Source organism: Shewanella sp. SM20 (assembly GCF_025654545.1).
In the GTDB taxonomy this organism is placed as follows: Bacteria; Pseudomonadota; Gammaproteobacteria; order Enterobacterales; family Shewanellaceae; genus Shewanella; species Shewanella oncorhynchi.
The window spans coordinates 1-57,671 of record NZ_JAKKRK010000015.1; the positions used below are offsets into that span (position 1 = coordinate 1).

A 57,671-nucleotide genomic window follows, 5' to 3' on the forward strand; every position below is an offset into this window, starting at 1 on the left:
TTAATGTTTTACCTGGCACAGGGCGACCCTCTTTTTTGGCTTTATCTCGCCAATGATACAGGGTTTGGTAGGAGATCCCCTCACTGCGAGCCACTTCCGTGACCGTCATATTGTGGGGAGGTAATAATTTCTTTAAGACAGCGTCTTTACGTTCAGGTGAATATCGTTCCATTGAGCTCTCATTGACCGCCCCCTTTATTTAATTATTGGATGATTTTAAGGGGTGACAACAATCCTGACACAGGGGGTACTTAGCCTCAGCATGTTTATACTCAATTAAAAACTCTTGCCTCAATCTTTCTAGAATAGACTCTAGCGAATGAACAATCTTAGTTAAGGTATTTGTTGGCATAGTATTAATTGAAGGTTGACAAGATACATCTAAAATCACATCACGAAATGAAAGCATCAACCAAATATCATCAACCTCAGCTATCACTGCATGATGAGGACAACTAAAACATTCTAGAAATTTGTGACAAGCAACTGTGTTTTTTTGTTTAGCTAGACCAGCTTTTACTAATGAACTTTTAAGCTGTTTAGCTTTATCACCAAACGAGTCTTTACAACGAAGTCCATTTGATACAATACTTGGCACAGCGATTAGATTTTGTTTATAAAAATGTACTCGTACAGGATCTGAAAAATGATAAGAACTCTCGGTTATAGCTTTGCTTAATGACTCTCCTTTAAGTGTACGCTGCCTAACATCAAGGGCACCAGCAAGCGAAAACTCCATCGTTTCAGGTACACCATCAGCGTAATGCTTAGACACAGTTTCAACGCCATTGTTTAACCCTTCTGCTACTGCAAATATGCTCTCTGTAGCTCTCATGATCAAAAGAGCTTTAGTTTTTCTAAATCTTTGTGTGCTTAACAATGGAAGTCCAAGCAATTTAAAAGTGTTATTCAGTGTTCCTGCCATTCCTGATGGTACTGACTTAGCAATCTTGTTTTTAACAATTCTAGGAAAAATGAACTCAACCTCTCCTTTTAAAATTACTTTTCTAAGTATTAGCCAAGTTTCGAAAAATTCTTTCGCTCTTTTACTAAAACCTATCTCAATAAATTGCTTTTTTCCACCTTGTCTTGCTTTTCTTACTTTCAAAATATAACTACCACTAGAAATTTTATTAAAAGTTTGCAGTGAAATATCTGATGCTTTCAAATTCAATAATGCTGTTTCATTTGCACCAGTGTAAAAGCTGGTCAAAAAGAAAGCAACTTTAATTAGCTCATTACGCCATGTATCATTACTATTTTTTGAATATAGCTTTTTCTTCCACGAACTTTCAGTGTACTTATTAAAGTTATTATTTTGGTCTAAAGTACCTTCCTTATATAGAGGATGCACTTGTGGGACCGTGCCTAACAGTACACATTTATTATATGCATTGAAAATTTTATATAAACTTAAAACTATGGCTTTTAATTCATCATCAGAATAAGGGCAACTAGGTGAAGTATCATCTGGAATAGCTAAAAAATCAGCTTTTAATTCATCAAGTAATGATGGGCTGACCTCAAAAAGAATCACTTTAATTGAACTCTGAATCTGCATAAGAGTTTTACCCTTCACTCCTAGCAAGTATCTATCCTTTAACTTTGATATGTAACTACGGATTGCAGATTTAGAATAAAAGTCTTTTATATCATGTTCATCACAATGTTGAATAAGTGACACCATGGCATTAAAAATATTAATCTTAGTTCTTGGACGCCTCTCAAGCTTAACCATTATAAAATACAGTTCTTTAACCACTACCCACCGATTCATATCCTGTAAAGGTTGATCACCCTCTAAATTGAACTGTTTTCCTTTAGATCTGATTTTAACTTTAGGGCAGCCTTTAAATCCTAATCTTTTAAAATGAGCTGTATGGCTATCATCTTTTAACATCATCAGTTCTAAAGGAACTTCAAGTACATCAAGCTCTGTATTTTTTTGAAGGTTAATAGATTTACGTTTTTGATTTCCGATAAAGGCCAAAGTCTATTCCTCTTCTTTTAAAACAAAATCTAAAGTTTTCTCATAAAGCTCATTTGCCCCAACTTCTTGGTGGCAGAACTTTAAATAATGCAAAAGCGTACTTCTCGATTTATGCCCCATAACAGACTGAATGTAATCAAGCGCATTCCCTTCCTTAATCCCCTTATTTAAGAGTTCCCTTAATCGACTTACAGCATAAGTTGAGCGTAGATTATGAAATTTATGATTAAACATGGGATGTTTAATCCTTACTGAATTTCTGACTTCTCCCCATCTGGCGTTAAATGTTCTAGATGCATAATGATGACCGTTCTGCGAAATAAGTAAGGGGGGATTATCTGATTCTGTAGGATTATTGATCTCAAATAGCTTTCTGCGTTTAATATATCGACTAGAGTTTATGTACTGATGTAGTAACAGCATCAATTCTGAAGGTATCTCAATAGTTCGGCTACCAGAGCCTTTAGTCTCGAAACCCTGTTGGGGAGAGATATGTATGCCATCAGTATGAACTAGGTATGTTCTTTTGAGCTGCTCAGTTGTCGGTTTATATATTACTTTAGACCTAAAAGTAGTGAGCTCTTCTCTTCTTACTCCAGTATATCTAGCTAATGCAACAGCAAGCTTAAATTCTAGAGATATGCTAACAGTTACAAAACCATTAGCTGTATTGGACTGAGCTTTTCCCTCAATACGGCATATATCATCCACTAAGCCCCATTCAAAATCACTCAAAGGAACCAACTCTCTTGATATACCACTATGACTTGCGTCTTTAGGTAAATTTAGTCTGATATCTGTGGTATTTGCAAAAATATACTTATCACGCATATATTCATGCCCACCATCCACTTTTACTTTAATCGTTTCATAATTAAATGGCTTATTCTTGAAATCGTATCCTTTCATTAAGTAATACTTATATAAATTCACTACTGAACCTAAGTAGTTATTCGCAGTAGTTCTAGCTAGTGAGCCATCTCGAACAGCCTCTCTTAGGTATTTGCTGAATTGATACGTGGGTTTATTTCTTGGGGTTATTGGCATTTCATTCCACTCGAGCCCAGTTGCATCAAGGAAAATAAAATAGTGCAATAATGCCTGTGCTTGAGTATGCACTTGTTTCCGATAGCGAGAGGATTTTAAGAAAATAAGCCAATTGTTTACGACAACAACTGGAGTTCCATTGTCTTGATATAACAGAGGGGTGCTTAGTACTTCATTGCCAGAACCTTCAAAATTAAAGCTGATTTCACCAGTACTTGAATCAACAACTTTAGATAAGCTCTGGTCAACTTTTAAGCTTGGCACCGTCCATATAATATAATTCATAGCCTATCCATAATTCATACTTTTACGGTAATTTAGTGTAACAATGATTCTTCACTTAAAAATCGTAACAGTACGCGGTCGGGATCGCCCGCATTAACCAAGGTGTTGGCTTGTTTGACTAATCGTTTAAGCACTGTAAGTTGGCTGCGGGTTGCGGCCTTAGGTTTTAGTTGCCACTTGTCTGGCACTATTGGCAAATGCTCGAATTTCCAAGACTTAAATTCGGGATTATAGGCATCAGGTTCTGCTTGCTCGAGCAAGTGACCAACGCACCAAGACACACAATCGCCATTGGCGGCTTCGATAAATCCATCGCCTTTTTTATGGGGTTTAGGCAATACATCGGCAATGGCCCGCCCTAGGCTAGGTTTTTCTGCGATATAGAGAATCATACAAACACCAAGCACTGGATATAATTACAGTATAATTTAGCCCAAACGCCAGTTGAGTGCAAATTTCTGTAGTAAACCGAGCTTAAATGTAAAATCTTAAGTGTAAATTCAATTGCGAATGATTCTCAACAATGCATAAGATACACTAAATAACTAAGGGGTGACTATGAGACAGTTTGCAATAAATGCGCGACAGGCTATGACAATAACTCCAGCATTAATATTAAGATTCAATCAGTTATTGATATTCCATAGCTTAATGTTACTCGCAATAAGCATGCTCACCAGTACCTGGCTGGGACAAATGAAAATCATCGATATGCCGTTAGCATGGGGATTCATTCTCGTCATTCCTATTGCTGTGAGTTTATCTCTATTACTCAGCCACCAAATCACGCGCCATAGCTTAAGCAGCTTATTCGGCGTATGGATGCTACTTTGGGTAATGGGATAACTGACATTCATAATAAATCACTACCGTATTTCGAGTTAACTCGCCCCTCTGCTCTATTTATCCATGCTAAAACTCAATTTCAAAACACATTGGTTTCAAATATTTAACACTTTAACTATGAAGCTCCCTAAAAAATAGTTATGTTGAGTATCTTGGATATTTACAAAAAATGTCTTAATCAAAAGTGAATGTCCTAACTCAACATCTGTTGAATAACCGTAAACCTAAAAACTCTGCTAAAACAACACAATAAAGGAATCGGAGTCTATGAATGAGATTGTCAACGCGATCAATAGTGTAATTTGGAGCCCTGCACTTATTTTTCTTTGCCTAGGTGTCGGGCTCTATTTCTCCCTTCGCACTCGATTTTTACAGCTGCGCCATCTGCCAGAAATGATCCGCCTGATGTTTGATGGTAAGAGTACTGATGCGGGAGTGTCGTCTTTTCAAGCACTCGCGATGACATTAGCGGGCCGAGTCGGTACAGGTAACATTGCAGGGGTTGCCACAGCAATCACCTTTGGTGGTCCTGGCGCTTTATTTTGGATGTGGATGGTTGCCTTTCTCGGTGCCAGCTCCGCCTTCGTTGAATCTACCTTAGGTCAAGTCTATAAAGAAAAAATCAATGGCGAGTATCGTGGTGGGCCTGCTTTTTATATTGAAAAAGGCTTAGGCATGAAATGGTATGCATGGGTATTTGCAATTGCGACCATATTTGCTTGCGGGATCCTGCTGCCAGGCGTACAAGCTAACTCGATAGGTTCAAGTTTAAAAACCGCTTTCAACATAGATCCTAATGTGACGGCAGCCATACTGGCCATGCTTCTTGGTTTTATCATTTTTGGCGGTGTAAAACGTATCGCTCACTTTGCCAGTGCCGTCGTCCCCTTTATGGCACTGGGTTACATCATAGTGGCTTGTGTCATCATAGCGCTAAATATTGGCCAGCTACCGGGTATTTTATGGTTAATTATCAAAAGTGCCTTTGGCTTTGATGCGGGTTTTGGTGCCATTTTAGGCTTAGCCATCATGTGGGGGGTAAAGCGGGGTATTTACTCCAACGAAGCGGGTCAAGGTACAGCGCCACATGCCTCATCTGCAGCGGCGGTAAGCCATCCAGCCAAACAAGGGTTAGTTCAAGCTTTTTCTGTGTATATCGACACCTTATTCGTTTGCTCTGCAACTGGTTTCATGCTGCTCATTACAGGACTGTATAATGTTCAGGGCCCAGACGGTGCGGCGCTCTATACAGGCATTGCCGGAGTCGCTGCAGGACCAGGCTACGTACAAACGGCAATGGAAAGTATGATGCCAGGATTTGGCAATATCTTTGTGGCTATCGCACTGTTCTTCTTCGCCTTTACGACCATAGTGGCTTATTACTACATTGCCGAGACCAACATTGCCTATATTAACCGTAAAGTAAATCATCCTTGGTTCATGGTCGTTCTCAAAATAGTGATCATTGGCTCAACCGTATACGGCACAGTTAAAACGGCTGATATGGCTTGGGGAATGGGTGACATTGGTGTTGGACTCATGGCATGGCTCAATATTATTGCCATTATTCTATTAAGGAAAACCGCATTCACTTGCCTAAAAGATTATGAATCACAGCAAGTACTCGGCATAGAGCCACTTTTTGACCCGGTAAAACTGGGGATTAAAAATGCGGATTACTGGGTTGAACGCAAACACGCTGAAGAAAATGTAATGACTGAAACAACACAACGCATAAATACGTAGACGTTACCACGATGATCCGTTAAGCAAATATAAGCCATTAAAAAGCCAGTGATTTCTCACTGGCTTTTTTGTATCGTTTAGAACAAAAATAACACAAAATTTACGATACTGAATTACCCACAATCCTTATGGGTGACAGACGTTATGCAGCTCTAAGTTAGTACCGATATCTTTATTTCGATCGGCTTTAGCATCGTCATTACGCAGTTGCGTCAAGTGATCTAAATACGCTTGGTCAACGTCGTTCGTGATGTAGTGACCATCAAATACGGACGTTTCGAAACGTTTAATCGCAGGATTCTCCATTCTTACCGCTTCAATTAAATCGGGTAAGTCTTGGAAAATAATGCCATCAGCACCAATTAACTTGGCGATTTCATCGGCATCACGACCGTGTGCAATAAGCTCATTCGACGTTGGCATGTCAATACCGTACACGTTCGGGAAACGAATTTCTGGCGCGGCAGAGGCAAAGTACACTTTCTTGGCACCTGCTTCACGGGCCATTTCGATGATTTGCTCAGAGGTCGTACCGCGAACGATAGAGTCGTCCACCAACAAGACATTTTTGCCTTTGAACTCAGTGTTAATGGCATTCAACTTACGACGCACTGACTTCTTGCGCTCCTGTTGACCAGGCATGATGAAGGTACGGCCAATATAACGGTTTTTCACAAAACCTTGGCGGTACGGTAAGTCCATGCAACGGGCAATTTCCAACGCGATATCGCAAGAGGTTTCAGGAATAGGAATAACCACGTCGATATCGTGATCGTACCATTCCTTCTTAATCTTCTCGCCAAGCTTAGCGCCCATGTTGACGCGACTTGCATACACAGACACTTTGTCGATCGTCGAATCTGGACGGGCAAAATAAACAAATTCGAAGATACAAGGTGCATAGCTAGGCTCGGCTGCACATTGACGGGTATACAGCTGACCGTCAATTGAAACATAAATCGCTTCACCCGGTGCTACATCACGCATCACTTCAAAGCCAACTGCATCGAGTGCCACGCTTTCAGAAGCCACCATGTATTCAGTGCCAGTGGCAGTTTCGTGCTTACCTAATACCAAAGGACGAATACCAAATGGGTCACGGAACGCGACTAAGCCTTGACCAATAATCATGGCAACTACCGCGTAGGCGCCACGAGCTTGTTGGTGTACGTTAGCGACCGCATCGAACACTTCTTCCGACGTCAGGGTCAAACTCGTGGTTTTTTGCAGTTCGTCGGCGAGCAGGTTTAACAAGACTTCAGAATCCGAAGTGGTGTTCACGTGGCGACGTTTTTTGATCAGCCCTTCGGCTAATTCGACTGTGTTGGTTAAGTTACCGTTATGGGCTAATGAGATCCCAAATGGCGAGTTAACATAGAAAGGCTGCGCTTCAGATGCGCTTGAACTGCCCGCAGTTGGATAACGCACATGGCCAATACCAGCATTACCTTGTAGGCGTTGCATATGTTTGACTTCAAAAACGTCTTTAACCAAACCATTGGCTTTACGTAGTCTGAAAGCACCACGATCAATGGTCACAATACCTGCCGCATCCTGACCTCTGTGCTGCAACACTGTCAGTGCATCATAAATGGTCTGATTAACCGATGATTGGCCAACTATTCCGACGATACCACACATGGGTAAGCTTCCTCATTGTAAGATGTTCTATCACTTAGGATTATTTTATTTTCTTTCTTATAGTTTGGGTACAAAGCTGGAGGTATTTTCCAAATAGTCAAAAAACCATTGAATAACAACGCCAAATTCGGGTACTAGCACAGAATCTTTCCACCATTGGGAGTTGGGAGAGCCTGTAAAAGCATCCATGAAAAACAACAAGGCGCTCACAATAAGCGCGCCTCGAATAGCACCGAAGCACAAGCCCAAAAGCCTGTCAGTGCCAGATAATCCGGTTTTGACAACAAGTTGTCCGAGAATATAGTTAACTAAGGCACCGAGTACCAAAGTGGTAATAAAGAGGATGGCAATAGAAACGCCATTACGCAGCATCTCATCGTTCATTTGTGTTAAGTGAACGGCAAGATCTTGGTAAAATTGGCTGGCAACAAAGAAAGCCGCAAACCATACCACTAAGGACATGGCTTCTTTGGCAAATCCACGGATCAGACTGATGAGAGTCGATAATCCGATGACGAATATGATAGCGTAATCAATCCAAACCATTGAGATGGCTTTCCGACATGGGCTTTAAGACGGCGCGATTCTACCAGAGACTGAAACGATTCTCACCCCTAGTGAGGTAAATAAATCATTTTCAGTCTCGTGTGTTGTATCACCATTAAGATTCTAAGGGATTAAAAGGAACAATCCAGCCCTTGAGACGTGTAAGGTTTTCCACCTCAACTTGTACTTTCTTCAGCTTTACCTCAGACACATCGGGTCCGACAAACACTTTAGTTAATACGCCATCTTTAGGGTTTTCAGGAATAGTGTACGCTTTAAAACCACTCTTACGCAGCTGTGCAACCAAAGCTTTAACATTCGTTGCGTTGTTAAAACTGCCAAGCTGCAAGGTAAAGCCACTTTTCAAACTGTCACGGCTGACCACTTTAACGGCATCCTCTTTGGCTGCACTGGCTTTGGGCGTTTCTGCTTTAGGCTTTTCAGCCTTAGCCACAGTAGTCGCTTTAGCGTCCGCTTTTTTAGCCGGCTCAGTTTTTACAGTGGCTTTAGGCGGCTCTTTTTTAGCTTCAGGTTTCGTTTCAGGCTTAGGCTCTGCTTTTTTAACATCAGGCTTAACGTCTTTCTTAACATCTTGCTTTGCGACTTCGATTACTGGCGCAACGGCAGACTTTTCATTGTCAGCATTAACTGGCATTTCGGCTAAGGCGACCTCAGTCCCATTCAGCGCGGCAGCATCCTCGGCCGACAAGACTTCAAACATATCATCGTCGGCTTTTTGCTGCTCAATCACGGTCGGGCGCAAAGGAATTTCGGAAAACTGCTCTTCTTGGCGATCTTTTTTGCCATCCAAAATATCCGGCAAAAAAATTACCCCAAGCGCAACCAGCACCACAGTGCCGACTAAACGATTATGAAACTGGCTAGACAAAACTGACTTCCTGCATAAATTGAGACTTAAAACCTGCCACAGTGTAAAAGGAGCCAAACACAATTACCACATCATCTGGGTTAATTTGCGCTTTTAATGCAGACCAAGCCTCAGATATGTCCTCAAACTCAAATGCAGCAGCCTCAGTGGCTAATGTTTTGCGTAGCATGGCCGAACTCGCGCCACGCTCACCGTGCAGACTGACCAAATACCAAGTGTCAATCAGAGGGTTGATCACAGGCAACACACCTGCGATATCTTTATCCTTCAACATGCCGCAAAGGGCGAACACGCGCTTACCCACAACGATTGGCGCTAACTGTTGTACCAAAAAACGCGCCGCATGGGGATTATGGGCAACATCGAGTAACACTAACGGCTGCTCACTCACCCGCTCTAATCGACCCGTTAACCGAGCCGTGCTAATACCCTCAGCAATAATTGAAGGCGTGATATCCGGCCAGCCCTGTTCAATCACTGCCAATACAGTCGCCGCATTAGGTAATGGCAAAGTTGGTAACGCTAAATCGTGCAGTTTGAGCACTTGACCTTGAAAATCCCACAGATTGCCATGGGCTTGATAACTGAATTCGTTACCGACGCGATACAAGATGGCGCCAACCTCATTGGCGACATCATTGACAGTGTGTGGCAAGTTGGGTTCACCTACAATGGCAGGTTTACCACGGCGGAAAATGCCCGCCTTTTCACGGCCCACAAGCTCACGGGTATTACCGAGATAACTTTCATGGTCTAAATCGACCGACGTCAGTACGCTAATGTCGGCATCGATAATATTGGTGGCATCTAACCGTCCACCTAAACCGACTTCTAAGATAACCACATCAAGCTGAGCGGTTTTAAAGAGTATCAAGCCTGCAAGCGTAGCGTACTCAAAAAAGGTCAGAGAAATATCGCCGCGCGCGGCTTCAATTTGCTCAAATGCCGTAACAAAACCGCTATCACTGACATCGCTACCATTGATACGCACTCGCTCGTTGTACTTCAGCATGTGTGGCGAACTGTATACGCCCACAGTCAAACCCGATAAGCGCAGAATATTTTCGAGCATGGCGCAGGTGGTGCCTTTGCCGTTCGTCCCCGCCACTGTCACTATCTTGCTTTGACCTAAATCCAAAAGACCAAGGGTTTGCGCGACCTTAGAGACACGGGTTAACCCCATATCGATTTCGATTGGATGTATAGATAGCAAATAATCCAACCACTGTTCCAATGCTGCATTTGACGCTGGTACTGTAAGCATGTCCGTATATCCTCGTATTCGATTATCTCTCAAATAAGATCTTTTCAATCCAACATGAATAATGGCCCAAGGGCGAGCTTAGGTAATTGATATTGTTCTGGATAAGTCACATCAACTAAATAGAGTCCATGGGGTTTAGCCGTTGCTGCGGCTTGGTTTCTGTCTTTTAACGCGAGCAAATCGCCCATCCAAGTCAGTGGCTGATTACCTAGACCGATTTCTAACAATGAACCGACAATATTGCGCACCATGTGATGCAAGAAAGCATTCGCGGCGATATCAACAATCACATACATACCTTGGCGCGTGACATTAACGCAATGCACATTACGAAACGGTGTTTTCGACTGACACTGGACAGCGCGAAAGCTGGTAAAATCCTGCTCACCCAAGAGTGCCTGTGCCGCTTGGTGCATTTTGTCAGCATCGATATTGCCGTGATAATGGCTTACACCATGGCGTAAAATCCCAGGCCGAAAAGTGTGATTATAAATCACATAGCGGTAGCGTCTGGCGGTGGCCGAAAAGCGCGCATGGAAACTGTCGTCGACTTCTTTGACCCAACGTACGGCAATATTGTCGGGCAAATTAGCATTCACCCCTAAGGTCCATGCGCCTTCATTACGAATGGCATTGGTTTCAAAATGAACCACTTGGCCTGTGGCATGCACGCCCGCATCGGTACGACCAGCGCAGAAGACGCCGATAGGCTCATTGGCCACTATCGATAACGCCCGTTCTAATTGCCCTTGTACTGAATCGACTTCGGCCTGACGTTGCCAGCCAAAATAACCATTACCGTCATATTCAATACCTAATGCAATCCGCATCCACTTATCCTCACAATTGATTTAGCGGCGCATTTTATCACAGCAGCCCATAAAAAAAACGGCGCTGAAGGCGCCGTTAGATTGAAACACTCTCAACCGGGATTAACTAATCTCTTTGAGCAAACGTCCAGCTTCATCTTGCTGGCGCTCGTTACCGTCAATTTGCACTTCTTTGAGCAGGGCTTTCGCACTGTCGCTGTCGTCAATTTCGATATAAGCACGCGCTAAATCCAGCTTAGCGTTGACTGAGTTTTCTTCATCATCAACATCGATCATCGCGGCATCACCGATTAAGGCACCGACATCACTCATCTCAACGTCAACTTCCGAATACAAATCGGTATCTGCGCCCTCTTCATCGGCATCATTCAGCAACTTGTCGATGTCGATAAAACCGTTTTCATTTTGGAAACTGGTTAAATCATGGTCAGGAACAAACTTTTTCTGCGCTTTTCGCGACTCCTGGGCATCGAGTGCAGCCAAGGCTTCATCGACGGTAAGATTATGATCATCGACCAGAGAGAAACTGTCTTCCGACGTCAACACATCTTCATCGTCATAATCTGTATTGGCTGTAAAAGCGGCGAGCACGTTATCGTCACTTAAGTCGAGCCCTTGCTCAAGGTCCAAATCATCCGCGTCTTCTTTGATATCAAGTTTAAAATCTTCACTAAAATCAATATCATTACGCGTAGCCTTAATGGGCTTCTCTTGAGAAGCATAATCGAGCGCTGTGGCATCTTTGTTAGGCTCAACATCATTAGCCGTTACATCTGCTTGCGTTGCCGCAGGCTTAGCCTTAGACGCAAAATCTAGCTCTGAGTCCCAATCGAGCACATGGGGATCTTTGCTCTTATTGGCTTTTAAATCATTAAAGAAAGAAGATTCTTTTTCTTTAACACTGGCCGCGGCTGCAGCAGCGGCCAAAGTGACTGCGGCCGTCGCTAATACATCAGCGTCGTTATCGTCACTCAATTCCTCGACTAATGTAAAAGTATCATCGGTGCCGTCGATAGAGTGAGCCGCACCAATGCCTTTAAGTAAATTATCCTCGTCAACTGAATTGTCTGCTGAATCGAGCTGCGCCGTTTCCATATCGAAGTCGAATTCATCTTCATCGGCATCCAATTGCTCCGGCACATCAAACTCAGCTAAGAGTGCATCTAAATCATCATCACCTGACGCTTCAGCTTTTATGTCTTCCGGTAACGAAGCTTCTAATTCTGCGGCGATTTCTGCACTGATATCATCATCTTCTGCATCGACTTTGAGTTCAGGCTCAGCATCAAAACTCGCCAGTAGTGAATCAATATCATCGGATTCTTCTACGCCTAATTCATTAAGCTCATCGTCTAACTCAGCGGCAATTTCAGCACGAATATCGGGCTCGACTTCAGGTTCAGCCGCTGGCGTCGGTTTATCAAAATCCGCTAACAGAGCATCAATATCGTCGGTATCTTCCACACCCAGCTCATCAAGCTCAGCGTCTAACTCTGCGGCAATTTCAGCGCCGAGGTCGGGTTCAACTTCAGGTTCTGCTGGTTTATCGAAATCGGCTAACAGGGCATCAATGTCGTCAGTATCTTCTACACCCAGTTCATTAAGCTCAGCGTCTAGCTCTGCAGCAATTTCAGCGCCGAGATCAGGTTCAACTTCAGGTTCTGCAGGTTTATCGAAATCAGCTAACAGGGCATCGATGTCATCGGTGTCTTCTACGCCCAGTTCATTAAGCTCCGCATCTAGTTCAGCAGCAATTTCAGCGCCAAGATCAGGCTCGACTTCAGGTTTAGCGGCTGGCGTTGGTTTATCGAAATCAGCTAATAAGGCATCGATATCATCAATGTCTTCTCCGCTAAGTTCATCATCTAGCTCATCACCGAGTTCTGCGGCGATGGCAGCACTGAGATCTTCATCATCAGACGCAACAACTTCTGGCGCTTGTGCAGTCTCAATATCTTCAGCAGGAACGCTAAACTCGGCAAGTAATGCATCAAGATCATCGTCATCCGCGATGGCTTCATCGGCAGGTTTAGTATCTGCGACTTCAACATCATTCAGCTTAGAAGTAATATCATTACTGTCATCTTCTTGAGCTAAATCGCTCGCAAAGTTACGCTCTAATTCACTTAAATCCTCTTCGGCTTCGGTGCTGTCTTCAGAAGTGCTGTCGTCAGAACCTAGGCCCGCTAATAGTGCATCAAGATCGGCTTCCTCAAGAATATTGCCAGATTTAGGTTTCTCCTCAACAATATCCTCTTCCTGATCGCCCATGGCTTCGGCCCACAGGTCATCAAGAGATTGCCCTTCGTCTTCAACCTCTGGTTCGGTAGAGATCCCCGGATCGACAAACATTTCAGAAGCCATATCCATCTGATCGTGGGAGTCAGTCAAATCTTGCTCAGGTTGTAAATCGACACTGCCCATATCAAGAAGACTATCGATGGAGTCCGCATGGTCAGAATCTAAATGTACCGCCATATCGTCTAAATCGTCATCATCCATGTCCATGATGGCGGTACCTGCAATCCCAGCGGCACCGGCGGCCATAACCGCTTCTTGTGTCTGCATTTCACGACGTTCTTTATTGCGTTTACGGCGCAGGAACCAGAACACAGCAAGCAGTAAGAACAAGGCAGGGATCACAGCCGCGGCAATCAATAACACAGGACTATTAAGGATATTGCGCCACAAGTCATCGGGCTCAATCGGTGCCTCAGCCTCTACTTCAGTTTCAACAGCTGTCGTCTCTGGCACTTGCGCAGCTTCAACTTCGGCTTTCAAGGCTTGGTTTTGTAGTTTACTGGCTTGAAGTGTTTCTTCCAGCACAGCAATCCGTTGATTTAATTCTTCAACTTTAACTTTTAGCGCTTCAACATCTGAAGTGCGCACTGACAGTTGATCTTGAGTGCGGGCTAATTCATCGGTTAATGACAGATTTTTGCTTTCTGCCGCTTCTAACCGCGCCGTCACATCTGAACTCAGCATCTTGGGCTTTTCAGGAACCGGTGTTTCAACAACCGCTTTAGGTGGTGTCACTTTCGTTTCAACAATCACCGCAGGAGCCGTGACTGGCGCTTTTGCTGTCGTCACCTTAGCTGGCGGTTTAGACGTTGCTTTCGCCGGAGCCCGAGATTGTCTATCACTTTGCTCTGCTCTGGCTATCGCCATACGATTGGGGATCGACAGCATGACTTCTTTAGACGGAATGAGCAGGATCATACCGCGTTCTAAACTATTATAACTGGCAGAGTTAAACGCATGAGGGTTAGCATCGTATAAGGCAGCCATCACCTGATAGACGCTAACACTGGCATCAGGACGGACTTTTTGCGCTATGCTCCAAAAAGTGTCTTTCGATGTTGTTGGACCATATTGATGGTTAACTTGACGGATCTGTCCGTCTGGCCCCATGATTTTTAAGGGTTTTAATCTTGGTGTATCTGCAGCAACGGCGGGATCAATAAAATAAGCGGTAGAAGAAACAGCTAAAACAGTGGCCATTAGACCCACAAGATACGAAGTGCGAAATTTCATCAATCCTTCCCTTTGAAGCGCTATAAAGTTATCTCACTGATAACAGGCTTTAGGCAATTGTATTTATTGAGATTACTATAAACCAGAAATCCCCGCCCTGCTACTGTTCACAATTGTAAAACAAAAAAAGCCTGCTGACAGCAGGCTTTTCAATGGGCATCAAATGCAATCTAATGCTTAGTAATAATCTCTCACTAAGATCTCGGCAATTTGCACACTGTTCAAGGCTGCGCCTTTACGAATATTGTCTGACACAACCCACAAGTTAATCCCGTGAGAATGAGAAATATCCTTACGAATGCGACCCACATAAACCGGATCGGTACCAGCACCATCGGTTACAGCAGTTGGATAGTCATCATCTGACTCAAACAATACCACTCCTTCGGCATTACGCAGTAAAGCTTTAACGTCTTCGGCATCGACAGGCTGACGAGTTTCGATATTAATGGCTTCCGAGTGACCATAAAACACAGGTACACGTACGGCGGTTGCATTCACTAAAATCTCATCGTCACCGAAAATCTTCTGGGTTTCCCAGACCATTTTCATTTCTTCTTTGGTATAGCCGTTATCCATAAATTTATCGATTTGCGGCAATACGTTAAAAGCAATTTGCTTTGGATAAACTTCAGCGTCAGCAGGCAAACCTTGCAGCAGTTTAGTACACTGATGCGCTAACTCTTCAATGGCTTTTTTACCTGTACCCGATACCGACTGGTACGTTGCCACATTAATGCGGCTGATACCATAGGCATCATAAATAGGCTTAAGCGCCACTAGCATTTGAATGGTTGAGCAATTTGGATTAGCGATGATATTGCGATTGCGGAAATCGGCGATAGCATGCGGATTCACTTCGGGTACGACCAAAGGAATATCGATGTCGTATCTAAAGTGAGAGGTGTTATCAATCACAACACAGCCTGCTTCAGCGGCAATCGGTGCCCATTTGGCGGAAACATCACCACCTGCAGAGAAGAAACCAATTTGAGCTTGGGTCCAATCGAAGGTTTCTACGTCGAGAATGGTAATTTGTTTGCCATGAAAGCTGACCGTTTCACCGGCGCTGCGGCTACTGGCTAAAGGGTACAAATTGGCAACCGGGAAATTACGCTCTTCGAGGATCTCTATCATAGTTTGACCCACTGCGCCCGATGCACCTAAAACGACAACATTAAATTCCTGTGACATAGCTACTGACCGACTCCTGAAAAACCTAAATTGGACAACCAATCTACCTCAGATTGACCGTCATAAGCCAGCGCCAATGCACTAAATTCGCGTCTATGTTGGTGATTTTTTCTCATAGTGTCGAAGCCATTCTCATTTAAGAATGTATTTCTGAACATCTTGTCATCATCGCGCAAATCATAGACAAAACGCGCGAGCTGTAATAACGCTTTTTCATTCGGCGCGGTCGCAAGTTCGACCGCCTTAATGTTAAAGCTTGGCAAGAGATCCAGCAGACTTTTATCGGCAGTAATATTAAGTAACTGACACAGCTTTTGATAGAGCATAAAAGTGCCACGCGCCTTACCTTCTAAGCTGTAACCTGCAATATGCGGCGTGGCAAATTCAGCCAGTGGTACGAGTTCAGGCATCGGTGTTGGCTCGCCTTCCCACACATCGAGTACAAGTTTGAGATCATCACGCTGGCGTTTAACTCTGACAAGTGCTTTGTTATCTATCACATCACCGCGGCAGCAATTCACTAACCATGTATTGGGTTTAAGCGCCTTTAAGCGCACCTCATCGAACAAATGTTTGGTTTTATGCTCGCCCGTGCGCGTGATGGGCACATGCAAACTGATGATATCGGCCTGCGCCATGATAGTTTCTAAGCTCACAAAACTGCGCGGATCGCCCTGTTTCTCTTTGATGGGATCATTAAGCAACACGCTAATACCGTAGGCTTGCAAACATTTTGCTGTTGCAGTACCGGTATTACCCGCGCCCACTATGCCGACGACCTTGCCCTTAAGCGGCGAATCAAACCGCTGTGCTAGCTCCAGCATAGCGATAAAAGCAAATTCCCCAACCGCAGTCGCATTGCAACCTGGCGCATTAGAGAAGGGGATATTACGCTCGGCAAGGTAGGCTAAATCCACATGATCTGTGCCTATAGTGGCACTGCCGACAAACTTCAGTTGATGATTGTCCGAGAGCAACTCGGCATTCACTTTGGTGACTGAGCGCACTAATAACACATCGGCATCGCGCACTTGCGCTGCGGTTAACGTGCGGCCATTAACAGGAATAATTTCCCCGAGATCGCCAAATAGCGGTTCAACATAGGGCATATTTTCATCGACTAAAATCTTCATGGGCACCTGATCTAAAAAAGTGGGAATGGAAGGCATCAAGATGCTCGGTATTCTAACAAGACTAATGGGATAAATCCTTGTCGATGCAACAGGTTTACAAAAAACGCCCATAAAAAAGGGAAGCCTAAGCTTCCCTTCTATCGCGTTTGATAAACAAATTTATTTGAATTTACGCATCACTAGCGTGGCGTTTGTACCGCCAAAACCAAAGCTGTTACTCATGACAGTAGTCAGCTCAGCATCGCGATATTCACGCACGATAGGCATATCTTTCGCCGCTTCGTCCAGATTTTCGATATTGATGCTTGGGGCAATAAAGCTGTTTTCCATCATGATTAAGCTGTAAATCGCTTCATGTACGCCTGCGGCGCCTAATGCATGACCTGTCATAGACTTAGTCGATGCAATCGGTGGGCACTTGTCTTTGAAAACTTCACGTAGCGCTTCTAATTCACGCACGTCGCCCACTGGCGTTGAAGTGCCGTGAGTATTGATGTAATCGATTGGGGTATCGACATCCATCATCGCCATTTGCATACAACGCACAGCGCCTTCACCCGATGGCGCCACCATGTCATAACCGTCTGAAGACGCGCCATAACCAATCACTTCAGCGTAAATTTTTGCGCCGCGAGCCAGAGCATGCTCTAACTCTTCAACCACTAAAATACCGCCGCCGCCAGAAATCACAAAACCATCACGGTCTGCATCATAGGTACGAGAGGCTTTTTCGGGTGTGGCATTGTACTTAGTTGACAGTGCACCCATAGCGTCGAAGCCCATGGTCAGTGTCCAATCCACTTCTTCAGCACCACCGGCAAACACCATGTCTTGCTTACCCATTTGGATAAGTTCAACGGCGTGACCAATACAGTGGGCGCTAGTTGCACAGGCTGAACTGATAGAATAATTCATGCCTTTAATTTTAAATGGCGTTGCTAAACAAGCGCTGGCCGTGCTCGACATGATGCGAGGCACAATATACGGACCTACGCGTTTAACGCCTTTTTCACGCAATGTATCGGCAGATTGTACTTGGTTAGACGATGATGCGCCGCCTGTACCCACAATCAAACCTACGCGCGGATCTGAATACTGTTCTTCAGTTAAATTGGCATCGGCAACCGCTTCTTGCATAGCAATGTAGGCATAAGCTGCCGCATCACCCATAAAACGCAATGCCTTACGATCGATATGCTCAGCAGGGTTTAACTTGATGTCACCCCATACATGGCTACGTAATTGCATCTCTTCAAACTGAGCTGAATGCGTAATACCACTGCGGCCCGCTTTCAGTGACTCGGTCACTTCTTGCTTGTTATTACCGATACTTGAAACAACACCCATTCCGGTGATCACGACTCTTTTCATTTTATTGCTATCCATTGTGTACATGTCAGTACCTACTTTTCGCTGAGCCAATAGTATCTGTTTTGACTCAATTAAGTGGTCAGCTTTCCATAAAGGCGAGTAAAATAATGCCAATTATGAGACCGAGAGTAAATTTCTTTGACTGCAGAGCCCAATAAACCTTGCCAAATTAAGCGCGATTACCCGCAATTAATCAACCTTTATCCCGCAACAGCTCACACTGATGCACACTATCTCAGCAAATTGAGCATTTATCAGCAGCGGGTATTTGAGGCTCATTCACAGCAAAAACTCTTAGTATTAGGGCAAATGGGTTTAGGCAACGGGCTTGAACTCTTATCTTGGTGGCGCATTCAGACGAACCCTAACCAACGATTACTCCTTAACGTATTCGAACCCAATCCGATTAATGCGTACGAACTTAAATTACTTTGGGATCAATCCGCCAGTTTAACCAAAGTGCCTGAACTTGAGCCACTTGCCCAACGCTTACTTCATACAGAGCCTACGGCTATTATAGGTTGCCAGAGATTAATTTTTGATGACGGTCGTACCACAATCGACCTGCACTTTGGTGATATTCAATCCCAGCTCAGTTCACTCATCCATTCTCCGCGTCACCCCGTTCAGCACTGGCTGGTATTGCCCCATCTACAAAATGGGTTAAATCAGCAGATCCATTGGCAGATGGCAAAACTCAGTGACGATGGCGCCACTGTTGCAACTATTGGATTAAACGAATCAAGCGGACTAAGCGAAACACCTGTGAGCCGTTTCCAAGCCTGCGGCTTTGAGGAGAGGGATTTTACCTGCGCTGAAATACAGACAAACCATCAGCCTGATGCCATTTGGTTACACGAGCGCCACGTCTTACGCCAGCAAGATGCTAAAGCCTATGCCTTTAATCCTATGGCTGCAATCTTACCCTCGGACGCGCCCAGCTCGATTGCCATCATAGGCGGCGGGTTAGCCTCGGCGCATTTGGCACTGTCTTTGGCGGAACGCGGCCAAAGTACGCAGCTCTTTTGTAAAGATGCCAAGCTTGGCCAAGGCGCTTCGGGCAACCGCCAAGGAGCGATTTATCCGCTGCTGACACCGGAAAATGATGAATTAAGCCGCTTCTTCCAGCAGGCATTTTTATTTAGCCGCCGTCGAGTACAGGCGCTGACATCTGTCCCCGCCCCAAATCAAACGCCGATTTCCCATGATTTTTGCGGGGTATTGCAAACTGCCCACGATGAACGCAGCCAATTACGACTCGATAAAATTATTCAAAGCCAGAACTGGCCAAGTGAAATTGCCTATCGAGTCGATGCGAAACTGGCCAATTCTCTTGCGAACATTAATATCGACAAATCAGGCTTTTTCTATCCGCTGGCTGGCTGGGTTTGTCCCTACGAATATGCCGAAGCCGCACTACAAAAAGCGCAGCAGCTTTCTGAGGTCAAACTCCATTTGGAGACTGAGATCCTTGAAATTGAGTATCAAAGTGAAGGTTGGTATTTAATCACCGCGAAGCATCGCTTTGGCCCCTTTGCACAACTTGTGCTCGCCAATGGCGCAGCGCTCACGCAATTTGATGCCAGCAACAAATTACAAATTAGCCCTTTTCGCGGCCAAGTCAGCCATGTACCCGCTCAATTTCAATTGAGTCAACTCGCGACAGTGCTGTGCGCAAACGGTTATTTGACCCCGAGTCACGAAGGACTCCACTGCCTTGGCGCGAGTTACGTTAAAGAACCTAAGCATTTAGATTTTTGCCCGCTGGAGCAGCAAGAAAACCTCGCCAAAATGCACGAGAGTTATCCTAATCAGTCTTGGCTTGAAGATATCGACATGAGTGGCAACAATGCCCGTGTTGGCGTGCGTATGGTCACGCGGGATCATTTCCCTATGATGGGCTGCGCGCCCGATGTGCCAAAAATTATTAAGGATTATGCAGAGCATCAGCTCACGAAAGAAAGTCGCCGCTACTGGCAAACCACGCCAGCACCCGTGCATCAAGGGCTGTATATTCTTGGCGGGTTAGGCTCACGGGGGTTAAGTTCTGGGCCACTGGCCGCCGAATGTCTCGCGGCGCAGCTTTGCGGCGAACCAATACCACTCGATAAAGCGACTCTGTGTAAACTCAACCCCAATCGTATGTGGCTGCGAAAGTTACTCAAGGGCAAAGCGCTCTAGGCAATCAATCGCTAGAAAAATAACGTTTTTGAGCGCTATAAAAAAGGGATTAAGCCATGACTTAATCCCTTTTTTAAATGTTTTTTGTAAACCACTTAAGCTGCAGTAACAACAATAGTGTTATCACTGCTGCTAGGTTCAAGGCTGCTAGACCCGACACTACTGGATTCAACATGTCGAGGTTTTCGCGGCGCTCTGGGCCCTTTCACCCGAGTACGATTGTTGTTATCACGACTCTGACGGATGAGCGCATCGCCGCTTAAGTTCGAAGGTAGACCAGATGCTAGGCTCGATGTCAGGCTTGCAGCCTCACGGTGGGATTTAGCCAATCTGTCGTATAGCAACACATTGACCGAAGCCGCAAGATTCATACACCCGACCGTAGGCACATACACTACGGCATCGGCTTTATCGATAATCTCTTGGCCAATGGTGCCATCTTCAGGACCAAACACATAAAAGGCTTTCGCGGGATGAACAAAATCCGGCAGTGGCGTTGCGCCCACCACCAAATCGACACAGATAAGCTGAGTGTCCGCCGGAATCGCGGCTAACAATGAAGTGACGCCCGTGAGCGGAATGCGCTCGCCAGCATCTTTAGTATCAACATGGTATTGCACTGCGCCTGAACGCGCGGCTAACTCGTAGCGCCTGCCAGTGTAAAATACGCCATCGACGCCATAACAACCCGATGCGCGCATAATGCCACCGACGTTAACGGGCGTTTTAGGATTCACTAAACCGATAAATACCGCGCTAGCATCGAGCGTTTGCTCACAGGCTAATTCAGCACTCGGCATTTCTACACTCGTTACTTCGGTATTAGTCACTTGCTCGTTGTCAGTCATAGGCATAACGCTAGGCAACATCCAATTCGCCTATAATCTTTGCCTGCAGCTGTGTCCATGCTTGTTCAACCAAGGCATAATCGGCATCATTTAATTCTTGGCGCGCGAGTGCTAGACAGTCGGTCATTTTTAGCATTAACGCATCAAGATCCGTTTCACCCTGCGCTTCCAATTGGGACAACACTACGGCCACATGGCCCTGTAAATAGCCACAGGCAAACAAAGCATCGTCATCACCATGGCTAACAACGCTGGCGATCCACTGTTCTAATGCGTCTTCGTAATGCTCTAACATGGGTCTAACTCTCCATTAATACTAGATTGGCCGACACATCTGCTGCGACCAATAAATCTGGATTGGCCACCTGATACATGACGTAATCATGGTAGCCCGTCGTCACTTTATAATAGCCGCCAAGCTCGCTATCTAATTTAGGGTCGCCACTATCCACAATTAGTGGTCGTCCATCAAGTGCTTTTAGCTTAGTTTTTGTGGCAAGGATAATAATATTGTCTTTTCCGATGCGCCGAATGAGCTCGGGCGACAATTGTTGATTACCGCGCCCTAAGATATGGCCTTGACCGCCAATCAGAGTGATCACCAACCTAGTCGGCTTATCTTGGGTCAGTTCGAGTAATTTGTTCGCGGTTAAGTCACTGCCGACTAAACTTTTATTTTGAATAAGATCAACACCGAGCAGGGTATTATCGAGGCCTAACTCTTCCATCACAAAGGCAACCGTACTGCCAGAGCCCATGATGTACAGTTCATCTTCCATTTGATTGATCACATCGGCGGCGATATCGGCCAGCACGAGTTCATCGACTTCCTTACCGCCCATCTTCACCGCTTGCACATAACGCGGCTCGGCGGGCACTAAGAGCTCACCAAAGCGTTTAGCGCGCACTGTGCCTTGGCGAAAAGCCACTTCATCAATATCCATTACATCGGCGGACATCAAACTGACAAGTTCGCCATCGAGTAACATCTTGACCACCATGCCAGACGCATGGGGCGTAATGCCGTAAACGCCGGAATGAATTTTCACCCCAGCAGGCACACCGAGCACAGGGAGTTTGTCGTCGATAGTGGCTTGTTCAAATACGGAGTAAACATCGCGGGCCGTGCCATCGCCACCGGCAAAAAGGAGTAAATCCAGCGGTTCATCCAGCAGCGCACGCACAACGGCCTGCGTATCCAGTGCCTGAGTTTTATCCGGAGTTTGATACACCACTCGCGTGGTAAAACCGAGTGTTTTAGCGGCGTCTTCACCCATGATGCCTGAAGCAGTAATGACTTCAATGTCATCACTATAATCACGGATAACCTCGAGGGCCTGCATCATACGCAAGGCGGCTTTGGGTTCAGCGCCTAAGGCGAGCGCTTCTTCGGCAACGCCATCGCTGCCCTTAAGACCAACACTGCCACCTAAGCCAGCCAACGGATTGACAACTAACCCTAAACGAAACCGAATCACCTTTACCTCACTTAACACAATCTTTTGATTTTTATATTTTTTATCTTAATGGATATGACTAGGCCGTATGGGCTACAACACTCGGTTTATCCTTAGGGATAAAGAATACCGCCAGCATAGCGGCAAAGGCGCATACTGCGGCAAATACCCAAGACCAAACCGCCCCGCTACCATCGCCCCAAATAAAGCCACAAATCCAAGTACCGAGCGCGCCGCCAACCCCAAAACTTAAGCTGGCATACAGGGCTTGACCTTGGCTTCTGTGACTCGCATCGAAATGTTTATGCACAAATTGAATCGATGCGGCGTGGGTTAAACCAAAGGTAAAGGCATGTAATAATTGGCTAAAACCAAGCCACAACACGCTATCTACCCCAAAAGCAACCAATAACCAACGTAGACAAGTCATGCCGATGCTGACAATCAATAAGGTATTCACGCCATAGCGGCCGAGTAAACGCGGCGCGAACATAAACATCACGATCTCGGCCATTGCGCCAAGGGCGACAAATATGCCCGCCGAGGATTCGGAGTAACCCGCTTGCTTTAAATATAAAACGAAGAAGCCGTAGAAAGGTCCCGCGCTCATTTGCAGCAACATCGCCGAGACTAAGAACCAAATAATCGCCCGATTCCATTGCAATGGCGGCCGCACTTGGCTGGTGTCGCGCACTAAACGATTTGCTGGTAATGGCAACGCACTGGCTAACATGCCAATAAATAATGACAAACCAATATAAGGCAACACCTCAGTGCCCCACTGACCAATGGCAAAGCCCGCACCGACAACAAGACAAATATAACCGACACTACCCCAACTGCGAATTTGACCGTAGCGGCTGGCATTCTCGCCTAAGGTTTCTAAGGTGATCACTTCAAGCTGGGCGAGGATTGCATTCCAAAAGAAGGTATATAAGGCCAAACTCAGCGCCATATACACAAAACCACCATGGTAGAAGAAACTCAAATACGCCAGCGCGGCGGCTCCCGCGCCCATTTTGATCAGCTCGGCGCGCATCCCAGTACGGTCAGCCACTTTAGCCCACACATTCGGCGCAACGATGCGCGTCGCCATCAGGATGGCGAGTAAAAAGCCAATTTCTTGAGGATTAAAACCGCGATTTTCGAAGAAGACCCCAAGATAAGGGACCATAGTGCCGAGAATAGAAAAGAAGAAAAAATAGCAGGCACAAAGCCAGCGCAATTGCCGGCTTGTGCTAGAAGAAGTTGACATTAACGCATTCCATTTATCTCATGCTACTCATTGTATCGTTATCGCATACCAGCTATTTCATGCGACTTATCGCATACCAAGCACTGGCGTATGACTACGCACATCCTGATTTTGCGCTCTGTGTCTTAGCAAGTGATCCATCAACACAATGGCAAGCATAGCTTCGGCAATCGGTACCGCGCGGATCCCAACACAAGGATCGTGACGACCTTTAGTGACCACTTCAGCCATTTCACCTTGTGCCGTCATACTTTGACCTGGCACGCTGATGCTGGAGGTGGGTTTTAACGCAATATGGGCAATAATCGGCTGACCCGACGAAATCCCACCGAGCACACCGCCCGCATGGTTAGATTCAAAGCCTTGCGGCGACATTAAGTCACGCCCTTCGGAGCCCTTTTGCGTCACGACACCAAAACCATCACCAATCTCAACACCTTTGACGGCATTAATACCCATCAGCGCGTGGGCGATATCGGCATCGAGTCTATCAAATACTGGCTCACCTAAACCCACTGGCACACCTGTCGCGATAACGGAGATTTTCGCGCCAATCGAGTCACCGGATTTTTTCAGCTCACGCATGTATTCATCGAGCGCTTCAAGCTTGCTTGCATCGGGGAAGAAAAAGGCATTTTGCTCAATTTGGTCAAAATCAATGGTCTGCGCACAAATAGGTCCCAACTGCGACATATAACCGTAGATCTCGATACCGTGAACTTGCTTTAAATACTTTTTCGCCACAGCACCCGCCGCAACCCGCATCGCGGTTTCACGGGCTGATGAGCGGCCACCACCACGGTAGTCACGCATACCGTACTTTTGCTGGTAGGTATAATCGGCATGTCCTGGACGGAATAAATCTTTGATATTAGAGTAATCTTGACTGCGTTGATCGGTATTTTCAATCAAGAGTCCAATCGAGGTACCCGTGGTTTTACCTTCGAAAACGCCGGATAAAATCCGCACTTCATCGGGCTCACGACGGGCCGTGGTATATCGGGATGTCCCTGGGCGACGGCGGTCAAGATCATGCTGCATATCGGCTTCGGTTAATTCAAGCCCAGGAGGGCAACCATCAATAATGCAACCCAGTGCAACACCGTGACTCTCACCAAACGTCGTCACTACAAAATTTTGACCAATACTGTTTCCAGACATCCGCTTTGTACACCTTAGGTTATTTGTTCATCGCTCCGTGTCCAGCGACCACTGGACAATTTATTTTCCCGCTGCAAGCCTAACTGGCAGCGGGAAAAGTCTCAACCTAATTTGCTATCTTAGGCTATTGTGCGTCGCGATAAATACCAAATACCGACTGATTTTCAACCAGTTGATCGCGGGTCAATACGAATACGCCATCGCCACCATTTTCAAAGTTAATCCAAGTGAATGGCACTTCTGGAAACTGCTCAATCAAATGCACCATAGAATTACCGACTTCGACAACGAGTAAACCCGTTGGTGTTAGGTATTGCGCGGCATTGGCCAGTATACGTTTGGTTAAATCTAACCCGTCGCGACCTGAGGCTAAACCAATGGCAGGCTCATGATGATATTCATCAGGCATGTCGCCAATGTCTTCAGCATCCACATAAGGTGGGTTTGAAACAATCAAATCATACTGAGGCCCTTCTGGAATGGCCGAAAACAGATCCGATTGCATCGGGAATACTCTGTCCATCACACCTAAGGTTTCGATATTGATTTGCGCCACATCTAAGGCATCTTCGCTGATATCCAGCGCATCGACTTCGGCGTCTTCAAATTCATAGGCACAGGCAATCGCGATACAAGCGCTGCCAGTACATAAATCTAAAATACGTGTAACTGGCTTGTTATATAACCAAGGGCTAAAACGATTAGCGATCATTTCGGCAATCGGTGAACGTGGCACTAACACGCGCTCATCGACGTAAAATTCAAGCCCAGCAAAACGCGCTTTGTTGGTCAAGTAAGGCACAGGTAAGCGTTCTCTCACCCGACGAATGATCAACTCGACAATTTTATGCTTTTCACTGCTGGTCAAGTTACTTAAAATCACTTGCTGACCGATTTCTTCGGGTAAGTGTAAGGCATGGAAAACTAAGGCGATGGCTTCATCCCACGCATTATCAGTACCATGACCATAATACACATTGGCATCGTTAAAACGGCTCACGGCCCAACGTAACATATCGCCAATAGTACGTAATTCTGTCACAGCTTCATCTACAAAGATCTTATCCAAAACGTGCTCCCGCTAGTTTGTTCGCAAACATTGTAACTGAACTCTATTCAGAAACCATAGGATTCAATAGAATACCCGCCATGAATAAAGACGACGACAAAGAAGGCTTGGCGATGTTCTCAGCGCTTATTGATGGAATTAAACCCATCACGCAAAATAAGCGACACTTTCGCATGCCCTTAAAAACCAAACAGGAAATAGAACTGAAAGAGCAGCAACTGCATGCTAACAGTTATTTCTCAGATACTTATCAGCCACTACTGCCTGTACAAGGGCCGATGCGTTGGTTAGAAGAAGGTGTTGACAGTTTAGAGCTCAAGCGCCTCAGACGTGGGGATTACCAGCCAGATTTGCTGCTGGATTTGCACGGCTATCGCCAATCGGAAGCCAAACTTGAGTTAGCGGCACTGATCCAAGCCTGCGTTAAACAGCAAAGCCTGTGCTGCTGCATTATGCATGGTTACGGCAGTGGCATATTGAAACAACAAGTTCCCATGTGGTTAGTGCAGCATCCTATGGTGAAGGCTTTCCATCAGGCCCCTAAAGAATGGGGCGGCGATGCGGCGTTATTAGTGCTGATTGATATTGGTGAGCAACCGCATAGACGTTAGCTCGCTATCGGCTTAGGCTTTAACATTTACTATTTAGCTGAAAAAAAACGGCCCATTTAATGTGGGCCGTTTGTTTTGTAAATAGAGATATTAACCTAGATTAGCTAATACTATGGGGGGCGTGCTGCCATACAATCGACGCTTGCTCGGCATGTTTATCAATGAGCGTAATGCCTGACGTCGCGAATAATGGCGGCTCAACGCCAGCCACTAACTCACTGACTAAGTAGCCCAGTAACGGCATGTGAGCAATCACGAGTACTTTATCCGCTTTGTATAACTCAGCATAAGCAACAACCAAGGCGGCTACATTGGCGGGATCGCCAGAAGGCACAAGATCATCGGCGACTAGCCACTTACGCGGCTCAGGAAAATGCTGACTCAGTTCCTGCCACGTTTGCTGTGCTCGTAAGTAAGGACTAACTAAAACAAGATCGAAATCAGCCACACTGCGAGCTAGCCAGTTGCTCATCAACACAGTATGGTGCCTTCCAACATCGGTCAGTGTTCTGTCTCTATCAGACTGAGCATTAAATCCGGCGTCACCATGTCTCATCAAAAATAGCTGCATATTCTCTCGCGACTCAAACTTGTTTTTGTTTTATCCCAATTGTAGCCCTAAAATCCGTTTCAACAAACCTCACAAGACTTAATCTTTAGTCGATAAACACAAGAGATATTTGCTAAAAACCATTAAGACTATCAATATATAACAAGCTATCGTTACCGGAGTGTCTCTTTGCAAGCCTCTCAGTCCATATATAAAAGTCCAAATGATCACCGCCAGTATCGTTATCTTGTATTAGATAATGCGCTCAGGGTGTTATTGGTTGAAGATCAAGATGCTAGCCAAGCTGCCGCATCTATGGCTGTTGGCGTGGGTCATTTTGATGATCCCGCAGATAGACCCGGCATGGCGCACTTTTTAGAGCATATGCTCTTTCTAGGTACTGAGAAATTCCCAGACTCAGGCGAGTATCACGCCTTTATCAACCAACATGGCGGCAGCAATAACGCTTGGACGGGCACAGAGCACACTAACTTCTTTTTCACCATCAATGAAGAAGTGTTTGCCGACTCCTTAGACAGATTCAGCCAATTTTTTATCGCCCCCAAATTTGATTTAGATTTAGTCGATAGAGAACGCCAAGCTATTGAATCTGAATTTAGTTTAAAACTGAAAGATGATATCCGTCGAACCTATCAAGTACTCAAAGAGACAGTCAACCCACTGCATCCATTTTCGAAATTTTCCGTAGGTAACTTAGTCACCTTAGGCGGAGAACAGGCACAAGTACGTAGTGAATTACTCGATTTCTATCAAAGCCATTACAGCGCCAATTTAATGACCTTGTGCTTAGTCGCTCCGCTTTCCCTTGATGAATTACAAGATTTAGCCTGCCACTATTTTAGTGGGATCCGAAACTTGAACTTAGTGAAAAACTATCCTCAAGTACCACTATTTTCAGAAAAAGAACTGTTGAGGCAAATCGATATTGTGCCGCTTAAGGAGCAAAAACGCTTAAGCATCAGTTTTAATTTCCCAGGAATTGATCACTACTACAAACGTAAGCCTTTGACTTATATCAGCCATATTTTAGGCAATGAGAGTCATGGCAGTCTGTTGTCGTATCTAAAAGAACAAGGATTAGTGAACAACTTGTCTGCGGGCGGCGGTGTAAATGGCTATAACTTCAAGGATTACAGTATCGGTTTACAGTTAACCGATAAAGGGCTAGGCAATCTCGATGAAATTATCAGCTGCTGTTTTGAGTATATTGAACTTATCAAAACCCAAGGCTTAGATGAATGGCGTTATTTGGAGCGTGCAAACCTGCTCAAAATGGCGTTTCGTTATCAAGAACAAGTTAAATCACTCGATTTAGCCAGCCATCTCAGCATTAATATGCATCACTATGAGGTCGAAGACTTGGTCTTTGGCGATTATCGGATGGATGGGCTAGATATCCCTGAAACCATTGAGCTACTTGAGCTCATGGTGCCACAGAATATGCGTCTGCAGCTTATCGCCCAATCGGTTAAAACGGATCGTAAAGCTAACTGGTATCACACACCGTACAAAGTCCGCCCAATTGCGCCACAGTCCCTCGCTCGTTGGCAAGTGAACAATATTCGCCCTGAATTACAGCTACCGGCTGCAAATCCTTTTATTGTCGCCGACTCGATTGCCCGTCCGGATAAGAGCGATGTTGACGTGCCAGTGATAGTTGCAGAATCAACTGGATACCGCATTTGGCATAAGAAAGATGATGAGTTTAATGTGCCAAAGGGTCACATGTATTTATCGCTGGATTCAGAGCAGGCAAGTAAAACACCAAGGCATGCCGCCCTCACCCGCTTATATGTTGAAATGCTACTCGATTATCTCACCGAGCCAACCTATCAGGCTGAAGTTGCAGGCTTAAGCTATAACATTTATCCGCATCAAGGCGGAATTACACTGCATTTATCGGGCTTTACCGGCAATCAAGAAACGTTATTAGCGCTATTAATCCATAAAGCCAGAGAGCGCAATTTTACCGAAGAGCGCTTTGCCCTCATAAAATCTCAGCTACTGCGCAGTTGGCAGAATCAAACACAGGCTAAACCGATTTCACAATTATTTACTAGCCTGACTGTTACGCTGCAAAAAAGCAGTTATGAACCAGCACGCATGGCTCAAATGTTGGAAGATATTAGCCTAGAAGATTTACATAACCATGTACGCGCCTTCTACGAAAAGATCTATCTTGAAGGGTTAGTCTACGGGGATTGGCTAGTCTCTGAAGCACAAGCTCTCGGCAAACGTTTAGAGCACATTTTATCCTTAGTTTCGACGCCGAGCGCCGAGTCCACCAGAGAATTAGTGAATTTAACAGGCCAAGGCACGTTACTGAGAGAACTCGCGATAGATCATCAAGATAGCGCAATTATTGTGTATTACCAATCTGCCGTGGCAACACCCGAAAAAATGGCGCTATTTAGCTTACTGAATCACACTATGTCGTCCACCTTTTTCCATGAGCTGCGTACTGAAAAACAGTTGGGCTATATGGTAGGCACAGGTTACCTGCCGCTCAATCGTCATCCTGGACTTATTTTCTATATTCAGTCACCCACAACTGGACCACTGCATTTATTAGAGGCCATCGATGAGTTTATTGCCGACTTTAATTATGCAGTGATGCAAATCACCAACGAAGAATGGGAAAGCACAAAGGTAGGTCTGATTAATCAAATCATGGAGCACGACGCGAACCTCAAAACTCGCAGTCAACGTTATTGGGTCAGTGTCGGCAATAGAGATTATCAATTTAACCAAAGAGAACTCGTCGTAGACGAAATCACTAAGCTCACCCGCACTGATTTACTCAAATTCATGATGCGTAAAATGCGTACTAAGCACAGCGATCGCTTAGTGTTATTTAGCACAGGTGAACAACACAGAACCCAAGCCGCGCTGATGTCAGACAAAATGATCACGGATCTTAAAGTTTTTAAGCAAACGGCAGAAAAGTTTAATTTCTAAACAAAAAACACTTTTGCTCACACATTTGTGAGCAAAGTTAGGTAAACAAACAGAACCGCTACAAATCAGTCCAACTATAGTCGTATCTTTCAGTGTTGGACGTAATCCTGATGTAAAACATGGCTAGCCCATGTTCTACCACTTCAGCACCGAACAATTTTACTGCATCTACATGCTGTTAAAAGGATTTTCTGCGGACTCTACTTTGACAAACCGCTCACTTTCTGGAAAAGTGATGTAACACAATTGTTTCATGGCATCCTCGGATAATAAGAACAAACACTATGCCTAAAGCACTCTTGAGAATTTTCTTTCTTCTAGCTATTTTCCTATCGACCGCAGAAGCGCAACAATTACCAATCGCTTTAAAAACTGAGTCTTATGGCGTCCCAGAAGGCCTATCCCAGAGTACAGTTACATCGGTCATTGAAGATAATGATGGTTACATCTGGATTGGTACTTTGAACGGATTAAATCGATTCGACGGTGAAGAATTTAAGCATTTTTTTGCACATGATCACTCTGGTCTATCTAGTTCATTTATTCAAAGCCTATTATTTGACAATAAAACAATGTTAGTTGGAACTGACAATGGTTTAAATGTTTACGACTCAGCACTTGAATCCTTCAAAAAACAGGAACAAATAAATGAAGCCATATGGTCTATAAATGACAATGGTGAAATTTATACTATAGGTACTAAAAACAAGATCATTGATATTAGAAAAGATAATTTAGAAATAATAAAAACATATCAAGATGAAAGCTTTAGCTTCATAAAGAAAGCAATTAAGACTAATAACGGCTACATTGTAAGAAATCATGATGGTAAAACTATTCATTATCACGAAGATTCAACAACTACTATTTTATCCCTACAATCTGTAGACATAGTAAAAGGCAAAAGTGGAGTTTATATTTTAACATCAGATGGTATTTATAAAAAAATATCAGAAGACATACCGAAATTTCTTGCTGGTGAGTATACAGGTCTAGCAGTGATTGATGGTCAAGTAATACAAACAAACCTTGAATCATCAGAGGTAACATCAAAAGGTTATGTATTAGAAAAGAAAGAAATCACTAATCAAGTTCAAGCCTATAGGACGAATAACTATACAATAATTCCTTCATTAAATATGGGATTCATTCTAATCAGAGACAGCAGCAATGTTGTAAAGTCCCTAATAAACCCTATCGGAAACATCTGGTCAATAAGCTTATTAGACAATGAACAAATTGTGACATCTGATGATAGTAGTGAAGTAGAAATATATAATTCAAACTTTATCTTCAAGGATAAAATAGACACAGAAATATCAGGACCTAAATATATTATAAGGAACAGAGACTCTTTCATCATTGGAGGTAACAATGGCCTTTATGAGTTTAATGGGGATTTAAAAACAACACTATTAAGCGATAGTATTGTCACTCTATTTAAAAACCAAAAAAGAACCGAGTTAATTGTAGGAACAAGTAAGTCAGACATATACATAATTGATCTACTAGATAGAAAAAAAATTCGTAAACTATCACTAAAGAATAAGCACCCAATATTCCAAATTCAACAGACTCTGGATGGCACACTTCTACTTGCTACTCAAGGTGGATTGGTAAGTATAGATACTAACGGCAACGAAAAAACAATTTTTGATGATGATTTTGTTTATTGCATAACTGAGACACCAAATGAATATCTTTTTGGAACTAGAACTTCAATCTATTCGACTAATAAAGAAACGTTAGAAATCAATAAAATTTATAACTCAAACAAACCAATTTACTCAATCGCAATTGATAATAGTAATGACTTTATGGCATCTTCCATAAATGAGTTAATTTTAAGCAGAAATGGGAAATTACTAACACTAACGACTGACTATGGTAGTCAAGAAGAATACAATAATCAGAGTGGGATATTCTGGAATGGCAGTTTCTTTTTTGGTGGAATAACTGGCGTTAGTGCCATAAATAAAGCCAATGCAATATCTTATATTGAAAACAATGTTATAAACACCAATATCAGTGAGCTTTTAGTATTTAATAAAACTGTTAATATAGGCGATAACCCACTAGAAAAAAGTATATCAAAATCAAAAATAATTGAATTAAAATATTCAGACTATCCATTTACATTGAAGTTCAACTCTCCGAAGTCAAGTCATAAAAATATTGAGTACTTTTATAACCTAAATGGCCTATCTGATACATGGATTACTGCAAAAGGTACAAACTCTGCAACCTACACAAACCTCTCACCTGGTCATTATATTTTTAATGTATTTGGTGAAAACCCTGTCACCGGAGCAAAAGGTCCAGTAAACTCCCTTAACATTTATATATCGCCTCCATGGTGGCTATCTTATTGGGCAAAATTAATTTACTTCATAACTACATTGCTAATAACTTTTTTTATTATTAAAGCTATATTACGAAAAAGAGAAGTGCAACGCCAAATAGCGCTCAGCGAAGAAAGATTAAAACTTTCCCTTTGGGGAAGTGGTGATGAAATGTGGGACTGGGACATAGAAACTGGCAATATTTTTCGCTCCAATATCTGGGGAGCTCTTGAATTTCCCCGTGATGGGCATCGTTCTGGAAAATCGGATGAAGAGAGTAATATACATCCTATGGATCAGGAACGTGTTCGTGAAGCGCTTAATAAGCATTTTTATGGTGAAACAGATCATTTTGAAGCCGCATATAGGGTAAAAGGCAAAGACGACAATTGGGTATGGATCTTAGACCGTGCCAAAATTGTAGAGCGGGATGACAAAGATAATGCCCTGCGAATGACTGGAACGATTAAAAATATTAGTCAGTTTAAACAAAAGGAAGAACAACTAAAACTCTTTGAAAAAGCAATTGAAAACATTTCGGAAGGCATGTTTATCCTCGACAACGAATACCGTTTTGTCGAAGTCAACGAAGCTTGCTGTAAAATTTCATTACGTAACCGAACTGATTTTATTGGCAACTTACTCACATTTGATTTATATCCAGAAACCTTCTCCACCCAAATTAGAACTATGTTAAAACAGCAAGGTCGCTGGGCAAATGAAGTCGAAGCAGCCAGAGGAGATAACAGTCACTTCCATATGGAACTCACTATCGATGCTATCTATGATGAGTTAGGCGAATTATCACACTATGTCGGTGTTTTTTCTGATATATCAAGACGTAAGCAGCAAGAAGAAGAACTTAGAAAATTAACCAATAACGATCTCTTAACCGGACTACCTAATCGATCCAACTTACAAGTGACCTTAAATAACCTAGTGAATCGAGAAATAGCTCATGCGCTTATGGTGCTTGATCTTGATAATTTTAAACGTATTAATGACTCCTTAGGCCATCAAATTGGGGATGCATTATTAAAGCTCGTTGCTACCCGCATTAAGTCCTTACTTCCTAAAAATACCAGTATTTATCGTCTAGGCGGAGATGAATTCGCCATTGTATTAGACAAGAGTTCAGATATAAGCGCCAGCGCTGCGATTGCTAACCGTATTATTGAGGGATTAAAACCTGCATTTGACGTTAGCAATGAACAGCTAGTCCTAGGATTAAGTATTGGCATAGTGCTATTCCCAGAAGATGAGCAAAGCGAGCAAGCACTACTGAGAAAGGCTGACATTGCTATGTACCATGCTAAGTCTGCGGGAGGTAATTGCTACCAGTTTTATTCTGAGTCCTTGAACCAACATGCAATTAGGCAATTAGAAATAGAAAATCTTATCCGTGAAGGCTTAAAAGATGATCTATTTGAAGTTTATTATCAACCTAAGGTTGATCTTAAAAGCGGTAAAATTGCAGGTATGGAGGCTTTAGTCAGATTAAATCATCCAATACATGGTTTAATTCCCCCCAATGACTTTATTCCACTTGCTGAAGAAAACGGTTTGATTGTTGAAATAGGTGAAATTGTCTTACGCAAGGCCTGTTTCGCAGCGCAAAAATGGCGTGAACAAGGCATATTCAGCGGCAGAGTCGCCGTCAATTTATCGTCACGTCAATTTGCACTGCCTGATATTCAACAGCGAATAGAGTCAATATTAAGACTCACTAAACTCCCCGCATGTCATCTTGAATTAGAAATAACTGAGGGAACCGTCATTAAACAGCCTGAAACGGCAATTATTGTCATGCAGCAATTGGCTAAAATGGGCGTCAGTTTAGCACTCGATGATTTCGGCACTGGGTACTCGTCCCTTTCATACTTAAAACGCTTTCCTATTCATACTTTAAAAATTGACAAAGCCTTTGTTGACGATATAGATAAATCTGATCGCGATCTCAAAATGGTCGATTCTATTATCACCATCGCCCATAACATGGGGCTTTCTGTTGTGGGTGAAGGCGTAGAACAAGCAGCACAATTGAACATTTTACGGGCACTTAACTGTGAAGAAATTCAAGGCTATATTTTTAGCAAGGCCATAAAAGAGACCGAATTTACTCAGCTACTTCAAGAAGACATGGTAAAGCCAAACACTAATAGCAACATTACCTAATCATTTAACTCTCAATTTGATTTTGATTTACAACATTGGCACAACAAGTGCAACAGCGCTATTAGTGTCAATAATAAATCAATATTAACTACCCTGAGAGATAATTAGAATGATTAAAGGAATATTAACTGTTGTAGCATTAACATCATCGCTTGCTGCTGTAAGCAATCTTACTTCCTTAGATAGCATAGATACCTTCTCAGCAGTACCAAATGTTCGCTTCAAACAAACTGAAGTTGCTGCCGTACCAAACGTTCGCTTCAAACAAACTGAAGTTGCTGCCGTACCAAACGTTCGCTTCAAACAAACTGAAGTTGCTGCTGTACCAAATGTTCGCTTCAAACAAACTGAAGTTGCTGCGGTACCAAATGTCCGCTTCAAACAAACTGAAGTTGCTGCGGTACCAAACGTTCGCTTCAAACAAACTGAAGTTGCTGCAGTACCAAATGTTCGCTTCAAATCAATTGATGTTGCTGCGGTACCAAATGTTCGTTTTACCGAAACAACTTTTGCTTAATAAAAATTTTTATTAAGGAGCTAAAATGCTGAATTCAATCAAAAAAGCACTTGGTTTATCCAAGCCAGCGCGTAAAAAAGTTAAGTTGCCTGAAGGCTTGAATCACCTTGAAGTGATTTCTGCAAAAGGTTGGTGGAACTAATTTAAGTTCTGTAGCCATGAGTCTAACTCATGTACAGTGATAGTGAATTAAGTTAGCGCAGCTTAGAAACAATAAAGGGAGCATTGACTCCCTTTAGTTTTAAGTGAATATAAAAGTACTAACTAATAGTCATGTAGTCATGTAGTCATGTAGTCATGTAGTCATGTAGTCATGTAGTCATGTAGTCATGTAGTCATGTAGTCATGTAGTCATGAAAATTACATAAAATATTGATAAATTAGCTATTTAATATCCCTTCCTCACTACAACGGATTTTCCTCAAAGCTAAATGGCGGTGTGTCGTAAAGAGCGGATAAGCCAAAGGCCCTAGCACAAAACCCAGTAATGTCCAATGCGTAACAGAAAGGCCTGCGGTAAATGCAGCTAAGCCGAAGTACCAAGCCGAGATTAATGCGATAAAGATAACCAGCAAAGCCACAAACCACCTCTTTAAAAAATAACAAAAAAAATCATAAATATAGGGAAATTAATCCCCATCAAAATGCGGATGCTCCTCGCGTAGTCTTGCTGATTGATGCACATGTTAAATACGCCGTTTTAACAGCAGGATAAATGTACTCCGCACAGTGCAGAAACGAGTAGTGCTCATTCATTGCTACGCTCTCAGTACAGAACACATAGCTCTGAGCACTGATAGTACAGATAGTACAGATAGTACAGATAGTACAGATAGTACAGATAGTACAGAAAACTGAGCACGGCTCTCTCGATCAAGCGCTCGGATTATACAAGATCCACATCTAAGTTATGAACATTTTTTAGGCAAAAACATGCCTTATGGCAATAAAAAAAGCGGCAATGATCTGCCGCTTTTTTGTTCAGCCTTGATTGGCTAAGACATAGATTAACTATGACTTAGATTCACTGAAACTTAGAAAAAGTGCGCGTTTTCTTGAGCCATGGTTTTTAAGCGCTCACAAGGTTCGAATCTGCTACCCAATTGGCTTTGATAACCTTCAAGAATTCGCACTAAGTTCGCGGCGCCCAAAGTGTCAATATAGTGGAATGGGCCACCGAGGAATGGCGGGAAGCCAATACCGAAAATGGCGCCAATATCACCATCTCTTGGCGATGCGATAATACCGTCTTCTAAACAACGCACCGCTTCGTTGAGCATTTGTACGACACAACGCTCGGCAACCGCTTTTGCGTCTTTATTGGTGCCAGGCTTAATGCCTAACACGCCATAAACACTCTCATCGACAGCTTTAGCTTTCTTGCTCGATGCGCCGTATTGATAGAAACCTTTACCATTTTTACGGCCTTTACGATCGTCACCCAAAAGCTTGTCAAAAGCCGCTGGCGCTTTAAAACGTTCACCCAATTCTTTTTCGAGGATTGGTGAAATCTTAGCGCCCACGTCGATACCCACTTCGTCGAGTAAAGTAATGGGGCCCACAGGGAAACCAAACTTCACTAAGGCTTTATCCAGATGTTCAACACTTTGGCCTTCAAGTAATAATTGCGCGGCCTCGTTCATGTAGAGCGCAAGAATACGGTTCACGTAGAAACCCGCGCCATCCTGCACCACTATCGGTGTTTTACCTTGCTTACGGGCAAATGCGACCGTGGTCGCAATGGTTTCTGGCGACGTTTTAGCATGGGCAATCACTTCCACCAGCGGCATTTTCTCTACTGGCGAGAAATAATGCAGACCAATCACGTTCTCTGGACGTGTCGCCGCCTCGGCGATTTGGCTAATAGGCAAAGATGAGGTGTTTGACGCAAAAATAGTGTGCTCACCACACTCACGCTCAATGTCTTTCACCATTTGATGCTTAAGCGCTAAGTCTTCAAATACCGCTTCCACAACGATGTCGGCATCTTTAACGCCTTTATACTCAGTGGTTGTAGTCATCAGTGCCATTAAGTTGTCACGGGCAGCAGGCGTCATATGGCGGCGCTTTACCCCTTTATCCAACAACTTATAAGCGTAGGCTAATGCATTGCTTAAACCTTTTTCGCTGATGTCTTTGACCCTAACAGGGATTTTAGCCTTAGTGGTCGTCACAGAGGCGATGCCTCCGCCCATTAAACCACCACCTAAGATCACCGCTTTTTTCACTTTACGCGGGCTTGCACCTTCAGCGCCAGTTTCTTTCTTCATTTCTGTGGTCGCGAAGAAAATACTGCGCAGCGCTTCAGACTCTTTCGATACCACTAATTCGGCAAAATGACTGGCTTCGACTTCTAGCCCTTTTTGCATCCCCTTCGCAATCCCTTGACGCACGCAGTCAATGATCTTGGCAGGCGCAGGATAATTACCTTGGGTTTTCTTTTCGACCTGCTTAGTCGCTTGATCGAAAATAATGTTACGGCCGAAACTCGTGCCTTCAAGCACTTGATTAACGAGTGACTTCTTAACTGGTTTCGGTGCACGTTTACCCGCAAGCGCCATCTCAACTGCGGTTTGTAACAGAATCGTCTGCGGCACAACATCATTCACTAAGCCCATTTTCAAGGCTTGTTTAGGACGAATTTGTTTACCGGTCAACATCATATCTAAGGCGGTGGTAATGCCGACTAAACGTGGCAAACGTTGAGTCCCGCCGCCGCCTGGCAATAAGCCAAGTTGAACTTCCGGTACGCCGAGCATAGTCTTGCCATCATCGCTACATACCCTTTGATGACAAGCTAAGGCTAACTCTAAACCACCGCCTAAACAGGCACCATGGATTGCGGCAACCACAGGAATAGTTAAGGCTTCTAGCTCATTAAAAACCACATGGCCTTGCTGGGATAAGGCTTTGGCATCGCCCGCCGTTTTACAGGCATCGAGCATAGAAATATCTGCGCCCGCAACAAAAGAATCTTTTTTGCCTGAGATCAGCACTAAACCGCGAATGCTCGAATCACTTTTGATCTCGGCCAGAATCTCACTGATTTCAGGGCCAAACTGCGCTTTTAGGGTGTTCATGCTTTCGCCAGGAACATCCATAGTCAGGATGGCAATGCCGTCGTCGCGGCGGGTTAAATTAAAGGTCTTTTCCATGCCGATTACTCCACTTCTAGTATCATAGCCACGCCCAAACCACCAGCCGCACAGGCTGTTGTTAGGCCAGTTCCACCACCACGGCGCTTAAGCTCACGACACACTTGCGTGATCAAACGGGTTCCCGTTGCAGCAAAAGGATGACCATAGGCAAGCGAGCCGCCGAGCACGTTAAACTTGCTCATGTCGATTTCACCAATGGCGCGGTTACGGCCAAGTTTTTCTTCGGCAAATTTTTTCGAAGCAAACATCTGCATGTTCGCTAATGTCTGCGCCGCAAAGGCTTCATGCATTTCAATCAGGGTAAGATCTTCTAGTTCCATTCCAGCACGTTTCAGCGCCAGTGGCGTCGCGTAAGAGGGCCCCATCAGCATGTCTTGCCACACATCAATGGCGCTAAAGGCATAGCTCTTAATGTAGCCAATCGGTTGATAACCTAAGGCTTTAGCTCGACCTTCACTCATCAGGATAATCGCTGAGGCACCGTCAGTCAGTGGCGTGCTGTTGGCCGCCGTCACAGTACCATGCTGTTTGTCGAATGCAGGGCGCAACTTAGCGTATGACTCCAGTACCGAGTTTTCGCGGATATTGTTATCGCGATCGATAAACTGTTTATACGGCGGCACATGGGCAACCATCACTTCGTCACGAAGATGGCCCGAAGCCCAAGTTTCACTCGCTAAGGTGTGCGAGCGGTGCGCTAAAGCATCTTGATCGGCGCGGCTAATATTGTAGGTTTTTGCCATTTGCTCAGCGGTTTGTCCCATGGACAAGCCCGTTGAGTACTCTGCCACCGCAGGCGGCACAGGTAATAAATCCTTTAAACCTAAACGGCGGAAAATTTGTAACTTTTGCCCAAAGCTACGGGCTTTATTCAGATCGACTAACGCATGGGCTAATTTTTTCGATACACCGATAGGTAATACAGAGGAAGAGTCGGCGCCGCCCGCAATACCGATTTCGATATTGCCTGTCATGATAGATTCGGCCACGTTGACGGCAGATTGAAAGCTAGTTGCACAGGCGCGAGTGACACTATAGGCATCGGTCGACACATTCATGCCAGTACCGAGTACGATTTCACGGGCAATGTTAGGTGCAGCCGGCATTTGCACCACTTGTCCATACACTAATTGCTCAATCAGCTTAGGATCGAGTTCTGAGCGCGCCAATAATTCATTGACCACCATTTTGCCCATATCGAGCGCCGATACGCCGTGGAATGCCGTGGCTTGCTTTGCAAAGGGCGTTCTTAAACCCGCTACAATGGCGATACGTTCACCCTTGGCGTTCGTAACCTGTTGTCTATCACTCATTTGTCACCCTCTTTATGTGCGCAATCGCTGAGAGATTTCAGGCGGCGCTATCGATTTCCGTGTTTGACCCATTGTTTTACGGCGAAAAACGCCCAATAACAGGTCTGACCATTAAAGTGTGATCTGATTCTAACTTCTTGTCAGCAAGTTTTAAACACCTGTTTGTTTTTTTAACACTAGCCAAACCCTAAGGGAATTCTTTACCATAGCTGTTGTCTATAGCCCACACACGTATTTTCAACATAATAAAACGAGTAGCATCATGCCTTTGAGTCGCTTCCACGCATTACGCACTTACCTAAATAAGGTTGTTTTAGGGCAGCCAGTATTGACCGAAAATCTGCTCATTGCCTTAATTGCCAATGGCCACTTATTAGTTGAAGGACCACCGGGGCTGGCCAAGACCCGTGCGGTGAAAGCCTTATGTGACGGGGTTGAGGGCGATTTCCACCGCATTCAATTTACCCCAGATCTACTGCCCGCCGACTTAACCGGTACAGATATCTATCGCTCGCAAACTGGCACCTTCGAATTTGAAGCCGGACCGATTTTCCACAATTTAATCTTGGCGGACGAAATTAACCGTGCCCCAGCCAAAGTTCAGTCAGCCTTATTAGAAGCCATGGCCGAAGGCCAAGTCACAGTTGGTAAGCACAGCTATAAGCTACCGCCGCTGTTTTTAGTGATGGCCACCCAAAATCCATTAGAGAACGAAGGCACGTATCCGCTGCCCGAAGCACAGCTTGACCGTTTTCTGATGCACTTAAACCTTGATTACCCGAGCGGCGAGACTGAAATCGAAATTCTGCGTCAATCCCGCAAAGAAGCGCTGACCCACGAATTGCCAACCACTGAGCCGATTGCACAAGCAGATGTGTTTGCCGCCCGTGACGAAGCCATGGAAATCTATCTTGCCGAGCCGCTCGAAAAGTACATAGTCGAAATCGTGATGGCGACCCGTGAGCCTTTACGTTACAGCGAAGACTTAGCTAAGTGGCTTGAGTACGGCGTCAGCCCGCGCGCAACTATTTCATTAGAACGCTGTGCCCGCGCCCGCGCTTGGCTGCACGAGCGGGACTTTGTTTCACCGGAAGACATTCAAGCTGTTGCGCCAAATGTATTACGCCATAGACTCCTACTTAGCTACCAAGCACAGGCCGAAGGTGTCAGCCGCGATCACGTGATCAACCACATCTTAAGTCAAGTTGCAGTACCTTAACGGTGAAGATAAAGGTGAAATAAGATGAGTGACACAGCGCGACTCTCAGCCTCGGTCGATGGCTTGCCGCTTTTTGCCGATGGCTTGCATTTAACCGAGCAAGAGCTGCTGGCGTGCCAAAATATCGCCCGAGCTATGCCTGAGCGTTATAGCCGTGCCCGCGCTAATTTAGCGGGCCATCGCAGCAGCTTAATCAAAGGCCGCGGCATGGAGTTTGCCGAGGTGCGCCACTACCAACAGGGCGACGATGTGCGCACCATTGATTGGCGCGTTACCGCTCGTACAGGCACAACTCACACTAAGTTATTTGTCGAAGAACGTGAGCGCCCTATTTTATTGTTAATCGACTTGAGCCAAAGCCTCTATTTTGGTTCGAGTTTATTGCTGCAATCAGTGCAAGCAGGACACCTTGCGACCACCTTAGGTTGGAATGCAATTAACCATGGCGATCGGCTCGGCGCCTTGATCGCCTGCGAGTCTGAGCATTTAGAGCTCAAACCCCGCAGCCGTCGTCAAGGCATATTGCAATTGATCTCAGGCCTGCGCCGTGTGCACGAAAATCAGCTCAATCATGTTGGCAGTGGCCAGCGCGATCCTGACCATATCCTGCGTGCCTGTCAGCGATTACAACGTATCGCCAAACCCGGCTCCTTAGTTTGGATCGTGACAGATGGCAGCCATTTTAGTCCCCAATGTATCGCGCCTCTCACCGAGCTTAAGCGTCATTGCGATGTGGGTGCCTATCTTATTACCGATCCTCTGCGTCAAGGCACACTGCCGTTACCGCACAACTTTAATTTGCCGGTACGGGATGGGGATGAGAACTTAGTGCTTACCCGCCACAGTTATCAGGCTTGGCTCGACATTCAGTTACGTCAGCAAAACGATTTTATCGCCATGATGCAGCAACTGCGCGTACGCACCCAGCTCATAGATGCGGGGGCTCCCCTAGCCCATCAATTGGAATTATTGCGTTAACTATGGATCCAGCAACAGTGAATTCAGAAATAGCAAATCCACAGGCAACAGTACCTATGCCTTCTACGGCGTCAAACCCAGCCCTTGCACAACTGCAGGATATTATTCATCCCGATCCGATCGGCGCTTGGCCTTGGGCAATCGGTTATTGGCTGGTTTTAGCACTTGTGATTGCCCTCATCACACTCTTAGTTATCTGGCTAAGAAAACGCGCCCGTGACTTAGCGCCAAAAAAAGCCGCTAAACAGTTACTCAATCAGCTCGATAGACAAGCGACTTCCTATGCCTCTGACGTCAACAGCCTATTAAAGCGCACCGCCATAAGTTACCTCAGCAGAGAAGCAATAGCCTCCTTAGATGGCGAAGCTTGGGCGGCTTGGCTAGACAGCTATTTACCCGAGCATAAACGCCAACGTATCGGCCCCTTATTAGCCAAACGCCATCAGGCAACGCCATTGACCTTAGCTGAAGCCAATGAATTGCATCAACTCGCACAGGCTTGGTTGGCATCAAAAGTAAAACTGAGTGCGCCTGAGCCGAATCTTGTTCAAGCTAAGGGCTACATTCAAGCTAGTGGCGACGCTCAAGCTAAAAGCCAAGCGCCAACCCAGCAAACTGACACTGAAAAAGCGGAGGCACAATGTTAACAATTGCATGGCCTTGGCTATTGATATTATTGCCTTTACCTTTGATTTTTTGGCGCCAATACACAGTACAAGTGGATGGTGGCCGGCTGCAATTACCCGGAATAAGCCAAACCGGTAAACAAAGCTTAGCGGCCAACACGCGCCAGAGCCGCAAACGCTACTGGCTGATGTGGTGCCTGTTAGTGCTCGCTATTGCTCGCCCACAATGGCTTGGTGAACCTATCGAACTGCCAAGCCAAGGCCGAGATTTGATGATGGCGGTGGATTTATCCGGCAGTATGCAGATTGAAGACATGGTGGTGAATGGCAAAACCGTCGACCGTTTTACTTTAATTCAGCACGTCGTCAGTGACTTTATCGAGCGCCGCAAAGGTGATCGTATCGGTTTAATTCTCTTCGCCGATCACGCCTATTTACAGGCGCCGCTGACCCAAGACAGACGTTCAGTGGCGCAATTTTTAAAAGAAGCACAAATTGGCTTAGTCGGTAAGCAAACCGCCATAGGTGAAGCTATCGCTCTAGCGGTAAAACGCTTCGATAAAATGGACGAGAGTAATAGAGTATTGATTTTATTGACCGACGGCTCTAACAACGCTGGCAATATCGAACCAGAGCAAGCAGCGCAAATTGCCGCTAATCGTAAAGTTACTATTTATACGGTTGGTGTGGGCGCAGATGTAATGGAGCGCCGCACACTCTTTGGCCGCGAGCGGGTTAATCCTTCGATGGATCTGGATGAAAACCAACTTAAGCATATCGCCGACGTCACCCACGGCCGTTATTTTCGCGCCCGTAACAGCCAAGAGCTAGACCAGATTTACCAAGAAATCGATAAACTCGAACCTGTGAGTCGCGATCAATTAAGCTATCGTCCGCAGGCAGATCTGTTCTACTGGCCGCTGGCACTAGCATTACTGACGAGTCTGTGGATTGCCTTAGGTCAATTGCCACTGTTTGCAGCGCGCCGCGTTAAACCCTCTGTCGCAACCACTTCACAGGGGAACATCAAATAATGAGCCTACATTTTATTCGTCCCGAATGGCTACTCGCACTAGTACCGCTAGCCTTAGCCTTGTTGAGTTTATGGCGGCAACACGAGAGCCACAGCGCTTGGAATCGTTATATTGCGCCGCACTTAGCCAAGATATTGGTCTCCCAAGGTAATAAGAAATCCCGCCGTCCGTTGCATTTATTAGCCTTCACTTGGTTGATTGCGACATTGGCACTCGCCGGACCTGCCGTGAATAAACAATCCTTACCTGTGTTTGCCGCAGAGCAAGGCCGCGTACTGGTGATGGACATGTCCGTATCTATGTTCGCCACCGATCTTGCGCCGAATCGGTTAACCCAAGCTAAATTTAGGGCAACGGATCTCCTGCGTAATCTTAAAGAAGGTGAAACAGGTTTAGTCGCCTTTGCCGGCGATGCCTTTACTATCAGCCCATTAACCCGTGATACCAGCACATTACTCAATTTACTGCCGACCTTAAGTCCTGAGATCATGCCCGTTCGTGGCTCAAACTTAGCGGCAGGCTTGACCCAAGCCAAAACGCTACTGGCTCAAGGTGGGCATATTCGCGGTGATATTATCCTGATGACAGATGGCATAACTGCTGCCCAGTTTGATGAGGCTAACTCGGCATTAAGTGGCACCCAATATCGCCTCGCCGTCGTCGCTTTTGGCACTAGCCAAGGTGCGCCAATCCGTCTACCCGATGGACAATTACAACGCGACAGCAGCAACGAAGTCGTTGTGGCCAGCACTGATTTCGCTCTGCTACAAAAACTGGCCGTGAATAACAAAGGCGTTCTGATCCAGAATCGCACCGACGGTAATGATCTCGCCCAATTACAGCAATGGTTAAGCGATGCTGGCGATGCGAAAGCCACAGATCTTGATGGTGAAACTTGGCAGGATCTCGGTCCTTACCTCGCCTTATTATTACTGCTACCCGCCCTTTTCAGCTTTAGACAAGGAATCGTGACCAGTGTTGGATTTGTCACTCTTGCTGGCAGCTTACTGCTCGCGGCTGTGCCTCAGCCAGCCCATGCCAGTGTCTGGGACAATGCCTGGGACAATGTGTGGAAAACCACAGATCAACAAGCGATGCAGGCCTATCAATCCCAAGATTACGCAAACGCCGCTAAGCAGTTTGAGTCGCCCCAATGGCGTGGCAGCGCCCAATATAAAGCTGGTGATTTTGCGCAAGCACTAAAAACCTTCGAGCAAGATAGCTCAGCCCAAGGCCTCTACAATCAAGGCAATGCGTTGATGCAACTCGGTAAACCCGATAAGGCCAAGGAGCGCTATCAAGCCGCGCTTGAGAAACAAGCTGATTTCCCTGCGGCGAAGGCCAACCTTGAACTTGCTGAAAAGTTATTGCAGGAACAGCAACAACAGCAAGGTAAAAACAAGCAACAGGATAAGAACCAAGATCAACAAGGGGATCAACAGTCCGGTGATCCCCAATCAGGTGATCAACAGTCTGGTGACCAAAAGTCGCAGGATAAACAGCAATCTGACCAAGATAGCGCTCAGAAAGATAAGCAAGATCAAGCAGGGCAAGAGTCTCAGGATCAACAGGACGATGCCAATTCTGAGCAAAGCCCTGAGCAGCAAAAAACGAATGAGCAACAGTCTGAGCAAGATAAGCAAAATGGCAATGCTCAGGACAAGCAGAATGAAGCTCAGCAAGGTCCCGCTGAAGATAAAGCGCAACAGGATCAACAAGCTCAGCAGGAAAATGAGCCGGTAGATAATGAAGCTAAGATGCAAGCGCAGGCTAAAGCCGATGCTGAAGAGCAAAAGTCAGCTGAGCAAGAAAAGCAAAGCGTTGCCGCCAAAGAAGCTCCTGAGCAAAATGCACAAGATAAACAAGAGGCTGCGATGAGTGAATCGGTCGAGGCACCGCCAACCAATAGCGAGCCACTGCCCGCAGAAATGCAACGAGCACTGAGGGGCGTGAGTGAAGACCCGCAAGTGTTACTGCGCAACAAGATGCAGTTGGAATATCAAAAACGCCGTCAAAATGGCCAAATATCAAAGGATAACGAACAGTGGTGACGAGACAATTTTTTATCCTGCTACTCCTTGCCATCGGAGTGGCTCATCCCGCCTTTGCACTTAGCAAAATTGAGGCCTCGGTCGATCGCAACCCTGTGATGGAGGGCGAATACTTTGTGCTCAACATCAGTGTCGATGACGAAGTCGATACCGGAAAGTTTGACACATCCGCACTACTGAAAGATTTTATTGTCGGCCGTACTAGCGTGAGTCGCAGCACGCAAATCATGAACTTCGATGCGGTCAAAGAAACCCGCTGGCAAGTACTGCTCGCGCCAAAACAACAAGGCCAGTTAACCATTCCAGCCTTTAGTATTGACGGCGTCAGCTCATCGCCTATTCCTCTCAAAGTGGTCGAAACCGGTAGCCAGCCCGCGCAAATGAACAATCTGTTCATTGACGCCAAAGTCTCGACCGACGAAGCCTATGTTGGGCAGCTCATTACCTACAAGGTGAAGCTCTATCTGGCGGTAGAATTACAAAGGGGCGTATTGAGTGCACCAGTAATCGAAGGCGCACAGATCAAACAAATCGGAGAAGATAGGGATGGTTCAGAGATAGTCGATGGCCGACGTTACCGCGTGATTGAACGCACCTATGGCATCATTCCCGATTTGCCCGGCCAAGTGAATATCAAAGGTGCAACCTTTGCTGGCGATGTGTTGGTAGAATCCCAACGCCGCGGCGGCATGTTTGGCTTTAATGAAAGCCGCCCAATGCAAGCAGGCGCTCCCTCACTGACAGTTCAAGTGAATCCCGCACCAGCAAGCTTCCAAGGCCAATGGCTGGTTGCCGATTTAGTAGCGCTAAAAGAAAACTTCCCAGAGGATATTAAAAAGTTTACCGTCGGTAGCCCTATCACCCGCACTATTACGCTGTTGGCTTCCAATGCCGATGAAAATAGTCTGCCTGATATAGTGCAAACTCTGCCCAATGAGCTTAAGTCATACCCAGAAAAACCCCAGCGGCAGACCTTTGTGCGCGATGCACAAATTGTTTCGCAGTACAGTATTACTTCGGCAATCGTTCCCAGCAAAGCGGGCACCTTTACCTTGCCCGAAATCAAAGTGCCTTGGTGGAATCCGCGCCTTAAACGTCAAGAAACTGCAACGCTGCCCGCACGTACCATAATCGTTGAAGGTGGTGCTGTCAGTGATACGCCAGCTCAACCAACATGGGAAACCAACTCAGCGGTCGATAAGGGCTGGTCTTGGCTAGCCACGGTTTTTGCTGCGCTATGGCTGGTCACTCTAATCGCTTGGATTATCACCTTAGTCGCTTGGCGCCGCGCCTTAAAAAATCAAACGGCCGCCCAAATTTCAGTAAACTCTTCAATCAGTTCAGCACAATCAGTGACTGCCTCTGGCTTGAAAGGATTAGAGCAAGCCTGCGCCAGTGGCGATGTGAGTCGAATTATGTTGCAATTGCAGCGATATTTCAGTGAGTTACAGCAAACGCCTATGACATTAGATAAGATTGCTGAGCAGTCACCACAACTGGCAGCAGCGATACAGCAACTGCAAATCAAAGCCTACAGTGCGAAGGCCGATAAGAGCCACCATACTGACAGTGCTAATACGAGCAGTGCGAATTCTAACAATACAAATAGCCACTTAAGCGCCGAATGTACCGCCTTACTTAACGCGGTTAAGGCCTGTGAGCATAAACATTCAAACCCAAAATCAGCGCCATTAAGCACACTAAATCCTAAATAAATGATGGGGTTAATGACAAAGAAGCGAGTGCTACTATGCTAAATATTCAGCCAAAAAGCCCAAAGATAAAAAATGTTTGCTAACTGGCGCAAGAAATCCGTCGAGCCTGCGGTCTCTTCTGACATGCTAAGCAAACAACGACGATACAACAGCCTAGTCAAGGCGCTACATGCAGACATTTTCCGCTACGCCTATTGGTTATGCGGCGATAAGCACGTGGCTGAAGACATTACCCAAGAAACCTTCTTGCGGGCGTGGCGCTCTTTGGATTCCCTCAAGGATGATAAAGCGGCGAAAGCTTGGCTGATCACGATTCTTAGGCGTGAAAATGCGCGGCGTTTCGAGCGTAAACAGTTCGATTATTCCGACGTTGAGCAAGATACCTTAGAGGACAATATCTCCAATAGCAGTGAAGAGCAGACCGAGCAATATCTGATCCGTCGACAAATTGGCAAGCTGGATATCGAATACCGCGAACCACTCTTACTCCAGCTCATTGGTGGCTTTAGCGGCGATGAAATCGCCGAGCTGATGGAGCTCAATCGCAACACCGTAATGACGCGTTTATTTCGGGCGAGGAGCCAATTGAAAGAATTACTTGAGAAGAATGATGTGAGAGGTCAATCCAATGGATGAGCTTAAATTTAGACGTCAAGCTTATGAAGATCCTCATAATCAAGATGCTGACTTTCTGGCGCAGATCAATTCAAAGCCAGAAAACCAAGCCCTAATCAATGAGCTTAAAAACCTTGATGCCAAACTGAGCAACGCATTGAAAGTGGATGTGGCTGAGGATCTCGCCGACAAACTCATTTTGCGTCAGCAGTTACAACAGCACCATAAACAGCGCCGGCAAACGTTTTTTTTAGTGGCCATGGCAGCCTCGGTCGCGTTTGTGGTAGGCATCAGCTTCAGCCTATTACGCTTAGGGCCTATTGATTTGGCTGAACATGCACTGGCCCATGTCTACCATGAAGATATTGCCTTGCATGTCGATCAAAATGTCAATTTTAGTCAAGTCAATGCCCAGCTTGCGTCGATAAAAGACTTTGGCAATGCCAAATTTACCCAACAACCGGGCAAAGTGTATTACACCTCTTATTGCGATTTTCAAGGGGTAAAAAGCCTGCACTTAGTTCTTCAGGGCGAACAAAGTAAGGTGACACTCTTTATCGTGCCACTCGAGAAACGTATGGTGTTGGATAAAACCTTCGCCGACGGTAAATATCAAGGGATGGGCTTTGAAACGCCCGATGCATTTATTTTGCTCATAGGTGAGGATCAAGCTGACCTTCGCTATATAAAAGACGAAATCAAGAATATATTTATTTAAGCTATTGTTATAAATTGCATTTAAAAATCAATCTCCGATATTTTCATGTTATCGGAGGTTAGATTTCAATCACACTTACATCTGCTAATGGGCGCACGTTCAAACATCTGGTAGCATGCTTGCCACTTTTAATAATAAAAAGATGGGAAAAGGCAAGATGACGATTGAAACCCCGATTTTAATCACATTTGTTGGTTACTTAGTATTGATGATGGGCATAGGTTTTTGGGCTTACCGTGCTACCGATACTGTTGATGATTATATTTTAGGTGACCGCAAAATGGGCCCCGCAGTGACCGCACTCAGCGTGGGTGCATCTGACATGTCAGGTTGGCTGTTACTGGGGTTACCCGGCGCAGTTTACTTAAGCGGCTTAGGTGCAGCCTGGATTGGCGTAGGATTAATTATTGGTGCTTGGCTAAACTGGTTATTTGTTGCCAAACGACTGCGCATTTATACCCAACTCGCCGATAACGCCCTCACTTTACCGGATTTTTTCGAGAAACGTTTCCACGATACCCAAGGCTATCTCAAGCTCGTTTCTGCAATCACTATTCTGGTGTTTTTTACTTTCTATGCCTCCTCTGGCATGGTCGGTGGCGCGATTTTGTTTGAGAAGGTCTTTGGGCTTGATTACACTGCAGCCCTCGTGATTGGCTCGGCCATCATAGTCGGTTACACCTTTATTGGCGGTTTCTTTGCCGTGTGTTGGACTGACTTTTTCCAAGGCAGTTTAATGCTCATCGCCCTATTGATTGTCCCTTTTGCCGTTTTCGCTCACCCCGAAAGCCATGCAGGTATTGAAACGATTGATCCCGCAATGTTGGCATTGGTCAATGACAAAACCACTGCCATCGGCATGTTATCTTTGCTCGCATGGGGCCTAGGTTATTTTGGTCAGCCACATATTTTGTCGCGTTTTATGGCGATAGGCAGTGCCGATGCCCTGCCCTTGTCACGCCGTATTGCCATGAGCTGGATGGTGTTATCTCTCATTGGCGCGTTAGCCACAGGTATCGCAGGCTCGCTCTATTTCGCCAAAGAGCCATTAGCCAATTCTGAAACAGTGTTTATCCATTTAGCTCAAGCGGCGTTTAACCCATGGATTGGTGGGCTATTAATCGCCGCTATTTTATCGGCAATCATGAGTACTATCGACTCACAACTCTTAGTCTGCTCAAGTGTCATTACCGAAGATTTCTACCGTAAATGGTTGCGCCCAAAGGCCGATGATCGCGAGCTAATGATGGTAGGTCGTTTAGGTGTACTCGCTATCGCTGTGATTGCAGGTGTGATTGCCCTCAATCCTGAAAGTAGCGTGCTTAGCCTAGTGAGTTATGCTTGGGCAGGCTTTGGTGCGGCCTTTGGTCCCGTAGTCTTGTTATCCCTGTTTTGGAAGCAATACAGCCGTAATGGCGCTATCGCCACTATTATTGTCGGTGCATTAACCGTGGTGATTTGGAAGCAACTCACTGGTGGCATTTTTGAAGTATACGAAATCCTTCCTGGGTTTATATTCGCGACTATTGCGGGTATTTTAGTCAGTAAATTCTCTGCTCCAAGTGAAAAAGTAACGACAGAATTCGAACAATTTAAGTCTGCACTCTAATCTAGATATGTTTCCATATGTTTAAAAGCGCACAAGTGTGCGCTTTTTACATTTTGTATCCTTTTAAATACCCTACGCACCATTACAAACCGTTAACTTCAATTGAAACCCATAGCAGCACCAAAAGCCCTTCATATCAAGCATCTGGCCAGACCATTCAAGCATACTAAAGTATCACTCTTGTTTTAAAGACTTTTAATTAACTGAAAATTAACATATTTCACTTCTGGTCGGACTTGTTGAGGGTACATTGAATCCATAAGATGCCGGAGACTAATAAATGGATTTAAATACTTTCGGCGGACTAAGACCGAATAAAAATCCAATACTTATAAAAAATAGAGAGAATAATAATGAAAACATTCAACAAGACACTCATTGCCGTTTCTGTCGCATTAGCAAGCACACAAACCTTAGCTTCAGGTTTTCAACTAAACAGCCAATCAGCAACTGGTATGGGCCGTGCATTCTCCGGTGATGCGGTTATTGCCGATAACGCTTCTGTGTTATCACGTAACCCTGCTGCTATGGCATTATTCGATAAAGATGCGATCTCCTTCGGCTTAACTTATGCCGATATTACTGTTGATGTTAAAGACGTTAACTTTGCCGGTGGTGCCGTTGACTTAGGCAGCATCGATGACGCGGGTAGCTCTAAAATTATCCCTAATATTTTCTACATCCACCCCATCGACGATAAGTTCGCCGTAGGTTTTGCCGCTTTCTCTAACTTTGGTACCGGTACCGATGCCAGCTCACTTTCAAAGAGTTTGCCAGCAGGCTCACCAGCACCTTATGATCTGCTTGGCGAAACAGAAGTAACAACGGTTAACTTTAACACCAGCCTTTCATACCGTATTAATGACATGTTCAGTATCGGTGCTGGTATTGATGCCATTTACGGTGAAGGTCGTTTAACCCGTAATGCGGGCGCGACACCTCTGGTTGACGTCGATGCTGACGGCTGGGCGTTTGGTGGTATTGTGGGTGCCACGATTGAATTAGATAAAGATAACCGTTTCGGTATCAGTTACCGCTTCAGCCCAACAGTGAATGTTAAAGGTGATATCAACACAATCAGCACTAAAGATCTATCTGCCGTTGGTTTAGGTTCAAAAACAGCACTAGCGACAAGCTTTGACAGCTTAGACGTACCCCTTGCGGATATTTTCCAAGTTGCTGGTTTCCATCAGCTCACACCTAAGTTTGCAGTGCACTACACTGCGCAGTACACCCAGTGGAGCAACTTTGAACAAATCACGGCTAAAGATGGCGTAGCCACTATTATTCCTGGTCAAGCGGGTGCAGGTACTCAACTGCAAGCTGGCGACGTTGCGCTGAAAGAATACCAATGGAAAGATTCATGGTTATTCAGCCTAGGTGGTACTTATACTATCAATGAGCAATTTACTGTACGTGCAGGTTATATGCATGACCAAGGCGTTGTGGACGAAATTAGCTCAATTTCATTCCCAGACTCTGACCGTAACTGGTATACAGCGGGTATGAGCTACCACATCAACCCACAAAACACGGTTGACTTTGGTATCGCTTATATTAAAGGTGAAGAAGTTCACCTGATCGAAAACAGCGCAATCGCAGGCCCTGTTAATGCGATTACTGAATCGAGTGGTATGTACTACTCAGTTCAATACAGCTACCAGTTCTAAGATAAATTCCTAACACCAAAAGCCGCATTTTTTGCGGCTTTTTTGTATCTTAAGCATTTATTGCCTAAAGTTAATTCATACTCCTGTAAATGCAGCTACGGCTATGGCTAAAGTCATTGGACTCGGTGGAATTTTCTTTAAAAGTGTCGATCCCGTTGCCTTGGCAACTTGGTACAAAACCCATCTTCAAGTCCCCATTGAAAACTGGGGCGGCGCCGCGTTTTATCACACAGATAAATCAACGCTTGGCTACCATGTTTGGACCCCTTTCGCCCATAGCACGGACTATTTCGCCCCCTCAGATAAAGGGTTTATGTTCAACTTTGTCGTTGACGATTTAGAGCAAGCACTCCTACAAGTAGAGCAAGGTGGCGGTCAACCGATTGGTGGTATTGAAGATTCAGAATTTGGCCGCTTTGGCTGGTTTATTGACCCTGACGGCAATAAAGTCGAATTATGGCAGCCAAGCGCCATCCCTCCTGAAAAATAAAATGCTTTAAACAGATCTTTCAAAACTCATATCTCAACATAATCTCCCCTGCCTTAAGCGGCATCTATTCCGAATAAACCCAGTGCATGACTGAGGTTTATTCGGTATCGTAGACTGAGTTCATCTAATCAAGAGATTCTTTTTATGGAAAAAAGTAACATCCTTCCTGCCCTACTGTTAGGTGGTTTCCTTTGCGCGGGGCTTGTTTATGTAGGCCAGACAGCAAGCTCAGCACTATTGCAAATGAAAGCCATGGAACGCACTGTCACGGTAAAGGGCTTAGCGGAAAAAGAAGTCAAAGCCAATGTGGCAATTTGGCCAATCAATTTCACTGAGGTCGATAACAATCTGCCTAAACTCTACGAGACGGTACAGCAAAAAACCGATCGTGTTGTGGCGTTTTTAAAGGAACAAGGCTTTAGCGACAGCGAAATTACTGTCTCTTTGCCCTCAATTGAAGATCGCCAAGCCCAAGGTTATGTCGATCCCAACGTCAGATACCGTTACTCAGCAAAAGTGAACCTATCGGTTTATACCCCACAGATTGATCTTATGCTGAACACCCGTAAGCAAATGATTAACTTAGTAAAAGAAGGTATAGCGATCGCCAGCCAAGATTATGATAATCGCACTGAGTTTCTGTTTACCGATCTCAACTCAGTCAAACCTGTCATGGTGCAAGAAGCGACTCAAAATGCCCGCGAAGTGGCTGAAAAGTTTGCTAAAGATTCGGATTCTCGCCTCGGAAAAATTAAAAGTGCGAGTCAAGGCCAGTTCACCATTTCAGACCGCGATAGCAGCACACCTTACATTAAACAAATTCGCATCGTTTCCACACTAACCTATTATTTAAATGACTAAATTTTAGGTTTAATTTGAAACTCTGAAGCACGAGGAATAAGGCGCTATAGGCCTTATTCCTTATTCCTAAATTAGGTAAAAACACTACATTAAATTTTTCTAATAAATATTGATTGCCTATTGAAAATAACTCCATTAGAATTTTCTCATAAATTACATCTGGGGTGATATAAGTTATGACATCAATTTCTCGTGCTTTTTTCTTACTGCTGGCACTTTCCAGTACTCAAGCTCAGGCTGCCTCAGTCGAAACCATCGAAGTCCTAAATAAACCCTATCCGAATTGGGTCACCTTAGACGCCACCATTGAAGCAATAAAAGCAGCGACGGTATCGGCGCAAACCTCTGGTCGTATTGTCAAACTCAACTACGATGTTAACGATGTCGTCCCCGAAGGAGCCGCCCTACTGGAAATTACCAGTAAAGAGCAAGGCGCTGAACTGGCAAGCTTTGAGGCTGATCTAGCCAAAGCGAAGGCTTTAAATGTCGAAGCTCAGGCACAATACAAACGTTATAAAGAGCTATTTCCCCAAGGCGCGATTTCTAAGGGCGCGATGGATGAAGCCACCGCCAATGCTAAAGCAACAGAACAAGCCGTCAGTGCAGCACAAGCCCGTGTCATCAAAGCCAACGAATCCTTAAAATACACTGTCGTTTCAGCGCCTTTTAGTGGCATAGTCACTGAGCGTTTTGTCGAACTTGGCGAAACCGTAAGCCCAGGACAAGCACTACTTTCAGGGTTTTCCGCGAGTCAAATGCGCGCCATTACCCAAGTGCCACAGCGTTACATTAACCAACTTAAAAATTCCCCCGAATTTCTCGTCCGTTTAAGTGATGGGCGCGAGTTCACCTCAACTGACCTCACGATTTTTAGTTTCGCCGATCCCGTCAGCCACAGTTATCAAGTGCGAATTAATCTGCCAGAAAATGAAGCCAATCTTCAACCCGGTACTTGGGCAAAAGCTTCCTTTAAAAATGGCGATCGGGAAAAAATCCAACTGCCCACCTCTACACTGCTCACAATGAACGAACTGAGCAGTGTTTACCTTAAACAAGGCGAAGCCTTTGTGCTGACCCAAGTCCGTGTCACTGAGCCCTTAGATGGCGAGGTAGAAGTGCTTGCGGGCCTTAAGTCGGGTGACAAGGTGGCCGTTGATGCCTACCAAGTGTTGCTCAGCAAGAAGCAATAAATTCCCTAGCGACTTAAGCTTTGTCGAGGTTGTTTTATGAAACATGCTCCAGTACCACAAACCACACTTGGGATTTCCGGACGAATTGCCGCTGCCTTTCAAAATAGCGCCATCACGCCACTATTAGCACTTCTCGGGCTCTTACTTGGCTTATTCGCCATTTTGGTGACACCAAAAGAAGAAGAGCCACAAATTGATGTCACCTTTGCCGATGTGTTTATCCCTTTTCCCGGCGCGACACCCACGGAAGTTGAAAACTTAGTCACCCTGCCAGCGGAACAAGTGATCTCCGAAATCAAAGGCATAGATACTCTGTACTCGTTCTCCCAACCCGATGGCGCGCTGATCATCGTCATCTTTAAGGTCGGCGTTGCGCGCAATGATGCCATCGTCAGCCTATACAACCAGATTTATTCCAATATGGATAAATTGCCAAGGGGCGCTGGCGTGGGCGATCCGCTAATTAAACCCCGCGGCATCGATGATGTGCCCATTGCCAGTTTGACCTTGTGGTCTAAGGACAGGCAAGTGTCTGCTGAGCAGCTAACCCATGTCGCCCTTGGGTTAGAAACCGAAATTAAGCGTATTCCCGGCACTCGCGAAATCGATACCGTTGGCCAGCACGATATGGTGGCCAACATACGTATCGATCCCGCCAAGATGAACAGCTTTAATCTGACCTACGATAAGTTAAGACAAAGTCTGAATGACAATAATATGGTCTCTATGCCTGTATCCTTAGTGCAAGGCAATCAAGAGATTAAAGTTCAGGCTGGGCAGTTTTTACAATCCATCGACGATCTCAAGCAATTAGTCGTCAGTGTCTATCAAGATAAACAAGGCAAAACTATTCCGATTTATTTAGCGGATATTGCCGAAATCAGCTTAAAAAGTGATATCCCGAAACAGAGCGTTTGGCACGCAGATAAAACCGACATTTATCCCGCCGTCACAATCGCAATTGGTAAACAAGCAGGCCAAAATGCCGTCGACATCGCCGACAGTGTGATTGAGCGGATTGCTAAGGTCGACAATGTGTTGATCCCGGCAAATGTCGAAGTCACAGTGTCACGTAACTATGGCGAAACCGCGGCGGATAAATCTAACACCCTTATTTTAAAACTGATTTTTGCCACCAGCGCCGTAGTCGTACTGGTCTTTTTAACCATGGGCGCACGCGAATCCTTAGTCGTAGGTGTGGCCATTATTATCACGCTGGCGATCACCCTTTTCGCCTCTTGGGCGTGGGGATTTACCTTAAACCGCGTGTCCTTGTTCGCCTTGATTTTCTCCATCGGTATCTTGGTCGACGATGCCATAGTCGTAGTAGAAAACATCCACCGGCATATGGCGCTCGGCAAAAAGTCCTTTAGTGAGCTTATTCCTGTGGCGGTCGATGAAGTCGGTGGCCCGACGATTCTGGCGACATTTACAGTTATAGCAGCCTTGCTGCCGATGGCTTTTGTATCGGGCTTAATGGGGCCTTACATGAGCCCAATCCCCATCAACGCCAGTATGGGCATGTTAATTTCCCTCGTTGTGGCATTTGTGGTCACTCCTTGGCTCAGTCGTAAACTGCTGAAACATAATGACCAACACGATACTGCCCAAGCCTCGCACGAGGATGAAGCTGAAACTAAGATGGTGCGCCTCTTTACTCACTTAATTGGTCCTTTCCTGCTGGGTAAAAATGCCCGTAAGGCAAGAATAGGACTGTCTGCCGGCGTATTTGTGTTGATCGGTATCGCTGTCGCGCTCCCCGTGGGTCAGCTCGTGGTACTGAAAATGCTGCCCTTCGATAATAAGTCCGAGTTTCAAGTGATGGTGGACATGCCAGAAGGCACTCCCGTAGAGCAAACACAAAGAGTATTACAGGATTTGAGTCGCTACCTAACAACCGTCCCTGAGGTCGAGCATCTGCAATTGTATGCGGGCACTAACGCGCCAATGAACTTTAACGGCTTAGTGCGCCACTATTTCCTGCGTCACAGCCAAGAGCTTGGCGACATCCAAGTGAACCTAGTGGATAAGAAACACCGCAATCGCGACAGCCACAGCATAGCGGTATCGGTGCGAGACGAACTGCAGCAAATTGGCGAGCAATATCAAGCCAATATCAAAGTGGTTGAAGTTCCACCAGGGCCGCCAGTGTGGTCGCCGCTGGTTGCAGAAGTGTATGGCCCAAGTCCCGCTATCCGCGAGCAAGCCGCATATGAGATGCAGGCGCTGTTCCATGAAACCAAAGACGTGGTCGATATCGATATTTTCTTGCCCGCCGCCCAGCAAAAATGGCAAGTGATGATCGACCGCAGTAAAGCCAGCCTGATGGCCGTGCCCTACAGCAATATTGTCGACTTGATTGCCACCTCAGTTGGCGGCAAAGATGTGAGCTATTTACATCAAGCCCAGCAAAAACAACCGATACCGATCCGCCTGCAATTAAACGAAGGCGCGAAAGTCGATTTAGAGCAAGTACTGAATATGAAGTTACTGAGCCAAACGGGGCAATCTGTGCCTGTCTCTGAGCTGGTGACCATCAAACGCGGCAAAATCGATGCACCAATTATCCATAAGAATATGATCCCTATGATCATGGTCGTCGCCGATATGTCGGGGCCACTGGACAGCCCACTCTACGGCATGTTCGACATGGCGGGCAAAATTGATGACGCCGATGGCTTAGGGTTTGATCAGCATTATATTCACCAACCCACAGGGCTAGACTCGGTCGCCGTGTTGTGGGATGGCGAGTGGAAAATCACCTACGAAACCTTTAGAGACATGGGCATCGCCTATGCGGTCGGCATGATCGCCATTTATCTCTTGGTGGTCGCGCAGTTTAGATCGTATCTGGTGCCGCTTATCATCATGGCGCCAATTCCACTGACTGTGATTGGCGTAATGCCTGGACATGCCCTGCTCGGAGCACAATTCACCGCGACGTCCATGATAGGCATGATAGC

General features: G+C 45.3%; 43 protein-coding genes and 1 pseudogene (1 of these 44 running past the window's edge). 21 read left to right on the forward strand and 23 right to left on the reverse strand.

Annotated features, from left to right (window positions below; genetic code table 11):
* From L5M18_RS08160 to L5M18_RS08175, 4 genes and pseudogenes are all read right to left on the reverse strand, one after another.
* Nucleotides 1–172: transposase (locus L5M18_RS08160; protein WP_263190459.1), on the reverse strand; the 172-nt coding region annotated here is incomplete at its 3' end.
* A 27-nt stretch (nucleotides 173–199) separates the two neighbouring features.
* Complete coding sequence (locus L5M18_RS08165) at nucleotides 200–1,990, reverse strand: site-specific integrase (protein ID WP_263196512.1); 1,791 nt, start codon at nucleotides 1,988–1,990, stop codon at nucleotides 200–202.
* Between the two features lie 3 nt (nucleotides 1,991–1,993).
* The gene (locus tag L5M18_RS08170; protein ID WP_263196514.1) at nucleotides 1,994–3,322 is read right to left on the reverse strand and encodes a tyrosine-type recombinase/integrase; all 1,329 of its coding nucleotides are present in this window, start codon (nucleotides 3,320–3,322) and stop codon (nucleotides 1,994–1,996) included.
* A 74-nt stretch (nucleotides 3,323–3,396) separates the two neighbouring features.
* Nucleotides 3,397–3,714, reverse strand: a pseudogene (locus tag L5M18_RS08175) (toprim domain-containing protein); the annotation flags it as partial.
* Nucleotides 3,715–3,880: 166 nt separating this feature from the next.
* Here L5M18_RS08175 and L5M18_RS23425 point away from each other — a divergent pair.
* Together L5M18_RS23425 and L5M18_RS08185 are read left to right on the forward strand one after the other, a co-directional pair.
* Nucleotides 3,881–4,168 carry a hypothetical protein gene (locus L5M18_RS23425; RefSeq protein WP_028761027.1) on the forward strand — a complete coding sequence of 96 codons (288 nt, stop codon included), beginning with the start codon at nucleotides 3,881–3,883 and terminating at the stop codon, nucleotides 4,166–4,168.
* A 267-nt stretch (nucleotides 4,169–4,435) separates the two neighbouring features.
* Nucleotides 4,436–5,914 (forward strand): alanine/glycine:cation symporter family protein, encoded by a 1,479-nt coding sequence (locus L5M18_RS08185; protein WP_263196517.1) that lies wholly within the window; start codon nucleotides 4,436–4,438, stop codon nucleotides 5,912–5,914.
* Between the two features lie 126 nt (nucleotides 5,915–6,040).
* Here L5M18_RS08185 and purF read toward each other — a convergent pair whose 3' ends face one another.
* The 9 genes from purF to fabB form a co-directional block, all read right to left on the reverse strand.
* Nucleotides 6,041–7,555 (reverse strand): amidophosphoribosyltransferase, encoded by a 1,515-nt coding sequence (gene purF, locus L5M18_RS08190; RefSeq protein WP_028761029.1) that lies wholly within the window; start codon nucleotides 7,553–7,555, stop codon nucleotides 6,041–6,043.
* A 57-nt stretch (nucleotides 7,556–7,612) separates the two neighbouring features.
* A complete protein-coding gene (locus tag L5M18_RS08195; RefSeq protein ID WP_028761030.1) occupies nucleotides 7,613–8,101 on the reverse strand; it encodes a CvpA family protein in 489 nt (162 codons plus the stop codon).
* 115 nt (nucleotides 8,102–8,216) lie between these two features.
* The gene (locus L5M18_RS08200; RefSeq protein ID WP_263196519.1) at nucleotides 8,217–8,990 is read right to left on the reverse strand and encodes an SPOR domain-containing protein; all 774 of its coding nucleotides are present in this window, start codon (nucleotides 8,988–8,990) and stop codon (nucleotides 8,217–8,219) included.
* Nucleotides 8,983–10,254: a bifunctional tetrahydrofolate synthase/dihydrofolate synthase gene (gene folC, locus L5M18_RS08205; RefSeq protein WP_263196520.1), complete on the reverse strand. Its 1,272-nt coding sequence runs from the start codon at nucleotides 10,252–10,254 to the stop codon at nucleotides 8,983–8,985. The genes L5M18_RS08200 and folC overlap by 8 nt, the downstream gene beginning before the upstream one ends.
* 44 nt (nucleotides 10,255–10,298) lie before the next feature.
* Nucleotides 10,299–11,084, reverse strand: coding sequence for a tRNA pseudouridine(38-40) synthase TruA (truA, locus tag L5M18_RS08210; protein WP_028761033.1), 786 nt, complete (start codon nucleotides 11,082–11,084; stop codon nucleotides 10,299–10,301).
* A 102-nt stretch (nucleotides 11,085–11,186) separates the two neighbouring features.
* Complete coding sequence (locus L5M18_RS08215; RefSeq protein WP_263196522.1) at nucleotides 11,187–14,618, reverse strand: FimV/HubP family polar landmark protein; 3,432 nt, start codon at nucleotides 14,616–14,618, stop codon at nucleotides 11,187–11,189.
* Nucleotides 14,619–14,795: 177 nt separating this feature from the next.
* Nucleotides 14,796–15,812 (reverse strand): aspartate-semialdehyde dehydrogenase, encoded by a 1,017-nt coding sequence (locus tag L5M18_RS08220; protein WP_106650935.1) that lies wholly within the window; start codon nucleotides 15,810–15,812, stop codon nucleotides 14,796–14,798.
* A gap of 2 nt (nucleotides 15,813–15,814) precedes the next feature.
* A complete protein-coding gene (locus L5M18_RS08225) occupies nucleotides 15,815–16,945 on the reverse strand; it encodes a 4-phosphoerythronate dehydrogenase (protein WP_263196525.1) in 1,131 nt (376 codons plus the stop codon).
* A gap of 159 nt (nucleotides 16,946–17,104) precedes the next feature.
* A complete protein-coding gene (fabB, locus tag L5M18_RS08230) occupies nucleotides 17,105–18,316 on the reverse strand; it encodes a beta-ketoacyl-ACP synthase I (RefSeq protein ID WP_168824238.1) in 1,212 nt (403 codons plus the stop codon).
* A 138-nt stretch (nucleotides 18,317–18,454) separates the two neighbouring features.
* Between fabB and mnmC the strand changes: the two genes are divergently transcribed.
* Nucleotides 18,455–20,497 (forward strand): FAD-dependent 5-carboxymethylaminomethyl-2-thiouridine(34) oxidoreductase MnmC, encoded by a 2,043-nt coding sequence (gene mnmC, locus L5M18_RS08235; protein WP_263196527.1) that lies wholly within the window; start codon nucleotides 18,455–18,457, stop codon nucleotides 20,495–20,497.
* Between the two features lie 95 nt (nucleotides 20,498–20,592).
* Here mnmC and L5M18_RS08240 read toward each other — a convergent pair whose 3' ends face one another.
* From L5M18_RS08240 to prmB, 6 genes are all read right to left on the reverse strand, one after another.
* Nucleotides 20,593–21,366, reverse strand: coding sequence for an RNA methyltransferase (locus L5M18_RS08240; protein WP_263196529.1), 774 nt, complete (start codon nucleotides 21,364–21,366; stop codon nucleotides 20,593–20,595).
* Nucleotides 21,356–21,640, reverse strand: a complete 285-nt coding sequence (locus tag L5M18_RS08245) for a YfcL family protein (RefSeq protein WP_263192192.1) — start codon at nucleotides 21,638–21,640, stop codon at nucleotides 21,356–21,358. Before L5M18_RS08245 ends, L5M18_RS08240 begins: the two co-directional genes overlap by 11 nt.
* A 4-nt stretch (nucleotides 21,641–21,644) precedes the next feature.
* Nucleotides 21,645–22,823: an ATP-NAD kinase family protein gene (locus tag L5M18_RS08250; protein ID WP_263196531.1), complete on the reverse strand. Its 1,179-nt coding sequence runs from the start codon at nucleotides 22,821–22,823 to the stop codon at nucleotides 21,645–21,647.
* A 58-nt stretch (nucleotides 22,824–22,881) separates the two neighbouring features.
* Nucleotides 22,882–24,057: an MFS transporter gene (locus L5M18_RS08255; protein WP_263146205.1), complete on the reverse strand. Its 1,176-nt coding sequence runs from the start codon at nucleotides 24,055–24,057 to the stop codon at nucleotides 22,882–22,884.
* 66 nt (nucleotides 24,058–24,123) lie between these two features.
* A complete protein-coding gene (gene aroC / locus L5M18_RS08260) occupies nucleotides 24,124–25,218 on the reverse strand; it encodes a chorismate synthase (RefSeq protein ID WP_263196533.1) in 1,095 nt (364 codons plus the stop codon).
* A 124-nt stretch (nucleotides 25,219–25,342) separates the two neighbouring features.
* The gene (gene prmB, locus L5M18_RS08265; protein ID WP_011788895.1) at nucleotides 25,343–26,287 is read right to left on the reverse strand and encodes a 50S ribosomal protein L3 N(5)-glutamine methyltransferase; all 945 of its coding nucleotides are present in this window, start codon (nucleotides 26,285–26,287) and stop codon (nucleotides 25,343–25,345) included.
* An 80-nt stretch (nucleotides 26,288–26,367) separates the two neighbouring features.
* Between prmB and smrB the strand changes: the two genes are divergently transcribed.
* Nucleotides 26,368–26,898: an endonuclease SmrB gene (gene smrB / locus L5M18_RS08270; protein WP_105252090.1), complete on the forward strand. Its 531-nt coding sequence runs from the start codon at nucleotides 26,368–26,370 to the stop codon at nucleotides 26,896–26,898.
* Between the two features lie 100 nt (nucleotides 26,899–26,998).
* Here the strand turns inward: smrB and sixA are convergent, their stop codons facing one another.
* Nucleotides 26,999–27,469, reverse strand: coding sequence for a phosphohistidine phosphatase SixA (sixA, locus tag L5M18_RS08275; protein ID WP_028761045.1), 471 nt, complete (start codon nucleotides 27,467–27,469; stop codon nucleotides 26,999–27,001).
* Nucleotides 27,470–27,637: 168 nt separating this feature from the next.
* On the opposite strand from sixA, the gene L5M18_RS08280 reads away from it, so the two are divergent.
* The 3 genes from L5M18_RS08280 (at nucleotide 27,638) to L5M18_RS08290 (ending at nucleotide 35,461) form a co-directional block, all read left to right on the forward strand.
* Nucleotides 27,638–30,427 carry an insulinase family protein gene (locus L5M18_RS08280; protein WP_263184860.1) on the forward strand — a complete coding sequence of 930 codons (2,790 nt, stop codon included), beginning with the start codon at nucleotides 27,638–27,640 and terminating at the stop codon, nucleotides 30,425–30,427.
* Nucleotides 30,428–30,711: 284 nt separating this feature from the next.
* Nucleotides 30,712–34,944: an EAL domain-containing protein gene (locus tag L5M18_RS08285; protein WP_263196534.1), complete on the forward strand. Its 4,233-nt coding sequence runs from the start codon at nucleotides 30,712–30,714 to the stop codon at nucleotides 34,942–34,944.
* Nucleotides 34,945–35,053: 109 nt separating this feature from the next.
* On the forward strand, nucleotides 35,054–35,461 hold the full coding sequence (locus tag L5M18_RS08290; RefSeq protein WP_198572770.1) for a hypothetical protein: 408 nt from the start codon (nucleotides 35,054–35,056) through the stop codon (nucleotides 35,459–35,461).
* Nucleotides 35,462–35,841: 380 nt separating this feature from the next.
* Here the strand turns inward: L5M18_RS08290 and L5M18_RS08295 are convergent, their stop codons facing one another.
* The 3 genes from L5M18_RS08295 to fadI all read right to left on the reverse strand — a co-directional run bounded on the left by L5M18_RS08295 (nucleotide 35,842) and on the right by fadI (nucleotide 39,932).
* Complete coding sequence (locus L5M18_RS08295; RefSeq protein WP_259560658.1) at nucleotides 35,842–36,042, reverse strand: hypothetical protein; 201 nt, start codon at nucleotides 36,040–36,042, stop codon at nucleotides 35,842–35,844.
* 453 nt (nucleotides 36,043–36,495) lie between these two features.
* Nucleotides 36,496–38,616: a fatty acid oxidation complex subunit alpha FadJ gene (fadJ, locus tag L5M18_RS08300; protein ID WP_263196537.1), complete on the reverse strand. Its 2,121-nt coding sequence runs from the start codon at nucleotides 38,614–38,616 to the stop codon at nucleotides 36,496–36,498.
* A gap of 5 nt (nucleotides 38,617–38,621) precedes the next feature.
* Nucleotides 38,622–39,932: an acetyl-CoA C-acyltransferase FadI gene (gene fadI, locus L5M18_RS08305; RefSeq protein WP_263196539.1), complete on the reverse strand. Its 1,311-nt coding sequence runs from the start codon at nucleotides 39,930–39,932 to the stop codon at nucleotides 38,622–38,624.
* A 262-nt stretch (nucleotides 39,933–40,194) separates the two neighbouring features.
* Here fadI and L5M18_RS08310 point away from each other — a divergent pair, with 262 nt between their 5' ends.
* The 14 genes from L5M18_RS08310 to L5M18_RS08375 all read left to right on the forward strand — a co-directional run.
* Nucleotides 40,195–41,151, forward strand: a complete 957-nt coding sequence (locus tag L5M18_RS08310; protein ID WP_028761051.1) for an AAA family ATPase — start codon at nucleotides 40,195–40,197, stop codon at nucleotides 41,149–41,151.
* 24 nt (nucleotides 41,152–41,175) lie between these two features.
* Entirely contained in the window at nucleotides 41,176–42,129 is a 954-nt protein-coding gene (locus tag L5M18_RS08315) for a DUF58 domain-containing protein (RefSeq protein ID WP_263196541.1), read from the forward strand.
* 2 nt (nucleotides 42,130–42,131) lie between these two features.
* A complete protein-coding gene (locus tag L5M18_RS08320) occupies nucleotides 42,132–42,776 on the forward strand; it encodes a DUF4381 domain-containing protein (RefSeq protein ID WP_263196543.1) in 645 nt (214 codons plus the stop codon).
* A complete protein-coding gene (locus L5M18_RS08325; protein WP_263196544.1) occupies nucleotides 42,770–43,789 on the forward strand; it encodes a vWA domain-containing protein in 1,020 nt (339 codons plus the stop codon). Before L5M18_RS08320 ends, L5M18_RS08325 begins: the two co-directional genes overlap by 7 nt.
* Entirely contained in the window at nucleotides 43,789–45,840 is a 2,052-nt protein-coding gene (locus L5M18_RS08330; RefSeq protein WP_263196545.1) for a VWA domain-containing protein, read from the forward strand. The genes L5M18_RS08325 and L5M18_RS08330 overlap by 1 nt, the downstream gene beginning before the upstream one ends.
* A complete protein-coding gene (locus tag L5M18_RS08335) occupies nucleotides 45,834–47,555 on the forward strand; it encodes a BatD family protein (protein ID WP_263196546.1) in 1,722 nt (573 codons plus the stop codon). Before L5M18_RS08330 ends, L5M18_RS08335 begins: the two co-directional genes overlap by 7 nt.
* Nucleotides 47,556–47,627: 72 nt before the next feature.
* On the forward strand, nucleotides 47,628–48,191 hold the full coding sequence (locus L5M18_RS08340; protein WP_006085483.1) for a sigma-70 family RNA polymerase sigma factor: 564 nt from the start codon (nucleotides 47,628–47,630) through the stop codon (nucleotides 48,189–48,191).
* Nucleotides 48,184–48,888 carry a DUF3379 domain-containing protein gene (locus tag L5M18_RS08345; RefSeq protein WP_113940703.1) on the forward strand — a complete coding sequence of 235 codons (705 nt, stop codon included), beginning with the start codon at nucleotides 48,184–48,186 and terminating at the stop codon, nucleotides 48,886–48,888. The genes L5M18_RS08340 and L5M18_RS08345 overlap by 8 nt, the downstream gene beginning before the upstream one ends.
* Nucleotides 48,889–49,045: 157 nt before the next feature.
* Entirely contained in the window at nucleotides 49,046–50,497 is a 1,452-nt protein-coding gene (gene putP / locus L5M18_RS08350; protein ID WP_263196547.1) for a sodium/proline symporter PutP, read from the forward strand.
* A gap of 353 nt (nucleotides 50,498–50,850) precedes the next feature.
* Nucleotides 50,851–52,167 carry an OmpP1/FadL family transporter gene (locus L5M18_RS08355; protein WP_113940702.1) on the forward strand — a complete coding sequence of 439 codons (1,317 nt, stop codon included), beginning with the start codon at nucleotides 50,851–50,853 and terminating at the stop codon, nucleotides 52,165–52,167.
* Nucleotides 52,168–52,270: 103 nt separating this feature from the next.
* Entirely contained in the window at nucleotides 52,271–52,657 is a 387-nt protein-coding gene (locus L5M18_RS08360) for a VOC family protein (RefSeq protein ID WP_173244012.1), read from the forward strand.
* A gap of 144 nt (nucleotides 52,658–52,801) precedes the next feature.
* Nucleotides 52,802–53,518: an SIMPL domain-containing protein gene (locus L5M18_RS08365; protein ID WP_113940700.1), complete on the forward strand. Its 717-nt coding sequence runs from the start codon at nucleotides 52,802–52,804 to the stop codon at nucleotides 53,516–53,518.
* Nucleotides 53,519–53,694: 176 nt separating this feature from the next.
* Nucleotides 53,695–54,708 (forward strand): efflux RND transporter periplasmic adaptor subunit, encoded by a 1,014-nt coding sequence (locus L5M18_RS08370; protein WP_263196548.1) that lies wholly within the window; start codon nucleotides 53,695–53,697, stop codon nucleotides 54,706–54,708.
* Between the two features lie 36 nt (nucleotides 54,709–54,744).
* Nucleotides 54,745–57,671 carry the 5' portion of an efflux RND transporter permease subunit gene (locus L5M18_RS08375; protein WP_263196549.1) on the forward strand. 316 nt of this gene lie beyond the right edge of the window, so the window shows 2,927 of its 3,243 coding nt (coding positions 1–2,927); its start codon is at nucleotides 54,745–54,747; its stop codon lies off the right edge, out of view.

Excerpts from the sequence above, each read along its gene's own strand:
- L5M18_RS08370 (WP_263196548.1), top strand. The coding sequence starts at position 53,695 with ATGACATCAATTTCTCGTGCTTTTTTCTTACTGCTGGCACTTTCCAGT.
- L5M18_RS08255 (WP_263146205.1), bottom strand. The coding sequence starts at position 24,057 with ATGTCAACTTCTTCTAGCACAAGCCGGCAATTGCGCTGGCTTTGTGCC.
- L5M18_RS08195 (WP_028761030.1), bottom strand. The coding sequence starts at position 8,101 with ATGGTTTGGATTGATTACGCTATCATATTCGTCATCGGATTATCGACT.
- L5M18_RS08325 (WP_263196544.1), top strand. The coding sequence starts at position 42,770 with ATGTTAACAATTGCATGGCCTTGGCTATTGATATTATTGCCTTTACCT.
- L5M18_RS08185 (WP_263196517.1), top strand. The coding sequence starts at position 4,436 with ATGAATGAGATTGTCAACGCGATCAATAGTGTAATTTGGAGCCCTGCA.
- fadJ (WP_263196537.1), bottom strand. The coding sequence starts at position 38,616 with ATGGAAAAGACCTTTAATTTAACCCGCCGCGACGACGGCATTGCCATC.
- L5M18_RS08170 (WP_263196514.1), bottom strand. The coding sequence starts at position 3,322 with ATGAATTATATTATATGGACGGTGCCAAGCTTAAAAGTTGACCAGAGC.
- truA (WP_028761033.1), bottom strand. The coding sequence starts at position 11,084 with ATGCGGATTGCATTAGGTATTGAATATGACGGTAATGGTTATTTTGGC.
- L5M18_RS08290 (WP_198572770.1), top strand. The coding sequence starts at position 35,054 with ATGATTAAAGGAATATTAACTGTTGTAGCATTAACATCATCGCTTGCT.
- fadI (WP_263196539.1), bottom strand. The coding sequence starts at position 39,932 with ATGAGTGATAGACAACAGGTTACGAACGCCAAGGGTGAACGTATCGCC.
- purF (WP_028761029.1), bottom strand. The coding sequence starts at position 7,555 with ATGTGTGGTATCGTCGGAATAGTTGGCCAATCATCGGTTAATCAGACC.
- sixA (WP_028761045.1), bottom strand. The coding sequence starts at position 27,469 with ATGCAGCTATTTTTGATGAGACATGGTGACGCCGGATTTAATGCTCAG.
- L5M18_RS08345 (WP_113940703.1), top strand. The coding sequence starts at position 48,184 with ATGGATGAGCTTAAATTTAGACGTCAAGCTTATGAAGATCCTCATAAT.
- aroC (WP_263196533.1), bottom strand. The coding sequence starts at position 25,218 with ATGTCTGGAAACAGTATTGGTCAAAATTTTGTAGTGACGACGTTTGGT.
- folC (WP_263196520.1), bottom strand. The coding sequence starts at position 10,254 with ATGCTTACAGTACCAGCGTCAAATGCAGCATTGGAACAGTGGTTGGAT.
- L5M18_RS08245 (WP_263192192.1), bottom strand. The coding sequence starts at position 21,640 with ATGTTAGAGCATTACGAAGACGCATTAGAACAGTGGATCGCCAGCGTT.
- L5M18_RS23425 (WP_028761027.1), top strand. The coding sequence starts at position 3,881 with ATGAGACAGTTTGCAATAAATGCGCGACAGGCTATGACAATAACTCCA.
- L5M18_RS08360 (WP_173244012.1), top strand. The coding sequence starts at position 52,271 with ATGGCTAAAGTCATTGGACTCGGTGGAATTTTCTTTAAAAGTGTCGAT.
- fabB (WP_168824238.1), bottom strand. The coding sequence starts at position 18,316 with ATGAAAAGAGTCGTGATCACCGGAATGGGTGTTGTTTCAAGTATCGGT.
- L5M18_RS08365 (WP_113940700.1), top strand. The coding sequence starts at position 52,802 with ATGGAAAAAAGTAACATCCTTCCTGCCCTACTGTTAGGTGGTTTCCTT.
- L5M18_RS08215 (WP_263196522.1), bottom strand. The coding sequence starts at position 14,618 with ATGAAATTTCGCACTTCGTATCTTGTGGGTCTAATGGCCACTGTTTTA.
- L5M18_RS08225 (WP_263196525.1), bottom strand. The coding sequence starts at position 16,945 with ATGAAGATTTTAGTCGATGAAAATATGCCCTATGTTGAACCGCTATTT.
- L5M18_RS08240 (WP_263196529.1), bottom strand. The coding sequence starts at position 21,366 with ATGTTGCCTAGCGTTATGCCTATGACTGACAACGAGCAAGTGACTAAT.
- L5M18_RS08320 (WP_263196543.1), top strand. The coding sequence starts at position 42,132 with ATGGATCCAGCAACAGTGAATTCAGAAATAGCAAATCCACAGGCAACA.
- L5M18_RS08330 (WP_263196545.1), top strand. The coding sequence starts at position 43,789 with ATGAGCCTACATTTTATTCGTCCCGAATGGCTACTCGCACTAGTACCG.
- L5M18_RS08340 (WP_006085483.1), top strand. The coding sequence starts at position 47,628 with ATGTTTGCTAACTGGCGCAAGAAATCCGTCGAGCCTGCGGTCTCTTCT.
- smrB (WP_105252090.1), top strand. The coding sequence starts at position 26,368 with ATGAATAAAGACGACGACAAAGAAGGCTTGGCGATGTTCTCAGCGCTT.
- putP (WP_263196547.1), top strand. The coding sequence starts at position 49,046 with ATGACGATTGAAACCCCGATTTTAATCACATTTGTTGGTTACTTAGTA.
- L5M18_RS08220 (WP_106650935.1), bottom strand. The coding sequence starts at position 15,812 with ATGTCACAGGAATTTAATGTTGTCGTTTTAGGTGCATCGGGCGCAGTG.
- L5M18_RS08355 (WP_113940702.1), top strand. The coding sequence starts at position 50,851 with ATGAAAACATTCAACAAGACACTCATTGCCGTTTCTGTCGCATTAGCA.
- L5M18_RS08285 (WP_263196534.1), top strand. The coding sequence starts at position 30,712 with ATGCCTAAAGCACTCTTGAGAATTTTCTTTCTTCTAGCTATTTTCCTA.
- L5M18_RS08315 (WP_263196541.1), top strand. The coding sequence starts at position 41,176 with ATGAGTGACACAGCGCGACTCTCAGCCTCGGTCGATGGCTTGCCGCTT.
- L5M18_RS08310 (WP_028761051.1), top strand. The coding sequence starts at position 40,195 with ATGCCTTTGAGTCGCTTCCACGCATTACGCACTTACCTAAATAAGGTT.